The organism is Streptosporangium sp. NPDC053982, from assembly GCF_055585205.1.
This window is the reverse complement of the sequence record NZ_JBVJKQ010000017.1, coordinates 171,302-226,632: the sequence shown is the minus strand read 5'-3', so window position 1 is coordinate 226,632 and position 55,331 is coordinate 171,302. Positions and strand designations below refer to the sequence as shown.

Sequence of the window (55,331 nt, the reverse complement as noted above, 5' to 3'; positions counted from 1 at the left end):
CCGGCACCACTCCACGCCGCTCTACACGCCGGAGCCGGACGTGATCCACGAGGTGATCGGGCACGCCAACGCGTTGGCCTCCGACCGGTACGCGCGGCTCTACCGGCTGGCCGGCGGTGCGGCGCGGCGGGTCGAGAGCGAGGACGCCCTGGAGTTCGTCTCCAAGATCTTCTGGTTCACGATGGAGTTCGGCGTCATGACCGACCAGGGCGAGCTGCGGGCGTACGGCGCGGGCATCCTGTCCTCCTACGGGGAGATCGAGGAGTTCCGCGGCATGGACATCCGGCCGCTGGACCTGGCCGCCATGGGCACCACCAAGTACGACATCACGAAATATCAGGATGTGTTGTTCCGGGCCGACTCGCTGGAGCACCTGGAGGACGTGGTCGGCGGGTTCTGGGCGGACTGCGACGACGACTCCATCGCGAAACTGATCGCCGGCGCCCGCTGAGCGGTCACCCACGATCCGGCCGGACCGCCGACGGCCCCCCTCGCCGACGGCCCGGCCGTTCGCGCTCGTGCCCCGCCCGCCCCGGCCGGGCCGGGAATCGTCTGAGGATCCTCCTCGACGGCCCTGAGCCCGGTTCCCCGCGAACGCCCCCCGGGATGGTCACGAGCCGGGCCGGGACCGTCCGCCGTCCACCGTCCACCGTCCACCGTCCGCCGTCACGGCGTTCCGACGGACCGGTCCTGGGCCGTCCTGTCGACCAGCCGGTAGCCCACCCCACGCACCGTCTGGATCAGCCGGTCGTCGGTGTCGCCGAGCCGGGCCCGCAGACGCTTGACGTGGACCGCGATCGTGTTGGTCGAGGTGTTCTCGGTGGAGTTCCAGACGTGGCGCATGATCTGCTCGCGGGTCACCGTACGGTGGGCGTTGCGCATCAGGTAGTGGAGCAGCTCGAACTCGCGCAGCGGCAGGTGGACGGCGCGGCCGTCCACTCTGACCAGGTAGGCGTTCACGTCGAGCTCCACCCGGCCGACGACGAGCGTCCGGCGGCCTCCCGGCTCGCCGGAGAACGCGCCCTGCACCAGGGGCAGGAGCTCCGGCACCCGGTACGGCCGGGCCACGCACGCCGTGGCTCCGGCGGCGAGCGCCTGCACGGCCTGCTCGGCGTGCCCCTCGCCCACGCCGAGCAGCACCGGGACGGTCCGGGCGAGCCGTACGGCGCGGACGAACTCCACCGCTCCGATGACCGGCAGTGAGGCGCTGACCAGCACGACGTCGGGTTGGAGGGCGCCGGCCTGCAACAGGGCCTGGGCGCCGTCGGTCACGCCCGTGACCTCGACGCCCTCGCGTTCGAGGGCGTCGGACAGCCCCTGGACCAGAGACGTCTCCGGATCGGCCACCAGCAGCAGCGGCGCCGTCCGGGGGTCCCCGTTCACCTCGGGTGCCGTCTGCGGCTGGGTCACCCGGTCCCTCCAATGCGGTCGGTTCACCCGGACGGCGTGGCCGGCTCGCCCGGACGGTGCGGTCTGCTCACCCGAAGCGGCCGGTGATGTAGTCCTCGGTCGCCTTCTGGGAGGGGTTGGTGAAGATCCGGGAGGTCTCGTCCATCTCGATGACGCGGCCCGGCTGCCCCTGCCCGGCGAGGTTGAAGAAGGCGGTGCGGTCGCTCACCCGGGCGGCCTGCTGCATGTTGTGCGTCACGATGATGATCGTGAACCTGCTCTTCAGCTCGGCCATCAGGTCCTCGATCGCCAGGGTGGAGATCGGGTCCAGGGCGGAGCAGGGCTCGTCCATCAGCAGGACCTCGGGCCGTACGGCGATGGCCCTGGCGATGCACAGGCGCTGCTGCTGGCCGCCGGACAGGCCGGCGCCGGGCTTGCCGAGGCGGTCCTTGACCTCGTTCCACAGGTTGGCGCCCTTGAGGGAGGTCTCGACGATGCCGTCGACCTCGGACCTGGAGTGCCGCCCGTTGAGCCGGAGGCCGGCCGCGACGTTCTCGTAGATGGACATCGTGGGGAACGGGTTGGGGCGCTGGAAGACCATGCCGATCATCCGGCGCACCGACACCGGCTCGATGCCGGAGCCGTAGAGGTCCTCGCCGTCGAGCAGGACCTTGCCCTCCACGCGCGCGCCGGGGATGACCTCGTGCATGCGGTTCAGCGTGCGCAGGAAGGTCGACTTCCCGCAGCCCGAGGGGCCGATGAACGCGGTGATCGTGTTGGGCTCGATGGTCATCGAGATGTCCTCGATGGCCTTGTGCTTGCCGTAGTAGGCGTCGAGGCCGGAGACCTGGATCTGCTGGCTCATTTACGGGTTCCTCCTATCGGCCCCTGGCCGGCGAACGCCACCAGGCGATGAGGCGCGCCACCAGGTTGAGCAGCATGACGATCACGATGAGCGTGAGCGCTCCGGTCCACGCGCGGTCGACGGCGATGTCCGTCGGACGCCTCGCCTGGTCGAAGACGTAGAGCGGCAGGCCCATCTGCGGCCCGTTGAACGGGTCGGAGTTGATGGAGTCGGTGAAGAAGACCGTCAGCATGAGGGGGGCCGTCTCCCCCGCCACGCGGGCGATGGCGAGCATGACGCCGGTCACGATGCCGGTGAGGGCGGTCGGGAGCACGACCTTGAGGATGGTCCGCCACTTGGGCACGCCCAGGGCGTAGGAGGCCTCGCGCAGATCGTTCGGGACCAGCAGGAGCATCTCCTCGGTGGAGCGGACCACGGTCGGCATCATCAGGATCGACAGGGCGAGCGCGCCGGCGAAGCCGGAGAACGGCATGCCCAGAGCCAGGACCCAGAAGGCCAGGACGAACAGGCCGGCGACCACCGAGGGGATGCCGGTCATGACGTCCACGAAGAAGCTGATCATCCGGCTCAGCCGGCCGCCACGGCCGTACTCCACGAGGTAGATCGCGGTGAGCAGGCCGACGGGGACGGAGATCAGCGAGGCGAGGAGGACCTGCTCCAGGGTGCCGAGGATGGCGTGATAGGCGCCGCCCCCGATGTCCCGGGCTCCGATGCCGCGCATCGAGTGGGTCAGGAAGTCCAGGTCGAACCGGGCGAGGCCGTTCTTGATCACCAGCCAGAGGACGGAGATCAGCGGGATGACGGCGACGGCGAACGCCAGGTAGACCAGGAACTGCACCAGCCGGTCCTTGATGCGCCGGCCGGCCGAGACGTGCTGGACGGTGTGCGTGGTCACGCGGCGGCTCCGGAGAACTCCTTGCGACGGGCGACGATGAGGCGGGCGCCCGTGTTCACCAGCAGGGTGATGACGAACAGCACCAGGCCCGAGGCGATCAGCGCGCCGCGGCCGATCTGGGTGGCCTCGCCGAACCTGTTGGCGATGTTGGCGGCGATGCTGTTGCCCTGGGGGGTGAGGATCCGGAAGCTGATGTCGAACGTCGCCTGGAAGATGAGCGCGACCGCGATCGTCTCGCCCATGGCGCGGCCGAGGCCGAGCATGGCCGCGCTGATGACGCCGGGCCGCCCGTACGGCAGGACCGCCATCCTGATCACTTCCCAGCGGGTCGCGCCGAGGGCCAGGGCCGCCTCCTCGTGGGCCCTGGGGACCTGGAGGAACACCTCGCGGGAGATCGCCGCGATGATCGGCAGGATCATGACGGCGAGCACGATCGACGCGGTCAGCATCGAGCGGCCCGCGACGATGTCGCCGCCGAACAGCGGGATGAAGCCCAGGTGGTCGTGGAGGAAGTTCGAGGGGGCCACCATGAAGGGGGCGAGGAACGTGATGCCCCAGAGGCCGTAGACGACGCTGGGGACGGCGGCGAGCAGGTCGACGACGTATCCCAGGACGCCGGCCATGCGGCGGGGGGCGTAGTGGGAGATGAAGAGCGCCACGCCCACGGCGACCGGGACGGCCATGACCAGCGCGAGGAGCGCGCTGAACACGGTGCCGAAGGCCAGGGCGGCGATGCCGAAGCTGGGCCGGGTCGCGTTCGGCTCCCACGTCTGGGTGGTGAAGAAGCCGCCGGTGTTGGCCCGCAGGGCGGGGATCGCCTCGACGATGAGGAAGACGGCGATGGCCGCCATGATCGCCAGCAGGAGAATTCCGGCGCCCATGGCGGCGTAGCGGAAGGGGGCCTCGCCCCGGCTGCGCCGCGAGGCGGACCGGCCCAGGGCCGATCCGCCGTCGCGGGTGTGAGTCGTAGCCGTCATGACCCTAGGAGATCGCCTCGACGGCGGTCCGGACCTTGGTGAGCAGCGACGCCGGCAGCGGGGCGTAGCCCAGGCCGGTCAGGGCCTTCTGGCCCTCGTCGCTGGCGGTGTAGGTCAGGAAGGCCTTGACCAGCTTGGCGTCCTCGGCGGGCAGGCCCTTCTCGCAGGTGATCTCGTAGGTCACCAGGACGATCGGGTAGGCGCCGGCGGCCTTGGTGGCGTAGTCGATGTCGAGCTTCAGGTCGTTGCCCTGACCGGCGACCTCGGCGGCCTCGACCGTCTTGGCGGCGCTCTCGGGGGTCAGCTCGACGAACTCGCCGGAGCCGTTGGCGACCTTGGCCTTGGTCAGGCTGGAGTTCTCCGCGTAGGAGAGCTCCACGTAGCTGATCGCGCCCTCGGCGCCCTTGACGGCCTGCGCGATGCCGTCGGAGCCGTTGGCGCCCTGGCCCTTGGCCTCGGCCGGCCACGCCTTGGCGGGCTCGTACGGCCAGCCGGCCGTCTTGGAGAGGAACTTGGTGAAGTTGTCGCTGGTGCCCGACTCGTCCGCGCGGTGGAACGCCTGGATCGGGGTCGAGGGGAGCTTGGCGTCCGGGTTGTCGGCCTTGATCGCCGCGTCGTCCCACTTGGTGATCTTGCTGTTGAAGATGCCCGCCAGGGTCTTGGGGGAGAGCTGCAGGCCCTCGACGCCCGGAAGGTTGTAGACGACGGCCACCGGGCCGGTCACCATCGGCAGGTTGATCGCCTTGCCGGTCTTGCAGCGGGCGTCGGCCTGGGCGGGCTCGTTCTTGTCGTCCTTGAGGGCGGAGTCGGAGCCCGCGAAGGCGACCGTGCCCTGGATGAACGCCTGCACGCCGGCGCCGGAGCCGCTCGGCTGGTAGTTGACGCTGACGCCGGAGTTGGTCTGCTGGAAGTTCTTCTTCCACTCGTCGATGGCGTTGGCCTGCGCCGACGAGCCCGCGGCGTTGATCGTGCCGCTGAGACCGGCGTCCGACCCGGCGGAGGGAGCCGCGGCACTGGAGGTGCCGCCGCCGTCGGCGCTGTTGTTATCGGTGCCGCACGCAGCGAGCGAGAGCGCGCCGACGAGGGTGACCGCGGCGAGCCGGCCTGCATACTTCACGGTTGGGTTCCTCCCACTAAGTCCTTCAACACTCAAGGACGGTAGGGAGGCAAGATGACTCGAAGCCCGTACGAAGGTGAACGGAGAATGAACCTCTACGGTCACCGCCGGAGGGAAGGCGTGGCCTGGTTCACAAAAATGGATATGACCTGATTCGTCAGGTCATATCCGGCGGCACGGTCTCCTCAGACGGGCAGGGTGAGCGGTCCTCCGCCGAGACGCTTGAGGACGTCCCCGTGCAGCGGGCCGTTGCTGCACACCAGGCTGCCGCCGTCCAGGCCGGGGACTCCCGACAGGTCGGTCCAGGTGCCGCCGGCCTCCTCGACGATCACGGTCAGCGCCGCGATGTCCCAGGGGGACAGCTCCGGCTCGGCGGACACGTCGACCGACCCCTCGGCGACCATCATGTGCGACCAGAAGTCGCCGTAGGCGCGGCTGCGCCAGACGGAGCGGTTGAGGTCGAGGAACTCCTGGAGCCGGCCGGCCTCCTCCCACCCGCCGAGGCTGGAGTAGGAGAACGAGGCGTCCTCCAGCCGGGAGACGGAGGAGACGCGGCAGCGGGTGGCCCTGCTGAGGCTCCGGCCGGTCCACGCGCCGCTGTCCCGGGCCGCCCACCAGCGGCGGCCGAGCGCGGGGGCGGACACCAGGCCCACGACGACCCTGCCCTCGTCCATGAGGGCGATGAGCGTGGCCCACACGGGGACGCCCCGCACGTAGTTCTTCGTGCCGTCGATCGGGTCGATCACCCACGACCGCACGCCGTACCCCGTCTTGCCGAACTCCTCGCCGATCACCGCGTCGCGCGGCCGGGCGCGGCGCAGCGTGCTCCGGATGGACTCCTCGACCGCCTGGTCGGCGTCGCTGACCGGGGTGAGGTCCGGCTTGGTCTCCACCCGCAGGTCCACGGCCTTGAACCGGCGGAGGGTCAGGTCGTCGGCGGCGTCGGCCATGACGTGCGCGAGGCGTAGATCGTCGTTGTAACCCGTCACGGAGAGCAACGCTATCGCGTCGGCGGCCCGGTACAGGAGACCGGGGAACAAGGCGGGGAATTGTGTCGCGGGTCGTCAGTCGGCCGGATACCGCGTAAATCCCCCGTCGAATTCATGGTTACCAGCCAGTAGCATTCCGGGCATGACCTTTGACGTGGGCGCCTTCATGCTGGAGAGCGTGCCGTTCGCACGGACGCTGGGCATCTCCTTCGACGCGGTGGAGCCGGGCCGGGCGGTCGCCCGCATGCCCGACCGCGCCGACCTGCACAACCACGTGGGCGGCCCGCACGCCGGAGCCCTGTTCACGCTCGCCGAGTCCGCCTCCGGCGCCGCGATGCTCTCGGCGTTCGGCGACCAGCTGCCGCGGGCCACCCCGCTGGCCGCGGGCGCGACGATCCGCTACGTGAAGCTCGCGATGGGCGAGGTCGTCGCCGAGGCCCGTCTCCGCGCCTCCCGCGAGGAGGTCCTGGCCGAACTGGACGCGGGGCGGCGCCCGGAGTTCGAGGTCGGCGTCGGGATCGCCACCGCCGACGGCACCCCGGTGTCGGAGATGACCGTCACCTGGACCCTGCGCCCCAACCGCTGACGCGCCGCCCGGCACGGGAGACGGCATCCCTGGGCGGCTGGCGGGCCCCCGGCGGCCGGTCGCCGGCTCGGGCCGTTCGGTGCGAAATGCTCCGAAAAGGTGGATATCACAACCCGGTGTGAGACAGTGACAGGTGTGCTCGTCCTGGCCGGATGTCCCGTGCACGAGCTGCTGGAACGTCAGGCGGCCGGCCTGGCCAGGCAGCTCGTGCGCGCCTTCGTCGAAGAGATCCCCATCTACCGGCGGCTGCCCAGGGAGGAGCTCGACGGCGACATCACCTGGATCACCGAGCACAACCTCCGGATGATCTGCGGGATGTTCCGCCACGGGCGCCCGCCCCTCCCCGCCGAACTGGCCCCGGTACGCGCCTCGGCCGCGCGCCGGGCCCAGGAACGGGTGCCGCTCGAAGCCCTGCTGGCCGCCTACCACCTGGGTGCCCGCCGGGTCTGGGACCACCTGATCGCCCTCGCCACACCGGCCGACTTCGCCGCGGTGCTCGACATGAACCGCCTCGTCTTCGCCTACACCGAGGCGGTGACCTCCGCCGTGTCCGCCGCCTACCTCGGGGAGCGCGAGGGCATGCTCAGCCAGGAGCAGCACGCCATGCACGCCGCCGTCTCCGCGCTGCTCGGCGGGGACCCCGCGGCCCTGGCGGCCGTACGGCCGGCGCCCGCCTACCTCGTCATGGCGATCTTCGTGGCCGAGCACCCCGACGAGAAACAGGACGAGCCCGGCGGGGCCATAGCCGCGCGGCGCAAACTGGCCAGGATCAGGGCCGCCGTGCAGCGGCACGCCACCGAGCAGGTCCTCTTCGTGCTCGACGCGACGGGCGGGCTCGTGCTGCTCCCGGTCGCCTCCGGCGAGGCGCCGGAGGCGACCGGGGTCGTCGAGGAGATGTCCCGGGCGGCCGGGGCGCCGGTCTGGGCGGCGGCCGAACGGGCCGTCCCCGCCGAGGTCCCGGCCGCCGCGAAGACGGCCGAGGAGGTCCTGGAGGTGGCGCGGGCCTTCGGGCACCCGCCGGGCGCCTACCGGCTGACCGACGTGCTGCTGGAGTACCAGCTCACCCGGCCGAGCCCGGCCACCGCCGAGCTGGCGGGCCTGCTCGACCCGCTGCTGGACAACCCCGACCTGCTCCGGACGCTCAAGGTCTACCTGGAGAACGGGCTCGACCGCCGCCGCGCGGCCGAGCTGCTGCATGTGCACCCCAATACGGTCGACTACCGGCTGCGGCGGGCCGTGAGCCTGACCGGGCTCGACCCGGCCCATCCGGCGCAGCTCCAGCGGATCGGAGCCGCGCTGGCGGCCAGGCGGCTCACGCCCCGCTGACCGCGGGGATCACCACGTCCGCGAAGCCGCGCATGCCGCGCGCGTTGGGGTGGAAGGGCGCCGCCGGCGAGGCGGGGACGTAGGGCTCTATCCACCGGGTGCCCGACGAGGCGCACGGGTCGTGGCCCACGCTCGGCGTCTCCAGGTCGATGAAGCCGACGCCCGCCGCCGCGGCCTGCTCGGCCAGCATCCGGTTGAAGTACTGCAGGGTGGCGCGGATGTAGTTGGCGTCGGCCTTGATGATCGGGACCCGCGGGTAGCAGCCGTTCGGCGGGGCGTAGGTCCCGTACCCGACGAAGAAGATCCTGGCGCGCGGTGCGCGGGCCCGGATGTCCGCGGCCAGGGCGGTCAGTCTCGGACGCAGCGCGTCGGTCTTGACCCGCCAGGCGTCCTGCCCGTTCACCACGTAGTCGTCGTTGCAGGCGTCGCCGACGGGCGGCGGCAGCAGGTTGAGACAGTCCTCGATGAACCCGGTCAGGCCCACGTCGTTGGCGCCGATCTGCACGGTGACCAGGGTGGTGTCCGCGCTGACCGCGTCGAGCTGCCGCGGCACCGAGCCGAGGTCGGTGCGCTGCGGGTCGTACATGTCCTTGGTGTCGGCGCCCGAGCAGGTGACGTCGCGGAACACCGACGCCCCGATGGCCTGCGCGGTGAGGTGGGGGTAGTTGCGGGTGGAGCGCCAGCATCCGAGGTCGGGCAGCACCTGGTCGGGCACCAGCGGCCCGGCGGCGGCCGAGTCGCCCAGGGCCACGTAGACCTCGCCGGCCGCGGCGCGGGCGGGCGAGACGAGGGCGACCGTCGTGGCGGCCACCATGATGAGCGCGGTGATCACTGATCGGATCACGCTGGACTCCCTTCGGGGGGTGTCGGCTGTCGCCGAGCTGGGAGGAGGGGATGCGATGTCCCTGAAGAGGGGACCGGGGGAGGAGAAGAGGGGGTGCCGGGCTCTCACCCGCGGGCGTGGACGAGGCGCGCACGGTGTTCCGCCGCATGGTTCCGCGCGGGGCGGGCCGCCGCGGGGTTCCGGCGGGGGCGAGGGCGGAGAGGGACGGCGGAGAGGGACGCGATGAAGGTGCGGCGGCGCATGAGGGGGACTCCAGTGATCGCCTACGTCTCTCTCAAACCATGAGCTGACAGCGGTCTTCTGGGAAGTGTGGGGAGCGGTAAATCTCGGCGGTCAAACCTGTGACGGATCACAAACCCCCGGGATCCTCCGGCGGCGGATCAGCGGCGGCGGTCGTCCGGGTCGCCCGGCTGCTCGTCGTCGGCCGTGCCCTCGCGGCCGGCGAGCAGGTCGTCGGCGGCGCCCTCGCGGCTGGCGAGCAGGCGGCGCAGGGACAGCAGCCGGACCGGATCGGCGTGCCCGGCGGCCACCCAGGCGTCCAGCGCGCAGTCGTCGTCGAGGTGGGTGCAGCCCTTGGGACAGTGGACCGTGCCCTCGACGAGGTCGGGGAAGCCGGCGAGGACGGTCTCCACCGACACGTGGGCCAGGCCGAAGCTCCGCACGCCCGGGGTGTCGATGATCCAGCCGCCGTCGGGCAGCTCCAGCGCCACGGCCGAGGTCGAGGTGTGCCGGCCCCGGCCGGTCACCGCGTTGACGTGGGAGACGGCCCGGTTGGCGTCCGGCACCAGGGCGTTCACCAGGGTGGACTTGCCCACCCCCGAGTGGCCGACCAGGACGCTGACCCGGTCGCGCAGGTGCTCGCGGATCTCCTCCAGCGAGGCGCCCCTGCGCAGCACCACGTACGGGACGCCCAGCGGGGCGTAGAGGGAGACCAGCTCGTCGGGCGGTGCCAGGTCGGACTTGGTGAGGCAGAGCAGCGGCTCGATGTCGGCGTCGAACGCGGCCACCAGCATCCGGTCGATCATGCGGGGACGCGGCGGCGGGTCGGCCAGGGCCGTCACGATCACGAGCTGGTCGGCGTTGGCCACCACCGGGCGCTCGACGCCGGCGCCGTCGCCGTCGTCGGTGTCGTCGGCCGAGCGGCGCAGGATCGAGCTGCGGGGCTCGACGCGGACGACCCGGGCCAGGGTGTCGGGGGCGCCGGAGACGTCGCCGACCAGGGCCACCCGGTCGCCCACCACGATCCCCTTGCGGCCCAGCTCGCGGGCCTTCATGGCGACCACGGTCAGGCCGGTCGCCGCGGCGTCCCCGCCGCCCTTCCCGCTCTTGCCGCCTCTGCCGCGGCGGTGGCCCCCGCCGTCGCCGGTCTCGACCAGGCAGGTGTAGCGGCCGCGGTCGACCGCCACCACCATCCCCTCGACCGCGTCCTCGTGGGCCGGGCGGATACGGGTGCGGGGCCGGGAGCCCTTTCCCGGCCTGATCCTGACGTCGTCCTCGTCGTACTGCCGCTTCTTCAGCTTTCCCGCCTCGTTCTGCCCTCGGCCGATCCGGTCCTGCCGCCCGTCACGGGGCGTCACCGCCGCCCAGCATCGATTCCCACATGGAGACGAACTCCGGGAGGGTCTTACCCGTGGTGGCGATGTCCTCCACCTCCACGCCCGGCACGACCAGGCCGATCACCGCTCCGGCGGTGGCCATCCGGTGGTCGGCGTAGGAGTGGAACACCCCGCCGGTCAGCGGGCGCGGCCGGATCACCAGGCCGTCGTCGGTCTCGGTCGCGTCGCCGCCGAGCCGGTTGATCTCGGTGACCAGCGCGGCCAGCCGGTCGGTCTCGTGCCCGCGGATGTGCGCGACGCCGCTGATCCGGCTGGGGGAGTCGGCCAGGGCCGCCAGCGCGGCGATCGTCGGGGTCAGCTCGGCCACGTCGCGCAGGTCGGCCTCGACGCCGGTGACGCGGCCGGTGCCGGTCACGGTCAGGCCGGCGGGCGTGCGCTCGACCGAGGCGCCCATGTCGGCGAGCAGCCCGCGGAGCTGGTCGCCCGGCTGGGTGGTCTCCCCGGGCCAGCCCGGGACGGTGACCGACCCGCCGGTGACCATCGCGGCGGCCAGGAACGGCGCGGCGTTGGACAGGTCGGGCTCGACGGTGAACTCTCGGGCGCGGATCGGGCCGGGCTCGACGCGCCAGACGTCCGGCTCGGAGTCGTCGACCACGACGCCGAACCCGCGCAGCATCCGGACGGTCATCCGGATGTGCGGCTGCGACGGGATGGGCGGGCCGGCGTGCCGTACGGTCACGCCCTTGTCGAACCGGGCCGCGGCCAGCAGCAGGCCCGACAGGAACTGGGAGGAGCCGGAGGCGTCGAGCGTGACCTCCCCGCCGGTCAGCGGCCCCCGGACGGTGAACGGCAGCGCGTCGCCCCGCACGTCGGCGCCGAGGGCGCGCAGCGCGTCCAGGATCACGCCCATCGGGCGCCTGCGCGCGTGCGGGTCGCCGTCGAAGAAGACCTCCCCGTCGGCCAGCGCGGCGATCGGCGGCACGAACCGCATGACCGTGCCGGCGAGCCCCACGTCGATCCTCGCCCCGCCGGTGACGGGCCCGGGGACGACCTCCCAGTCGACGCTCGACGCGGTCTCGCCCGAAGGGGTGAGCGTGGCGCCGAGGGCGCGCAGCGCGGCGGCCATCAGGTCGGCGTCGCGGCTGCGCAGCGCCAGCCGTACGGTGCCGGGACCGTCGGCCAGCGCGGCGAGGGGCAGGGCGCGGTTGGTCACCGACTTGGAACCGGGCAGCGGGACGGTCGCGCGGACGGGGTCGGCGGCGGTCGGCGCGGGCCACAGCGGAGCGGACATGGTGCAAAGCCTACCGGGGTGTCGCCACCCCGTACCGGAACGCGTGGCAAGGTGATGATATGTGCGGGAGATACGCGTCTGCGCGGGCCAAGCAGCAGCTTCTTGAGGAGTTCCAGGTCGAGGTCGACGGGGCTGCCGACGAGGAGCTCCGGCCCGACTACAACATAGCGCCCACCAAACCGGTCTACACGGTGCTGAGCCGGGCGCCCAAGGACGAACCCGAGGGGCATCCGGTCCGGCAGCTCCGGGTGATGCGGTGGGGCCTGGTGCCCTCCTGGGCCAAGGACCCGTCCATCGGCGCGCGCATGATCAACGCGCGGGTGGAGACGGTCGCCGAGAAGCCGTCGTTCCGCAAGGCGTTCGCCGAGCGGCGGTGCCTGCTCCCGGCGGACGGCTACTACGAGTGGGGGGTGGTCGAGGGCGCCGGGACCGCGAAGAAGCCGAAGAAACAGCCATACTTCATCCATCCGGCCGACGGCGGGGTCATGGCGATGGCGGGCCTGTACGAGTTCTGGCGGGACCGCGGCCGCCCCGAGGACGACCCGCTCGCGTGGCTGGTGACCTGCGCGGTCATCACCACCACCGCCGAGGACGAGCTGGGAGCCATCCACGACCGGATGCCGATGCTGATCGAGCGGGACCGCTGGTCCGACTGGCTCGATCCCGGGACGGCCGACGCGCGGGAGTTCCTCGTGCCGGCCGGATCGGCCGGTCTCGCGGCGTACCCGGTCTCCACCGCGGTCAACTCGGTGCGCAACAACGGCCCCGAGCTGATCGAGCCGCTCGGCGAGGGGGAGGGTGACTCTAAGGTGCTCTTCTGAGAACCCTCCGTAGCGGACACGTGTAAAAACCACGTCAAGTGGGCATCCGCTGAGGAAAGCGAGCTTCGCGGTGGATCCCCCGGGTCCCGGGTCCCGCGGGGCCTTCCGGCTCCCGGGTTCCGCCGCGATGACTCATCCCCTTTCGTGCCTGCCGGGAGAAGTCGGGGTCCCCCTCACAGGCCGCCTGCCTTTGCGGAGGTGCGGAGCCGTGGACGCCGCGACCGCGCGTATGCGCCTGGAGAGCGTGCTCGCCGAACTCGACCGGTCCATCGCGGTGCTGCGCGGGGACCCCTCGGTCAGGGACCGTTCCGGGCCCGACGGCGGGTCGGTCCTGACCGAGACCGATCGCGACCGCGCCCTGCTGGAGGCCGCCGTCCAGCACCGCCGCGCGGTCATGGAGGCCATGGCCCGGCTGGACGGCGGGCGCTACGGCCTGTGCGTGGACTGCGCCGCGGCCGTCCCCGAGGGGCGGCTCCAGGCGCGGCCCGAGGCCGAACGCTGCGTGCCGTGCCAGTCCAGGCGCGAGCGCAGGCGCTGACCCGGGCCCGGACCGAGCGGGGCGCGGGCCGTGCGGGGTCCCGGCGGGGCGCGGCCGTACGGCGGGCGGCCCGAGGCCCGTGCGGCGGGCGGCTCAGGGACGGCGGGCGCTGGCGACCAGGTGGATGCCCACGGTGTCGTCGTCGTCCGGGTGGGCGTCCAGCTCGGTGTTGACCAGCCAGGTCAGGGCGCGCGGGTCGGAGGCGAGCACGTGGTCCACCGTCGAGGGGGACAGCACCGTGCGCGGTCGTATCCACTCCACCTCGAGGCCCGCGCCGGTCAGCAGCTCGCGGAGCTGGGCGCTGCTGAAGCAGCGGGTGATGCTGCCGTCGGGCCAGGGCACGAGCATGACCTCGTCGGTCTGGCGCAGGTGGGCCCAGAAGTTCTGCTCGGCGAGGATCGCCATGCCCAGCACGAGGGAGTCGACGCTGACCAGCGCCCGCCCGCCCGGCCGCAGCACCCGTGCGACGTCGGCGATCGCCGACTCGGCCATGAGCTCTATCGACAGCGCGCGCTCCTCGGCGAGCACGGCGTCCACGCTGCCGTCGGGCAGGAAGCGCAGGTCGTCGGCGCGGACCTGGCCGACCCGGGAGGCGTCGTGCAGCGGCGCCGGGCCCTCCCCGGTGCGGCGGAAGTCGACCACCTCCAGCACCCGGTGCCCCGCCTTGGCCGCCTGCGCGGACCAGCGGCCCCGGCCGCCGGACAGGTCGAGGACCGTCGACGGGCCCTCCGGCAGCCAGCGGGACAGCTGTTCGGAGGCGACCGCGCGGTAGAAGGTCCAGTACGGGCCGAGGGTTCCTGTGCCGTTCAGCTCTTCGGCCGGGATGGGCAGCACGAGCGGCTCCTGGCGTCGGGGTTTCCGGTGGTCTGGCTACCTGCCGGTACGTATTTTTTTCCCCGTACCGGGTTGATCGTCACCTTCCATCTTGTGGGAACAAGTGACCGGTCGGGGGTGTTGCAGCGGACACCAAACGATCCTTTCGGAGGTAGGCAAGCCGATGCTCGCGTTGAGCGAACCCATGGCCCGCCCCGGTGACCGGTCCCTTCCCGGCGAGCGGGTATTCTCCGCTCAGTACGGAGTCCCGCGTCAGCAGGGCTCCGGCGATCTTAAGGGGGTGGGTCCGGTCCCTGCGACAGACCAGGAGACTCTGGAGCAGCGGAGCACGCGGTTCGAGCGGGATGTCATGCCGTATCTCGACCAGCTCTACTCCGCCGCGCTCAGGATGACGAGGAACCCGGCCGACGCCGAGGACCTCCTTCAGGAGACCTTCGCCAAGGCGTTCGCGTCCTTCCACCAGTTCCAGGAGGGCACGAACCTCAAGGCGTGGCTCTACCGAATCCTCACCAACACCTTCATCAACAGCTACCGCAAGAAGCAGCGGGAGCCCAAGCAGTCGGGCGCCGAGGAGATCGAGGACTGGCAGCTCGCCAGGGCCGAGTCGCACACCTCCGCCGGGCTGAAGTCGGCGGAGATCGAGGCGCTCGAGCACCTCCCCGACAGCGACGTCAAGCAGGCGCTCGCCGCGCTGCCCGAGGAGTTCCGCATCGCGGTCTACCTCGCCGACGTCGAGGGTTTCCCGTACAAGGAGATCGCCGACATCATGGGCACCCCCATCGGGACCGTCATGTCGAGGCTCCACCGTGGCCGCCGCCAGTTGCGGACGCAGCTCGAGGACTACGCCCGCGACCGCGGGCTGATCTCGGCGGAGGGCGCGAAGTGAGCGGATCGGCCGGCGGGTGTCGCGGGGCGTGTCCGCGAGCCGTGACGAGCGGGTTCCGCGGGGTGCGCCCGCGGGCCCTGACGAGCAGGGCGAGGTGATCGCATGAGCTGCGGGAAGCCCCACAGCACGGACTGTCGCGAGGTCCTGGAGAAGGTCTACAGCTACCTCGACGGCGAGCTCGACGACGGCAAGTGCGTCGACATCCGCGAGCACCTCGACGAGTGCGGTCCCTGCCTGGAGGAGTACGGCCTGGAGCAGGTCGTCAAGCAGTTGATCGCCAAGCACTGCGGCTGCGACCGGGCGCCCGAGGACTTGAGGGCCAAGGTCCTGCGGCGGCTCGACCAGGTCCGCTCCGAGCTGACCGGATGACCTCCTAGGATTCTCTCCTACGGCCATGGCCATACGATCGTGGGGGGCGGCATGCGGATTCTCGTCACCGGTGGAGCGGGTTTCATCGGGTCCAACCTGGTGGACCGGCTGCTGGCCGACGGCCATGACGTCGCGGCCGTCGACGATCTGTCCGGGGGCGACCGCGCCAACCTCGCCGAGGCGGCGCGCAGCCCGCGGTTCGCCCTCCACGAGATGGACGTCCGCGACCCCGCGCTGACCGGGCTGGCCGCCGAGTGGCGGCCGGAGGTCGTCTGCCACCTCGCCGCACAGATCAGCGTGCGCAAGAGCGTGGACGACCCGGTGCACGACGCCCGCCTCAACGTCGAGGGAACCGCCTCCGTCCTCAACGCGGCGCACCACGGCGGTGTTCGCAAGGTCGTCTTCGCCTCCTCGGTCGCCGTCTACGGCGTCCCGGAGGTCATCCCGGTCCCGGGTGACGCGCGGACCGACCCGCGCTCACCGTACGCGGCCTCCAAGCTCAGCGCCGAGGTGTACCTCGCGGCGTTCCGGGCGCTGCACGGCATCGACTACACGACGCTGGTGCTCTCCAACGTCTACGGCCCGCGCCAGTCGCCCGGCGGCGAGGCCGGGGTGGTGGCCATCTTCACCGACGCGCTGCTGTCCGGCCGTCCCACGGTGCTGTACGGCGACGGCGGCCAGACCCGCGACTACATCTTCGTCGACGACGTGGTGGACGGCTTCGTCCGCGCCTGCGGGGAGGCCGGGGGCGGTCGCCGGTTCAACCTCGGCACGGGCCTGCAGACCACCGACCGCGAGCTGCACGCGCTGGTGGCGGCCGCGGCGGGAGCCCCCGACGAGCCGGCGCTCGCCGAGGCGCGGCAGGGAGACCTCCCGGCGATGGCGGTCGACCCGGCGCCCGCCTTCGAGGGGCTGGGGTGGCGGCCGCACACCGACCTCGCGACCGGGCTGAAGGCCACCGTCGCCTGGGCAAGGGCTCGCCAGGCGACGCTCTGAGCACGACTCATGTCCGTGGCTCGTGGTGATGAATTGGTTACGCTTTGCTTGCGATTCCCGTTCCTCCCCTCGGGGCCTCACACGCTTCTGTAGCCTGAGTCGCGGATACCAACGTGGAGGCAGCGCATGTTGAAGGAAACGGTCGGCCCGGTGCGTCCGGGGATCTCCTGGACCTGAGCACGCGCCCGTAGAACCGAGGGTGGCTGCTTTGCGTGGACTGCCGTGGTTTGCCAAGGTCTACCTTGTCGCGGTCATCGGAACCGCATGGGCGCTGATCGGTCACAGCGTGCTGGTGAGCGCCCGGCTCGCACCGCTCGACTGGTCCACCCTGCTGGTGCTGGCCCTGCTGTTCCTGGTCTGCGAGTCGGTTCCCACGCTTCTGAACGTCCGGCAGGCCGCGGTCTCGGTCAGCTTCTCGGCCGCGCTCGCCGCGGTGGTCCTCGTCGGCCCCGAGGGCGCGGCGCTCGTCGGCATGACGGCGGTCTTCAGCGTCCGGCCGGGGCTGCCGCTGGTCAAGCGGCTGTTCAACGGCGCCCAGTTCGCGATCTGCGGGTTCGTCGCGGGCTGGGTCTACAAGCGGCTGCTGGGCGGCCATCCCGTCATCCCGTCCATCGCCGGGTTCGACGACCTGATCGTGCCGTTCGCGGGCGCCGCCGCGGCGTTCGTGCCGCTCAACTTCGTCCTGATCGCGGTCGTGCTCGTGACGACCGGCCAGGCCCACCAGGTGCCGCTGCGCGGCCTGGCGCAGTTCCTGGTCTCCTACCTCGGTTACGCGACCTTCGGGCTGCTGATCGCCGGCCTGTGGACGACGGTGAACTCGATCTCCGCGGTGCTGGTGCTGCTGCCGCTGTTCGTCGCCCGGTGGGCCTTCGGCCAGTACCTCGCCCAGCAGCGTGCCTACGACGCCACCATCGCCGCGCTCTGCCAGGCGGTGGAGACCAAGGACTACTACACCCGCGGGCACTGCACCCGCGTCTCGCTCGCCTCGGGGATGATCGCCGAGGAGATCGGCATGGGTCCCGAGCGGCTCCGGGCGATCCGCTACGCGGGGATGCTGCACGACGTCGGCAAGCTCGGCGTGCCGACCAAGGTGCTGCAGAAGGAAGGGCCGCTCACCGAGGAGGAGTTCGCGGCCATCCAGCTCCACCCCATGCGCGGGCTGGAGATCGTGCGGGGCATCGACTTCCTGGACGAGGCGTTCGCCGGGATCATGCACCACCATGAGCGGCAGGACGGCAGGGGCTACCCCATGGGGCTGGCCGGGGACGAGATCCCGGAGTTCGCCCGGATCATCGCGGTGGCCGACGCCTTCGACTCGATGACCTCCGACCGCTCCTACCGCGGCGCCCGCCCGGTGGGGGAGGCCGTGGCCGAGCTGCGCAAGGGCGCGGGCACCCAGTTCGACCCCGTGATGGTCGCGGCGTTCGTCAGGGCGGTGGACCGCGACGGCTGGGAGCCGCCGCGCAAGGTCGTCCCGCTCCCGGCGGACGCGTCCCAGACCGTCACCAAGGACCACGACGACCCCACGGCTCCGATCCAGGTGGTGTCGGAGCGGTGAGCCGCCGGGTGAGCGCGGCGAGTGAGAAGGCGGACGCGGCCATGGGGGTCGTGCGGTGAGCCGCCGGGTGAGTGCGGCGGGCGAGAGGGCGGACGCGGCCGTCGGACACGGAGCGGTGGGCCGCCGGGCGGCGGGTTCTCCCGCCGTCGGCGCGGCGGCCCGGCTCCTGCGCAGGTTCGACTCGGTCCGGTTCCTGCTGGTCTGTGTGGCCGGGGTGCTGGCAGCGGCGGGTGTGGCGCACACCGCCGCCGCGGGGCTGACCGACCCGGAGACCGCCGTCGGGTTCGGCGCGCTGATCGCGGTCGGGGAGCTGGCGAGGCTCACCATGCCGGGCAACCGGGAGGTGGCGCCGATCGGCGCGGCGGCTGCGCTCGGCTACACGCTGCTGCTGGACATGGGCGACGTCCCTGCGCGGCACCCGGCGTTACAGGTCGTAGCGGTGCTTGCGGTCGGGATGACGGCCGGGGCGCTGCCGCACCTGGCGGTGGGCCGTCCGCCGAAGCTGGACGCGATGGCGCGCAGGCTGTTCACCGGCGGGCTGCTGGCCCTGGCCTACCGGCCGCTGGCCGACGGGCTGTTCGGCCTGACGCGGGGGCCGGGAGGGGGCTGGTGGCCGCCGCTCGGGGTGATGGCCCTGCTCATCGCGTTGATGGTGCTGGCGGACGTGGCGCTGGCCGCCGTGCTGCGGGCCGAACGGGTCCGGGCGGCCTTCCGGGTGGTCCTCCGCGACGAGCTGCGGACGGCCGCGCCGCTGTGGTCGGCGGTGTCCGCCTCCGGCATCCTGCTCGCGCTGGCCTCGCACAGCATGGGCATGGCCGCGCTGCTGGTCTTCGCCGCGCCGCTGCTGGTCACCCAGGTCGCCTTCCGCAAGTACGCGGGGATCCGCGCGACGTACCTGCAGACGGTCCGGGCGCTGGCGCGGGTGACCGAGGTCGGCGGGTACGTCGAGCCGGGTCACTCCCATCGGGTGAGCCGGATGGCGGTGGCGATCGGCCGGGAGCTGGGCATGGCCGAGCCCGAGCTGCTGGAGCTGGAGTACGCCGCGCTCATGCACGACATCGGCCAGCTCTCGCTGCGCGACCCGATTCCCGGCGGGGCCACCGTGCTCACCGACCGCGGGCAGGCCCGGCGCATCGCGGAGCTGGGGGCGGAGGTGATCCGGCAGACCGGGGTGCTGGACCGGGTGGCCGAGACGGTCCGCCGCCAGTGCGACTCCTGCGCGGAGGACCCGCCGCAGGCCAGCCGGATCATCAAGGCGGCCAACGCCTACGACGACCTGGTGGGGGGGTCCACCGACCGGGTCCGGGCCGCGGCGGCCCTCGACCGGATCCGTCTCGGCGCCGGCGACGAGTACGACCCGGAGATCGTCGAGGCGATGACCCGGGTCGTCGGCAGGCACGTCCCGGTGCACCGCGCCTGAGGGATTTGTGGAATTCCTACAGATCGCCTCGCTGTGATCGGTGGTTTCGGGCGAAGGGTTGTGCGGAGCCCACGGTCATAGGGTGGAGCGGTCGAAAGGGGTCCACCAACGTGTTCGAGTCCGTTCTGGTCGCCAACCGCGGCGAAATCGCGCGGCGAATCATCCGCACGGTGCGGCGCATGGGCCTGCGGGCCGTCGCGGTGTATTCCGAGGCCGACGCCGACCTGCCGTTCGTACGGGAGGCCGACGAGGCGATCCTCCTCGGTCCGGCCAATCCCGCGCAGAGCTACCTCGACGCCGGCAAGGTGCTGGAGGCGGCCCGCGCGTCGGGCGCCCAGGCCGTCCACCCCGGCTACGGGTTCTTCTCGGAGAACGCCGGTTTCGCCCGGGCCGTCGTCGAGGCGGGCCTGACCTGGATCGGCCCCTCGCCCGAGGCGATCGAGCAGATGGGCGACAAGATCAACGCGCGGAACCTCATGGAGGCCGCCGGCGTGCCGGTCGCCGCCGGGACCCGCGAGCCGGTCACCGAGCTCGACCAGGCCGTGGAGGCCGCCGCCGGGATCGGCTACCCCGTCATGGTGAAGGCCGCGGGCGGGGGCGGCGGCATCGGCATGGGCGTCGCCCACGACGAGGCGGGCCTGGCCAAGGCGTTCGAGCAGGCGTCCCGGGCCGCCGCCCGGTTCGGCGGGCCGCCGGCGATCCTGCTGGAGCGCTATGTCGAGCGCGCCCGTCACGTCGAGGTGCAGATCCTCGGTCTCGCCGACGGCACCGTCCTCGCGCTGGGCGAGCGCGACTGCTCGGTGCAGCGCAGGCATCAGAAGGTCGTGGAGGAGACGCCGTCGCCCGGTGTCACCCCGGAGCTGCGCGAGCGGATGCTGGCGGCGGCGGTCCGGGCGGGCGAGGCGGTCGGATACCTGGGCGCCGGCACCGTGGAGTGCCTGGTCGACGCCGACCGGCAGGACTTCGTCTTCCTGGAGATGAACACCCGCCTGCAGGTCGAGCACCCGGTGACCGAGCTCGTCACCGGGGTGGACCTGGTGGAGATGCAGCTGCGGATCGCCGCGGGCGAGGCGGTCGAGCCGCCGCCGGCGCCGCGCGGCCACGCGATCGAGTTCCGGGTGTACGCCGAGGACCCCAAGCGCTTCTTCCCCGGTCCCGGGAGGATCGCGGTGTGGGAGGAGCCGTCCGGCGAGGGCGTCCGGGTGGACTCCGGCTACACCGGCGGCAACACGGTCACACCGTTCTACGATCCGCTCATGGCCAAGCTGTGCGTGTACGGCGAGACCCGCGACGAGGCGCTTGAGCGCGCGGGCAAGGCGGTGGCGGCCTTCCTCGTCGAGGGCCCCAAGAACAACCTGCCGTTCTGCGCCGAGCTGCTGACGCGTCCCGAGTTCGTCGGCGGCGGTTACGACACCGGGCTGGTGGCCCGCATGAGGGCCTGAACGCGCCCCTCTGACACGTTTGTACTACGAGAGCAATGGGAGTTTCCGGTGGCTGAAGTGCGCGCGGAGATGGTGGCGAACGTCTGGAAGGTCGTCGTCGCCGAGGGTGACACCGTCGAGGAGGGCGACACCCTGGTCATCCTGGAGTCGATGAAGATGGAGATCCCGGTCATCGCGGAGGACGACGGCGTCGTCGCCCAGCTCAAGGTGGCCGAGGGGGACGTCATCCAGGAGGGCGACGTCATCGCGGTGATCGAGTAGGGGGCCGCGGGCGGTCAGCGGGCGGCTCTGGCGAGGAAGCGCTCGCGGTCGACGATCGCCCGCTCGATCGTGCCGGTGGCGACGACGGTGTCGCGCCGGTCGCGGGCGGTGAAGGCGAAGGCCAGGCGGCGGCCGTCCACCTCGGTGAGCTCCGCGGCGATCTCGACGTGGGTGCCGACCGGGCTGGCCGCCAGGTGCTCCAGGGTGACCCTGGTGCCCACGGAGGTCTGCCCGGGGCCGAGGGCTCCGGCGACCGCCTGGACGGTGGCCTGTTCGACGAGGGCCAGCAGCCGGGGGGTGGCCAGTACCGGGACGTCTCCGCTGCCGACCTTCGCCGCGGTGTCCGATGTTTCGACCATGATGAGAATCCGGGCGTGCAGGCCGGGAGCGAGCGTCATGCGCGCCAGCATAGGGTCCGTCTCCCCGGACCATCGTGTCCGGCCGGCGCCGGCCGCGCCGGGCCTTCCCCGCGGGGCCGTCGTGTCCGGCCGGCAGGCCGGCGGGGCTTCCGGACGGGGCCGTCGTGTCCGGTCGCCGGATCGCCGGGTCGCCGTGGCTTCCGGGCGAGGTCGTCGTGTCCGCTCACCGAGTCGCCGGGGCTTCCGGCGGACCGCCAGAGATTTCCCCTTATCCTCACGAGTCGGGCAAGGTGTACAAGTCTCCGCAAAAGCTGTGAGTTTTGTGCGATGCTACGGCACGCGTCTTATTTGCGAGGCATCCGGCACGCAGGGTTTCGTTACCGTGGCGTTACGGTGGCGCGACACGGATCCGCTTTCTTGGAGAATCCTGGGGTGGGAGCGGGAAGGGTTACGGGGGAGTAATGGTGGCCCAAGGCACGACGCTGGCGGGGCGGTATCGCCTGGATACCCGCATCGGCGCCGGCGGCATGGGCGAGGTCTGGCGCGGCGAGGACATGGTCCTGGCCAGGACCGTCGCCGTCAAGGTGCTGCTTCCGGGCCGTACCGACGACCCCGGTTTCCTCGTGCGTTTCCAGGGCGAGGCGCGGGCCATGGCGACGATCAACCATCCGGGTGTCGTCGACGTCTACGACTACGGTGTCCACGAGGTGCCCGGCGCGGGGGCGACGGCCTACCTCGTGATGAAGTTCGTGGACGGCGAGCCGCTGGACCGGCTGCTGAGCCGGCTGGGGAGCATCGCCCCGGGCCCGGCGATGGAGCTCATCTCCCAGGCGGCCTCGGCGTTGCAGGCCGTACACGACCAGGGGATCGTCCACCGCGACATCAAGCCCGGCAACCTGCTGGTGCGGCCCGACGGCATGCTCGTGCTCACCGACTTCGGTATCGCCAGATCCGACGCCGCCAGCAGGCTGACCGACGCCGGCATGGTGCTCGGCACCGCCGCCTACTGCGCGCCCGAGCAGGCCGAGGGCGCGCCGGTCACCCCGGCGGTGGACATCTACGCGCTGGGCGTGGTGGCCTACGAGTGCCTCGCCGGGCAGCGGCCGTTCGACGGCGACACGCCCGTCACGATCGCGCTCAAGCACATCCGGGAGGCCCCGCCGCCGCTGCCCCCGCACGTCCCGCCCGCGGTCCGCGCCCTGGTGGAGCAGGCGCTGTCGAAGGATCCGGCCCGGCGTTTCCCCAGCGCCGACGCGATGAGCGCCGCCGCGCGGCAGGCCGGGCAGCTCGGGCCGAAGACCGGTCCGATGATGCTCGGTCAGCCGGGTCCCCCGCCCGAGACGGGGTGGAACGCCGCGCAGGCGGGCTGGCAGGGCCAGAGCGGCCAGCAGGCGGGCTGGCAGGGCCAGGGTGGGCAGCAGACCGGCTGGCAGGGTTCCGCGCCGCAGACGGGCTGGCAGAGCGGGCAGCAGACGTCCCAGGGGATCGCGTCGGCCGCCGCGACGACGGCGGCGTCCGGTGCGGCCGTCGAGGCGGCCTCCGGGGGACGCGGTCGCCGCTCCGGGCGCGCGCCGCGCCGCCGGGGCGGGATGCTGGCCGCGGTCGCCGCGGCGGTCGTGCTCTGCGGCGGCCTGGGCGCGGTGGGCATCAACGCGATGGCCTCCAGCGACGACACGCCGGACAGCGACCGGATGGCGGAGGTCACGACGGCCCCCTCCGAGCCGCCCGCGAAGACCTCCAGGCCGCCCAGGCCCAGGAGGACTCCCACCCCGGCCGTCACCCACGAGCAGGCGAGGCCGACCGCGCAGCCGGAGGAGACCGAGGAGCCGGAGCCGACGGAGGAGCCCACGCCGGAGGCGACGCCCAAGAAGTCGCCCAGGCCGACGCCCAAGAAGTCGCCCAAGCCCACCCCGACCGTGCAGAAGGTGCAGGTGCCTGACGTCCGGGGCCTGGAGCCGGGGGCCGCCAAGGCCAGGCTCGCGGAGGCGGGCCTGAAGGTGAAGGTGACCGCGAGCGGCGACATCGACTACGCCGGGTGCGTGCGGGTGGTCGAGCAGAACCCCGCCCCCGGAACCGAGTGGGACCCGAGCAAGCCGGTGGAGATCGTGCTGGCCAACCCCAAGTGCCCGGAGAGCTCGCCGCCGGCCTCCCCGGCCGCGACGCCCAAGCCCTGACGGGCCGCGCGTCCGCGACGCCGGCTCTTCCAAGGAGCCCCGGGGCCTGACGTTCCGGGCGCCCGTGCCGGTGGGCCCGTGACGCCCGTGACGGTGGGCCGGGCGCCTGTGGCGTCCGGCCCACCGGGTCAGATGCCCGTGGTGTTACGCGGGTAGGCGATGGACGGGTCGGTGGCGATGTTCACCATGTACGGCACGCCGGAGTCGAACGCGCGGCGCAGCGCCGGGCCGATCTCCGACGGGTCGGTGACGAGCTCGCCGCCGCCGCCGAGCGCGGTGACCACCTGGTCGTAGCGGCACTGCGGCTGAAGCTCGGCGGCCACGTCGTAGCCGTACAGCATCCGCATGGGGTGCTTCTCCAGGCCCCAGATGCCGTTGTTGCCGCAGATCATCACCACCGGCAGGCCGTGACGCACGAGCGTGTCGACGTCCATCAGCGAGAAGCCCGCCGCGCCGTCGCCGAGCAGCAGCACCACCTGTGAGGAGGGGCGGGCCAGCCGGGCGGCGATGGAGTATCCCAGGCCGGTGCCCAGGCAGCCGTACGGGCCCGGGTCGAGCCAGTTGCCCGGCCGCCTGGGCTCGACGTACTTGCCGGCGTAGGAGACGAAGTCGCCCCCGTCGCCGATGACCACGGCGTCGTCGGCGAGGACCTTGTTCAGCTCGCCGTAGATCCGCATCGGGTGGATCGGGTCGGAGGCGGACTCCAGCAGCTCGGCGTCCCCGGCGACGGCCGCGGCGGCGGCCTCGGACAGCCGGGACAGCCACGGCTGGTAGGTCTTGGGGGACACCCCGGCGTCGGCGCAGGCCGTGCCGAGGCCCCAGAAGACCAGCGACATGTCGCCCGCGGCGGTCGCGACGGGCTGCATGTGCGTCGCGAGCTGCGACGGCGCGTCGGCCAGGTGGACGACCTTGGCGAGCGGGGCGCCGTCCCTGCCGCCGAACCAGCCGTAGCCGAGGCGGAAGTCGAGCGGGGCGCCGGCCACGATCACCAGGTCGGCCTGGGAGAACGCCATGCCGCGGGCCCGGGTGACCAGCAGCTCGTGCCCGGCGGGCAGGATGCCGCGGCCCTGGCCGTTCAGGATGACCGGCAGGCGGAGCTCCTCGGCGAAGCCCAGGGCGACCTCCTCGGCGCGGTCCATCCACACGTCGGAACCCAGGACCAGCACCGGGCGCTCGGCCTCGGCGAGCAGCCTGGCGACCTCGGCGAGCCCGTCGGAGTCGGGCTCCAGCGGCGAGGGGGTCAGCGTCTCGGTGGCGTGGTCCGGCGGGGGCGCCGCGGCGAACAGGTGGTCCATGTGGAAGTCGAGGAAGACCGGGCCGCGGTGCGGGGCGAGGGCGGTGCGGAAGGCCATCTCCACGTCGTCGGCCACCGAGTCGGGGCCCGAGCCGGTGAAGGCCAGCTTGGTGATCGGCGCGAACAGCGGCGGATGGTCGATCTCCTGCAGCGCGCCGGCCCCCCAGCGCGACTGCGGCGCCCGGCCGCCCATGACGACCACGGGGGAGCCGTTGAAGTGCGCGGTGGCGACTCCGCTGACGCCGTTGGTGACACCGGGACCGGCGGTGAGCACGGCCAGGCCCGGTTTACGGGTCAGCCGGGCGGTCGCCTCGGCGGCGAAGACCGCGCTCTGCTCGTGCCGCACGTCGACGATGGGCATTCCCTCGTGGACAGCTCCGTCGTAGAGCGGAAAGACGTGTCCGCCGGAAAGGGTGAACATGGTCTCGATGCCGTACGCCTTGGAGACGGCGACGGCGATGTCACCCGCGTGCTTTGGAGACTCCATACCGCGCAACCTACCAGTCAGTCACTTAGCCGGACAGGGGATGTTCACCCTGCCCAGATTCGTCCCGCCTAACGCCGCCGGAGTCGCCTTCCCCAGGTCCGGTGGCCGTGGGACCTCCCGCGAGGGAGCGGCGTCCCCGGCGTCACCACCCCGGTGCGCCCGGCCCCGGGCCGCCACCGGGGCCACGGTCTCACCCCGCCGCGGCGTCCCGGACCCGCCAGGCGGGCATCACGTCGAACGGGGCGGCGATCTTCCCGGGGTCGCGTTCGACGAGGTCTCCGTGATCGGGGTCGAGGAAGACCGCGTCGATGCGGGCCAGCGCGTCCGCGTCGAGCGTACGGCCCGCCGCGGCGACGTTCTCGCGGATCTGCTCGGGCCGGGACGCCCCGATGACGGCGCTGGAGACCGCGCGGTCGCGCAGCACCCAGGCGACGGCGAGCTGGGCGGTGGTGAGGCCGAGCTCGTCGGCGATCGGGCGCAGGCGCTGCACGGCGGACAGCACCGGGTCGCCGAGGTAGCGGCCGACGAAGACCCCGCCGCGGGAGTCCTCGGCCCGGCTGCCGGAGGGCGGCTGCCCGCCGGGGAGATACTTGCCGGACAGCGCGCCCTGCGCCACCGGGGAGAAGACGATCTGGCCGAGGCCCAGACGCGCGCAGGTCGGCAGGACCTCCTTCTCGATCACCCGCCACAGCATCGAGTACTGCGGCTGGTTGGAGATCAGCTGCACCTTCAGCTCGGAGGCCAGGGCGGCGGCCGCCTCGATCTGTTCGGGACGCCACTCGGACACGCCGAGGTAGAGCACCTTGCCCTGCCGGACCAGGTCCGCGAACGCGGTCATGGTCTCCTCCAGCGGGGTGTTCCCGTCGTACCGGTGGGCCTGGTAGAGGTCGATGTGGTCGGTGCCGAGCCTGCGCAGGGAGGCGTTGCAGCTCTCCATGATGTGCTTGCGCGACAGCCCCCGGTCGTTGGGCCCGGGACCCGTGGGCAGGCAGACCTTCGTGAGGATCTCCACCGACTCCCGGCGGACTCCGGCCAGGGCCGCGCCGAGCGCCCGCTCCCCGGCGCCGAAGTCGGGGTTGCCGTACACGTCGGCCGTGTCGAAGGTGGTGATCCCCGCGTCCAGCGCCGCCTCCACGCACCGGCGCGTGGCCTCGACGGCCTGGGGGGAAGCGGTGAGCCAGTTGCCGTAGGTGATCGCGCTGACGGTCAGTCCGCTCGATCCGAGCGTGCGGTACTCCATGCCGGGCACGCTAGCACCAGAGTTGATCATCATGCCCGGGGCGGACGGTGCCGTTCACCCGAACACCTCCACCTGCCCGCTCTCGTCCCCGTCGCCGTTCCCGCCCCGGTCCCGGTCGCCGTCCCGCTCGCCGGTGGGCCTCCGGGGGGCGCAGCCGTCGCCGCAGCCGCCGAACCGGTCCCGGTCGATCGGGTGGAAGGACGTGGCGGGGACGCCCTTCAGCGCGGCCAGCATGGTGTCCTTCCAGATCGGGCCGGGGAGGGTGGCGCCCGCGACGGAACCGTAGGACTGGCCGCCGATGGTGACGCCGGTGAGCTTGTACTTCTGCGAGCCGCGCGGGTCGCCGATGCTCACCGCGCCCGCGAGGTCCGGGGTGAACCCGGCGAACCAGGCGGTGGCGTAGGCGTCGGTGGTGCCGGTCTTGCCCGCGGCGTCGCGGCCGATGCCGCCCACGCCGCGCATGGTGCCCCTGGTGAACACCCCGGACAGGATGTCGGCCGCGGCGTCGGCGATCTCGGGCTCCAGCGCCTGCCGGCACCGGGGCCGCCGCACGCCGTCCTTGCCGTCGCGGTCGGTGATCCGGGCGATGGACGTCGGCCGGCAGTACTTGCCGCGCGCCCCGATGGCCGCGTAGGCGCTCGCCACCGTCACCGGGTCCATCTCGTTGATCCCGAGCGTGAAGGTCTCGAACTCCTGCAGAGGCTTGCCGTCGGCGCGCTGGATGCCCAGCGACTGGGCGGTCCGCACGGTGTCGCACAGCCCCACGCGCTGCTCCAGCTCCACGAAGAAGGTGTTGACCGACGCCCAGGTGCCGGTGCGCAGCGTCTTGAAGCCCGGCGAGCCCTCGTCGTTGGTGACGGTGTGGGTCGGGTCGCCGATGCTCTGGCCCGCGCAGTTCTTGAACGCCGAGTAGCCCGGCGCGCGGTAGCCCGCGCCCGCCGTGAACCCCTGGTCGGGCTTCATGCCCTTCTTCAGCGCGGTGAGGAGCGTGAAGGTCTTGAACGTCGAGCCGGCCTGGAACCCGGCCAGGCCGCCGTGCGCCCGGTCGGCGACCGCGTTGTAGGAGATCTCGTTCTTCCGCGTGGAGGAGCCGTAGCGGCGGCTGGCCGCCATCGCCTTGATCGCGCCGGTGCCGGGCTGCACCAGGGCCTCGGCGGCCATCGCGTTGTCCGAGGCGTACACCCGTCGTTTGATGGCGCGGTCGGCGGCGGCCTGCATCTTCGGGTCCAGCGTGGTGTGGATCGTCAGGCCGCCGCGGTTGAGGAACCGGCTGCGGGCCTGCGGGGTCTTGCCGAAGGCCGGGTCGGTGAGGATCTCGTTGCGCACGTAGAGGCAGAAGTAGGGGTAGGGGCTCGCCCCGCACCCGCCCGGCAGCGGGGTGCCGCGGTAGCCGAGTTTCTGCTTCTTCGCCTCCGCGGCCTCCGCCGGGGTGATCTTCCCCAGCTGCGCCATCCGGTCCAGCACCACGTCGCGCCGCTCCAGCAGCCGCTTCCGGTACGCCGCGCCCCGGCTCGGGTCGGTGTCGTTGGGCGACTGCACGGCCGCCGCCAGCGTGGCGGCCTGCCACAGGGTCAGCTTGGCCGCGGACCTGCCGAAGAAACGCTTGGCCGCGGCCTGCACGCCGTTGGCACCCGCGCCGAAGTAGGCGATGTTGAGGTACTTCTCCAGGATCTGGTCCTTGGTGTACTTCTTCTCCACCGCCATCGCGTGGCGCAGCTCGTTGAGCTTGCGCGCGTAGCTGGCCTCCAGGGCCTTGGCCTTGCCCTGCTCGGTCGTGGCGGAGTTGAGCAGCACCTGCTTGACGTACTGCTGGGTGATGCTGGAGCCGCCCTGGCTCACCCCGCCGGAGGACAGGTTCCTGGCCAGCGCCCGGGCCGTTCCTTCGAGGTCGATCGCGCCGTGCTCGTAGAAGCGGTCGTCCTCGATCGAGACGATCGCCGTCTTCATCGCGTCGGCCACCTGGTCGAGCGGGACGACCTCGCGGTACTCCTCGTAGAACTGGGCGATCACCTTGCCCCGGGCGTCCAGCACCGTCGACTTCTCCGCCAGCGGCGGCTCGACGAGGTCGGCCGGGGAGAGGTTCAGCTCGTCGGACGCCGTGATGACGGCCAGCCCCGCGCCGCCGACCGCCGGCAGCGCGATGGCCGCCACCAGCGCGCCCGCGGCGGTCGCCGCCACCAGGAGGCGCGCGGCGCGCGAGGCGCTCCCGCCGCGGGAGGCGGCGTCCGGCGCCGGTCGGAAGGGGACAAGGGGGTGCCGCACGGGAAGGCTCCTCATCTGGGTCGTCAAGGGGGTCGTTGAAAGGATGAGGACACCAGATCCGGCCGTTCGTGTCCAATATTGCGGTTGACGCCGGATCCATACCGGTACGGATATCACCGCAGGCGGACGGCTCCGATGCTACGGCAGGCGGCCCAGGGGGCCCCGGAAGGCCGCGGGATCGAACGCGCCGCCCAGCGCCGGGCTCAGGCCCGCGCGGGCCGTACGGGCGAAGGAGGCGCGGTCGAGCGCGCCGGAACCCTCCGGGAGCGCCCCCGCCAGGGGCCGGGCGGCCAGCATCTCCAGGTCGGCCACGTTGCACCGCTCGGCCAGGCCGGGCTCGGCGGGCCAGGACCCGATCACCACCCCGGCCAGGTCGAGCCCGCGGTGGGCCATCGCCTCCAGGGTCAGCGCGGTGTGGTTGAGCGTGCCCAGCGCGGCCCGGCACACCAGGAGCACCGGCGCGGACAGGGCGCGGGCCAGGTCGGCCAGGGTCGCGCCCTCCTCGTCGAAGCGGACGAGCAGCCCACCCGCCCCCTCGACGACCACCAGCCGGTGCGACTCGGCCAGCTCCCTGACCCGCTGCGCCGCGCGGGCCAGGGAGACCTGCGGCAGGCCCGACACGCGGGCGGCCGCCGCGGGGGACAGCGGATCGGGGAACCGGGCGAACTCGAACGTGGTCGTCACCCCGGACAGCCGGATGACGTCGTCGAGGTCCCCGGGCTCGTTCTCGCCCACCCCGGTCTGCGCGGGCTTCACCACGGCGATCGAGGAGCCCCGCTCCCTGGCGAGCGCCGCCACGGCCGCGGTGACGACCGTCTTGCCCACTCCGGTGTCGGTACCGGTGACCACGAGAATGCTCACCCACCTCACCTTAGGAGGCCCCGGGCCCCCGCGCCCCGGCCACGGACCGTTTCCGGGAGTGCCAGGACGGCGGCCCCGCCGTCCCGGCCGTCCCGCCACGCCCGCCGCCCCGCCGTACGGTGTGACCGTGCGGGGCGGGCGGTCAGGGGCGGCGCAGCCGGGTGACGAACTTGTAGCGGTCTCCCCGGTAGAGGGACTGCGCCCACTCCACCGGGTTGCCCTCGGCGTCGAAGGCGTGCCGGGTGAGCAGGAGCATCGGCAGGCCGACGTCCACCCCCAGCACCTGCGCGTCGTACGGCGTGGCCAGCACGGTCTCGATGATCTCCTCGGCGTCGGTCAGCCGCACGTTGTAGGCGTTGTGCAGCGTCTCGTACAGCGAGGAGTGCACCTCCATCTCGCGCCGGAGCCGGGGGAAGCGCTTGGCCGACAGGTGGGTGGTGTCGATCGACATCGGCTCGCCGTTGGCCAGGCGTAGCCGGTGGATGCGCAGCACCCGCCCGCCGGGGTTGATCGCCAGGCGGCGGGCCAGCGGCTCGTCGGCGGTCACGTAGCTGATGTCGAGGATCTTGGTGTCCGGCTCCAGGCCGACGGTCCGCAGGTCACCGGTGTAGGAGGTGAGCTGGAGGACCTGGGCGACCTTGGGGTGCGCGACGAACGTCCCCTTGCCCTGGATGCGCACCAGGCGGCCTTCGACCACCAGCTCCGACAGGGCCTGGCGCACGGTGGTACGGGAGGTCTCGAAGCGTACGGCGAGCGTCCGCTCCGGGGGCAGCGCGCTGCCCGCGGGCAGGGTCTTGGTGAGCGTGAGCAGGTTGCGCTTGACGTCGTAGTATTTCGGGATCCGGGGAGAGTCGTCCGTCACGGCAGCACCTCGCCGGACGGCGTGGAACGGGCGTGCCCGAGACACCGGGCCCGCCGGACCCGTCCGCTTCGCTCACTCACATGGTCACCTTCGTCTCGGCCACGGCGGTGAGTGCGTCCCCGGTCACCGCAAGTTCATCGGAAGTCAGATTGGCCCGCGCGGTAAGCCGCAGGCAAGAGCGGCCGACCGGCACCGAGGGCGGCCGGAAGCATCCGGCGCGCACTCCGTGGTCCGCGAAGATGAGGGCGGCCCGAAGCGCCGTCTCGGGATGGCCGAGCACGATCGGGACGACCGCACCCGCCGGGTCGTTCGTCTCCAGGCCGAGTTCGCGGGCCGCAGAGGCCAGCTCCCTCGCCCTGGCTCGCACGCGTCCGGGCAGTTCGGGCTGGTTCCGAAGGATATCCAGAGCGGCGAGTGCCGCCGCAACGCAGGCGGGCGCCAGACCGGTGTCGAAGATGAACGGGCGACCCGTGTCCAGCAGGGTCTGGATCACCTCGGGGGCGCCGAGCACGGCCCCTCCCTGGGATCCCAGGGACTTGGAGAGTGTGATCGTTTTCACAACGTTACGTTCACCGGCCAGACCCGCCTCGTACACCGCGCCCCGGCCGCCGGGGCCGAGCACGCCGAGCGAGTGGGCCTCGTCGACGACGAGCAGCGCGCCGTGCCGTACGGTGGCCTCGTGGAGTGCCGTGAGCGGGGCGAGGTCGCCGTCGACGGAGAAGAGCGCGTCGGTGACCACGACCGCGTGCTCCTCCGTCCGGCCGGCGAGGACCTTGTCCACCGCCTCGGCGTCGCCGTGCGGGGTGACGGCCACCCGCGAGCGCGACAGACGGCAGGCGTCGATGATGGAGGCGTGGTTCCCGGCGTCGGAGACCACCAGCGCGTCCCGGCCCAGGGCCGCGACCGCGGCGAGGTTGGCGAGATAGCCGGAGGAGAACACCAGCGCGGCCGGGGAGCCGGTGAAGTCGCACAGGGCGGCCTCCAGCTCGGCGTGCAGCGCGGTGGAGCCGGTGACCAGGCGGGAGCCGGTGGACCCGGTGCCCCAGGCGCGGACGGCCTCCGCGGCGGCCTCGGCCAGCCGGGCGTCCCTGGCCAGGCCGAGATAGTCGTTGGAGGCCAGGTCGATCATGCCGTCGTCGTCCGGGGTGCGGGGGCGCAGGGCCCTCCTCAGCCCGGCCGCCTCGCGGTCCTCAGCCGCCGAGCGCAGCCGCGCGAGCGGGTCCGGGACGTGCCGGGGGCTCTGCTCCATGGAGGAATCCTTCCAGCCGGACCCGCCCGATTCGCGTTCGGACCGGCAAAGAACGCATGATGCACGAGTGCCGACTCTAAGCGACCTGGCGGTTCGCCACACCGCGCTCGACGAAGCGGACATCGAGTGGATGCACTCGCTGGTCTCCGACTGGCAGCTCCTGGCCGACCTGTCGTTCGCGGACCTCATCCTGTGGATCCCGCTGCGGGACGCCTCCGGGTGGATCGCGATCGCCCAGATGCGCCCCACCACGGGCCCCACCGTCTACCACGACGACATCGTCGGGGTGACGGTGGGCAAGGGCGAGCGCCCGCTCATCGACACGGCGTGGAACGAGCGCCGGATCTGCCGGGAGGGCGACCCCGACTGGTCGAGCGGCGTCCCGGTCCGTGAGGAGACCATCCCGGTACGGCGGTCCGACCACTTCCTGGGCGTGATCCAGCGTTCGACGAACCTGTCGTCGGCGCGCACCCCGTCCCGGCTGGAGCTGACCTACCTGCAGAGCGCCTCCGACCTGGCCCAGATGGTGGCCGAGGGGCGGTTCCCGTTCTCCGGGGCCGAGCCCATCCTGGTGCGCTCGCCCCGGGTGGGCGACGGGCTGCTCCGCCTCGACCGCGCCGGCCGGGTCACCTACGCCTCGCCCAATGCGCTGTCGGCCTACCGGCGGCTCGGCCTCAACGCCGATCTGGTCGGGGCGGAGCTGGGCCGGACGACCGCCGCGCTGTGCTACTCGGACGAGCCGATCAACGAGAACCTGATGATCGTGGCAAGCGGTCGCGAGCCCCGGGAGACCGAGGTCGAGTCGGGCGGCACGGTCGTGCAGCTCCGGGCGATCCCGCTGGTCGTCGGCGGCGGCAGGATCGGCGCGCTGGTGCTCATCCGCGACGTCACCGAGCTGCGGCGGCGCGAGCGGGAGCTGATGACCAAGGACGCCACGATCCGGGAGATCCACCACCGGGTGAAGAACAACCTGCAGACGGTCGCCGCGCTGCTGCGGCTCCAGGCCAGGCGGCTGCGGGTGCCGGAGGGCCGGGAGGCGCTGGAGGAGGCGGTGCGCCGGGTCGGGTCGATCGCGATCGTGCACGAGACGCTGTCCCACACGCCCGAGGAGCAGGTCGACTTCGACGACATCGCCGACCGTGTGATCGCGATGACGGGGGAGGTGGCGGCCACGGAGGCGAAGGTGACGCCGCGCCGGGTCGGGGCGTTCGGGGTGCTGCCCTCGGAGGTGGCCACGCCGCTGGCGATGGTCCTCACCGAGCTGCTGCAGAACGCCGTCCAGCACGGGTTCGCCAACCGGCCGGGCCTGCTCCAGGTGATCGTGTCACGGGGTGACGAGCGGCTGCGGGTGGTCGTCTCGGACGACGGACGCGGCCTGCCGGAGGGGTTCGACCCGGAGTCGACCACCAGCCTGGGCCTGCAGATCGTCCGGACGCTGGTGGTCGGGGAGCTGGCCGGGCGGCTGGCCATCGATCCCAGGCCGGGCGGGGGGACGGAGGTGACCCTCGACATCCCCCTGCCCGCGGCCTGAGAAGGATCGGTCAGGCGCCCTGGGAAGGGTCGGTCAGGCGCCGCTGCGGACGCGGGCGCGGGCGGTGCGGCGCTTGAGGGCGCGGCGCTCGTCCTCGCTCAGGCCGCCCCAGACTCCGGCGTCCTGGCCGGACTCCAGGGCCCACTTCAGGCAGGCGTCGATGATCGGGCAGGTGTTGCACACCTGCTTGGCCTCTTCGATCTGCATGAGAGCGGGGCCCGTGTTGCCGATGGGGAAGAACAGCTCGGGGTCCACGTCACGGCAGGCAGCGCGGTGGCGCCAGTCCATGCGTCCACTCCTTCGTAAGAGGAGCCCCTTGCCGCGGCTCCGTCGGCTCACTTTGTGAAGAGTTTCACTAACCATGGCGAACAGTGACCCGGACCCTGTTCGGTTCGGGGCGTGTCCGTTCGACCGCCGGTGGCCTGGGAGCGAGGTGTCCGCTCAAAGGTCCTACGTTCCGACGTCACTGTTGAGATTGTCAGCCACGCTCAGTACACGCAAGAGGTTTGCCCGAATGTTTTGCCGCCCGTGCATGTCGGATGCGTCACACAATTACGCTATGTAACTATTTAGACCAGGACTTGTAACGCGTCCGGGATGGAACGGAAGGTCACCCGCTCCGTCTCCCCCAGATAGTCGCCGTCGAGCTGGAAAGCCACCGGCCGCTCCGCGGTGAGCGTGAACTCGCTCTCGTCGTGCAACTGCACCAAATGGCGGCCGACGGGCAGGTTCTCGCGGTGGCCGAGGATCTGCGGCATCAGGTCGAGCATCGTCGGCAGGCCCAGCCGGCGCAGCCCCAGCATGTCGAGGCCGGTCTCGAAGCTCGCCCACGGGGTCGGGCAGACCGGCCGGGACCCCACGTAGCTCCAGGGCGAGGTGTTGGAGACGATCGCCAGGAAGACGCCCTCGGCGGGCGGCACCCCGGGACCCTCCAGTGACATGGCGGGCCGCCGCCGGTCGGTCGACAGGTAGTGCCGCAGCGCGGTGTTCACGTAGCGGGCCGGGGTGGCCCGGTATCCCGTGCCGCGCAGCCCCTCGACCGCCCGGATCACCTCGGCGTCGTACCCCATGCCGCCGCAGAAGGTGAAGTGGCGGCTCTCGCCGTTCCAGGACGCGTGCCCGAGGCCGACGGTCCGCCGCCGCCCCTCGCGCAGCGCCTCCAGCACCGCGCCGGCCGCCTCGACCGGGCTGTTGGGCAGGCCGAGCGCCCGCGCGAAGACGTTGGCGCTCCCCCCGGGGATCACCAGCAGCGCCGGCCGGTCGGCCGAGGTGCGGGGCGCCCGCGGCTCCGGGGTCCCCGGCGGCTCCGGGAGGTCGCCGGGGTCGTCCAGCAGGCCGTTCACCGTCTCGTTGATCGTGCCGTCGCCACCCAGGACGGCCACCGCGTCGTACCCCGACTCGCGGGCCTTGCGGGAGAGCAGGGCGGCGTGGCCGCGGTAGCCGGTCTCCTCGACGGTCAGGTCCAGGCTCGCGCCGAGCGCCCTGATGATCACATCGCGCGTCCGCCGGTTGGTCGTCGTCGCTTTGGGATTCACCAGGAGGAGGGCGCGCATAACGCCAGCGTATCCGCCGATACGAGAGTTATGACGGGGAAAGGGGGACCGGGACGGCCCGGCGATAGGGTTGGGACGTGCCCAACCGCCCCGTCACCCTCGCCGTCGCCGCCGTCGTCGTGGCGCTCGAAGGAATCCTCGCCCTGATCCTCGGCGGCTACGTCGGCGTCGAGACGGTGATCGGCAAGCCGTCCGACACCGTCAGCTCCCTCTTCGTCGCCGGGTTCGGGATCGCCGTCGGCGCGGCCCTGCTGTGGGTGGCGTGGGGCCTGCTGGGAAGCCAGAGGTGGGCGCGCGGCCCCGGAGTGGTGGCGCAGATCTTCACCGCGATTGTCGCGATCACGCTGATCCAGTCCGGCCAGGGCGCCATGGGCGTCCCGCTCGTCGCCGCGGCGCTGGCCGGACTGGTCACGCTGCTGTCCCCGCCGACGACCCACGCCCTCTACGGGGACGACCGGCCGGACTGACCCCCCTGCCGGCCGGTCTCGCGCTCCTAGTCCTCGGCGGTCAGGCCCTCGCGGAGCTGCGCCAGGGTCCTGGCCAGCAGCCGCGAGACGTGCATCTGGGAGATGCCGAGCTCGGTGGCGATCTGCGACTGCGTCATGTTGCCGAAGAACCGCAGCAGCAGGATCCGCTTCTCGCGCGGCGGCAGCCGTTCGAGCAGCGGCTTCAGCGACTCGCGGTACTCGACGCCCTCCAGGGAGTCGTCGACGATGCCGAGCGAGTCGGCCACCGCGGGCGCGTCGTCGTCACCGGAGTCCGGGGCGTCGAGCGAGACCGTGGAGTAGGCGTTGGCCGACTCCAGCCCTTCGAGCACCTCCTCCTCGGACATCTTCAGGAAGGCCGCGAGCTCGCTCACCGTGGGCGCGCGGCCCTCCCGTTGCGACAGCTCGCTGATCGCCTTGGTCAGCGACAGCTTCAGCTCCTGGAGCCGGCGCGGCACGCGCACCGCCCAGCCCTTGTCGCGGAAGTGCCGCTTGATCTCGCCCACGATCGTCGGGGTGGCGTAGGTGGAGAACTCCACCCCGCGGTCGAGGTCGAAACGGTCGATCGACTTGATCAGGCCGATTGTGGCGACCTGGGTCAGGTCGTCGAGCCATTCGCCCCGGTTGCGGAACCGGCGGGCGAGGTACTCCACCAGGGGCAGGTGAAGCTCCACGAGCTCGTCGCGGATACGCTGGCGCCGCGAGTCGTCGGGGGTCAACTCCGCCAGTTCCGCGAAGAGCAGGCGCGCGCGCACCCGGTCGGGTACCGCGTGATCGCTGGCGGCCATGGCACGAGTCCTTTCCGTCACGCCGGCCTCGCCGCGCCTCGGCGCTTGCGTAGCACGATCGCCATGCGGTCGGGGGAGTCGGTTACGGCGTCGACGTCGTCGGTCAGGGCGGTGAGCACCATCCAGGCGAAGTCATCGCGTTTCGGCGCGGAACCGCCGACCGTGCTGACCTCGACCCGGACCTGCATCACCTGACCGGTGAGCTCGAACTCGGCGGTCAGGTCCGTGCCCGGCACCGCCTCGCCCAGCAGCATCGCGCACGCCTCGTCGACCGCGATCCGGAGATCCTCGATCTCGTCCAGCGTGAAGTCCAGCCGTGCGGCCAGCCCGGCGGTGGCCGTACGCAGCACGGACAGATAGGCACTCGCCGCCGGCAACCGGACGCTCACCACGTCACGGATCCCGCCCATGCCGACAGCGGGTGTCTCGGTGTGTTCGGTCACGTTCCTCCTCGCAGAGTCGCTGACTGCAACCTACAGCCCCTCCGGGGTGAGCGGTCCGTTTGGACTCGCGATCGGGGCGAATTAGCACCTCAAGAACACCCTAAGACACCTGAATGGGACATCCCAACAGGTCAGGCCCCGTGCGAACACGCGTCGCACGGGGCCTGAGGTGGTCCGACCAGCGGTGATCCGCTCAGGCGGCCTTGGTCGCCCAGAAGATCTTGGAGATCTCGTCGATCTTGCCGAGCAGCTCGTCGGCCTGCGCCGGGTCGACCGTGCCCTTGCCGCCGGCCGCGCCCGCCAGCTTGGTGGCCTCCCAGAACAGCTGGTGGAGCTGGGGGTGGGTCTCCAGGTGCGGCGGCTTGAAGTAGTCGGTCCACAGGACCCACAGGTGGTGCTTGACGAGCTCGGCCCGCTGCTCCTTGATGATGAGCGCGCGGGTACGGAAGACCGGGTCGTCGTTCGCGGCGTACTTCTCCATGATCGCCTTGACCGACTCGGCCTCGATGCGAGCCTGGGCCGGGTCGTAGACGCCGCACGGCAGGTCGCAGTGCGCCGACGCCACGTGCTTGGGTCGCAGAAGTCGTGCAAGCATCGGAAAATCCTTCCTTGATGCTGGATTAGGCATGGTCCACAACAGACCTTACTCGCCTCGGAATTCCCGGCGCGGCAGGGGGAGGAGACCGATGAGAGTGCGTGTCGAGGGAGACTCGATGCTGCCCGCCCTGCGCCCCGGGGACTGGCTCTGGGTACGGCGGGGCGCCGCCGTACGGCAGGGCGGCCTCGTCGTCGCCCGGCTGCCGGACGACCCGGAGCGGCTGATCGTCAAGCGCGCCGCCTGGCGCCAGGACGACGGGCGGTGGTGGCTGGAGAGCGACAACCAGCGCGCCCCGGGACGGCGCGACAGCTGGGACTTCGGCGCCCTGCCGCCCGAGCTGCTGGTCGGCGGGGTGGTGCTGCGCTACTGGCCGCTGACCTTCTTGCGCGCCCGGTAGGCCGCCACGTTGGCCCGGCTGGCGCACCGCTCGGAGCAGTAGCGGCGCGAGCGGTTGGAGGAGGTGTCGAGGTAGGCACGGCGGCACGGCGCGGCCTGGCACAGGCCCAGCCGGTCCACCCCGAGGTCGGTGACGATGGTGGCCAGGCCCATCACCGCGCCCACGGCGTACTGGTCGGCCATCCGCCCGCCCTCGGTGAGGTGCAGGTGCCAGCGCTCGCCGTCGTGGCCCGAGATCTGCGGCTGGACGGGGTGCTGGATGAGCAGCGAGTTGAGCCGGTCGACGACCGCCTGCTCGTCGCCGAGCGCGGCGGTCTCGAACACGGCCACGAGCTCCTCGCGCAGGTCGCGCAGGGCGTCGAGGTCGCTTCGCATGATGCGGCAACCGGGGCGGTAGCGGTTGCCCTCTTCGAGGACGGACCGGAGCCCGTCCATTCCGGTCAGTCGGTCGGGGCTGTTGATGAGCAGCACAGCCAGCTCGGCGTAGGAGGTCAGATCCACCGGTGGTCCGTCTTTGCTGTAAGCGATGTGCAGGGGTTCGAGTATTACACGCTGTCACGGCCGCCACCATGCGAAACAAACTAAGCGCTATCTGTCACCATTCGCGGCCCGGCGATGTGGCAGAATCGAGCGACGGGTGACCCCCGAACCCTCCGGACGAGTGTTTCCGGCAAGCAGGCCCCGGGCTGCCACCGAAGCCGGGCCGGGCTGCTTCCGCACCGTCCACGTAGGAACAAGTCCTTCCGTCCGACTGAACCACAGGGGTCGCTTTGGCCGTCACGCCATCCTCGCTTTCCGTCGAATCTCCCGACCGCCTCGATCTCGACCCGGCGTTCGCCCTGCACCGCGGCGGGAAGATGGAGGTCCGCTCCACCGTCCCGGTCCGCGACGCCGCCGACCTGGCGCTCGCCTACACCCCCGGCGTGGCCCGGGTCTGCAGCGCCATCGCCGAACGCCCCGAGCTCGCCGACGACTACACCTGGGTGCCCAACGTCGTCGCCGTCGTCTCGGACGGCACCGCCGTCCTCGGCCTCGGCGACATCGGCCCGGCCGCCGCGATGCCGGTCATGGAGGGCAAGGCCCTGCTGTTCAAGCAGTTCGCCGGGGTCGACGCGGTGCCGATCTGCCTCGACTGCACCGACGTCGACGCGCTCGTCCAGACCGTCGCCCGCCTGGCGCCCTCCTTCGGCGGCGTCAACCTGGAGGACATCAGCGCACCCCGCTGCTTCGAGGTCGAGGCCCGGCTGCGCGAGCTGCTCGACATCCCCGTCTTCCACGACGACCAGCACGGCACCGCCATCGTCGTGCTCGCCGCGCTGCGCAACGCCGCCCGGCTCACCGGCCGCTCCCTGGGCGAGCTGCGGGCCGTCGTCGCCGGGGCCGGCGCCTCCGGCGTCGCGGTCAGCCGCATGCTGCTCGACGCCGGGATCGGCGACCTCGCGGTCGCCGACTCCGGCGGCCTGATCCACGACGGCCGCGACCGGCTGAACCCGGTCAAGGAGGCCCTGGCCCGCGACACCAACCGCGCCGGCCTGCGCGGCTCCACCGAGGACGCCCTGGCGGGCGCCGACGTGTTCGTGGGCCTGTCAGGATCGACCGTCTCCGAGGAGGCCGTCGCCTCCATGGCGCCCGGCTCGATCGTCTTCGCGCTGTCCAACCCGACGCCCGAGATCTACCCGGAGATCGCCGCGAAGTACGCCCGGGTGGTGGCGACCGGCCGCTCCGACTTCCCCAACCAGATCAACAACGTGCTGGCCTTCCCTGGCGTCTTCCGCGGGGCGATCGACGTCCGCGCCACCGCGATCACCGAGAACATGAAGGTCGCCGCGGCCGAGGCGCTGGCGGCGGTGGTCGGCGACGACCTCGCGGCCGACTACGTCATCCCCAGCCCGTTCGACGAGCGGGTCGCCCCGGCGGTCACCGCCGCGGTCGCCGCGCAGGCCCGGCTCGACGGGGTCGCCCGCCGGTAGACCCCCGGCGGTTCCCTCGACCCGACGCCCTCCGCCCGACCGGCGGGGGGCGTCGCGCGTTGTACGCGTCGTGCGCGCTGTACGGCTTCGGCCGACGTTCCCCCTTCGGCCGTGTCCCCCTCAGCGGTGATTCCCCATCGGCCGGTGTCCCCTTCAGCCGACGTTCTTCTTCGGCGGATGTTCCCCTTCGGCGGATGTTCCCCGGAATCCCTAAAAGTCGGTAACGGAACGTGCTATAAACAGAGCGCTCCGTCACTATCTCGGCAAGACGTGCGGGAGGGGCGGAGACCGGCACGGGGTGCGAACCCTCCCGGCGCCCCCGCGGTGCCCACGCCGTGCCCGTCCGGCACCCGCGCCGTGCTCCCGTGGCCGTCTCCGCGGCGCGCGGCATGTGCGGCGCGCACGGGTGCTCAGCGGTGCTCACGGCAGGAGAGCGATGACACACCGGCCCGACCACTCACTTCGGCGGCTCATGGCAGAGGCGGGGTTCATCCGCCCGAGGCCGTCCCGCGGGGCCGACGCCCCCGGGCAGGAGTTCCCCCATACCTGGCAGGAGGCGATCACGACCGTGACGGCACTGTGGCACGGAGACGTGGAGAGACGCAGGTTCCTGATCGACTCGGCCTTCGCGGTCGGGGCGGGCTCGACCGGCGCGCTGCGCTGGCTGACCCTCCCGCTGGAGTCCGCCCCCGCCGCGGGCGGCCACCGGCGGGTGGGCACGGCCGACATCGCGGCCATCCGGGAGGTGACCCGCTCCTTCGGCGAGCTGGACAACAGGTTCGGCGGCGGCCGGATCCGCCCCGCCGTCGTGAAGTACCTCGACACCGCGGTCGCCCCGCTGCTGTCGGACGGCTCCTACGGCGAGACCACCGGCCGGGCCCTGGCGTCCGCCGCGGCCGAGCTGACCCGGCTGGCCGGGTGGATGGCCTACGATCTGGAACGGCACGGCCTGGCCCAGCGCTACCTCATCCAGGCGCTCCGGCTGGCCAGGGAGGCCGGAGACCACGGCCTCGGCGGGGAGATCCTCGCCGGGATGAGCCACCAGGCGGTGTACGTCGGGCAGCCGGCGCACGCCCTCGACCTCGCGCGGGCCGCCCAGCTCTCGGCCCGCCGCGCCGGGATCTTCACCCTGCTCGCCGAGGCGCACGTGATGGAGGCGCACGCCCACGCCGTCAAGGGCGACCGTACGGCGTGCGCCGCGTCGCTGCACGAGGCCGAACTGGCCTTCGACCGCCGCCGGGGCGCCGACGAGCCCGGCTGGATCTCCTACTTCGACGAGGCGTACCTCGCGGCGAAGTTCGCCCACTGCTTCCGCGACCTGGGCGACGGCCCGGCCACCGTACGGCACGCCACCCGGTCGCTCGACATGGACGGGCGGTACGTGCGGGGGCGGATGTTCAACCTGTCCCTGCTCGCGGCGGGATGGCTGCGCAGCGGCGACCTGGAGCAGGCGTGCTCGGCGGCGGGGGAGGCGCTGGAGCTGTCACGCGACCTCCAGTCGGCGCGCAGCCGGTCGTACGCGGACGACCTGCGGCGGAGGTTCGCGCCGTTCGCGGGGGAGAGCGTGGTGAGGGAACTGGGGGAGCGGACCGGGAGCGCGGCGGCGGTCTGACGGGCGCGCCGAGGGCGGGTCTTCGGGCGGCTCGGGGCCGGAGAAGCCGAGGACGACCCGAACTAGATGGGGCGAGAAAAGACTGAGGGGCCCGGCAAGAGCCGGGCCCCTCAGGTGGAGCAGGTGAGCTTGAGGTTTGGACCCCCTAGCTCAGGTGATCGTCAGACTTACTTGACGATCGAGCCGGACCACACAGCGTTGGCCTGGTTGTAGACCGTCGCGGTCTCACCGTCGAAGTACGGGGAGGTGCTCAGGTCGTAGCGGCCGTTCTTGTCCTGGTCGCCGAACAGGCTGGTCACGCCGTTGACGTAGCCGAGACGCTTGGCGTTGTTGTACTTGATGAGCCACGGAGCGCCGTCGGCACCCGGGGTCATCGAGCACTTCAGGCCCACGTGCTCCTCGACCTTCTCGGCCGCGGAGACGTACACCTTGGCGGAGGTGGTGCCGTAGCACCACTTCGGCGTGACACCGGTGAAGGCCTTGTTGCCGTCGGGGTGCGCGTCGGCCGGGTAGCCGAACACGAACACCTTCTGGCCGGTCTTCTGGTTCCAGGCCACACCCTGGCCACCGACGTTGTCACCCAGCTTGCCGGCGTCCTTGATGAAGCCGTCGGCGATGACGTAGTGGAAGATCACGTACTGGACGGACGCGCTCTCCTTGACGTACTTCACCACGTAGAAGTGCGTGATGATGTAGTTGCCGTTCACGACCTCCTTGTAACCGGGGCCGGTGTAGGCGTCGTACGTCGCCTTGGTGACGTTCTCCTTGTGGCTGTACCACTTGGTGCCGGGCGCCGGACGGTTACGCGGGTCACGGGAGTGGGGGTCCTGGCCACGCTCAAGGGCGGGGGCCTTCTCGAAAGCCCACTTGTCGACCTCGACCGGAGCGGCCTTGGCGTCCTGGTGCTGCGGGCCAACCTCGTCCGAGGCGTCGACCTTGCGGACCTCGCCCTGGGCGCCCTTCTGGGTCAGGCGGTCGAAGGTCTCGAAGTCCTTGACGACCTCCTCCTTGACCTCCTTCTTGCCCTCGAACTTGTCGTACTCGGCCTTGGAGACTTCCTTGGCCGAGCCGCCACCGATCTGGACACCGTTGTAAACGGTCACGAACGCGTAGTCGCGGTCGCGGTCGTTGAACACGGAGTAGTCGTAGTGCGTGAAGGCGGTCTTGCCGACGTAGACGCCGAAGGGAGCCTTGCCCTGGTAGTAGGCCGGGACGAAGACCCACTTGTTCATGACGCTGCCGTTGGCCTTGTCGTCGTAGACGCAGTGGCCGGCGGTGGCGACGAGGTTGTGGTACTTCGACTGCACCGAGGTGGCGGAGCACCACTTCAGGCTGCCGTCGGGGGCCTCGAAGAACACCTTGCCGATGGTCTTCGGCAGGTTGATGTTCTTGACCTTGGCCGCGGTCTTCTTCTCCTCGCCGATGGGGGCGGCGAGACCCGGCTTGCCGTCAGCGGTGTAACCGCCACCGGCCTTCAGCTGCGGGGTGGCCTTGGTCTCCCAGGTGTAGGGAGTGGCCTTGGCCAGGTTGATCGTGTCGCCGTTCTTCGCGAGCCAGAACTCGGCCACTTCCGTCGCGGCGGGAGCGTCCTTGGCCATCGTGTCGGAGGCCCAGTCGGGAGCGGCGTTGGCGGTACCGGCGAGGCCGGCGGCCAGCAGGCCGGAGGCGAGGACGACGCCACCGGCGGGGAGGAGGATGCGCTTCAAGGGAAACTCCTTGGTCTGATGTGGAACGCTTCTTGCGTCCCATGCGTCAGTAAAGGGATAGCCAGAAACATACAGGGCGGATCTTGTGAATCGGAAGCCGCTTTGGTGGGTAAGAAGGGTGTGAGCGGTGCCGAGACCGTTCTGTTACCTTCGCCGCGCGATGAAACCGTTGTGACGGTTGGGGTTTGCCGGACCTGTTTCCGCAGATAGTCATGATCTCGTCGCGGACGTGGTCCAAGCGGGGTGAGTGTCCGGTCGCGGACCGTGATCATGCCAATGTGACGCAGATCACATGGAACCGATGGCACCGAATCCGGCCGAACCACGTCTAACGCGCCCGATCCCCACCCCGCGCGGACCTCCAACCCCCAAGATCTTGCCTTTTGGCTCTCTCTGGTTCGTCCTCTATATGGCCAAAAGTCCGCTTTCTGTGGAGGGATGGCCCGATCCCGCTCCTCCCGGACGCCGCCGTGGAACCCCGGATCCCGCCCGAGGCCCCGGAATCCGCCGGGAAACCGGGAAACCCGTCGTGCGACCCCCCGGAAACGCCGACGGGACCCGGCAGAAGATCTCTGCCAGGTCCCGTGGATGGGGTGGAGAAGCGCCCTCAGAGCCCGCCAGGGACCCCGAGAGGCGGGTGGCCTACCGGTACAGCTCGCCGTTCGGGCCGACGATCTTGCCGGACCACACGTTGGCGGCCTGGCGGTAGATGTCGGCCGTCTCGCCGTCGAAGTACGGCGAGGTGATCAGGTCGTAGCGGTCGTTCTTGTCCTGGTCGCCGAAGAGGCTGGTGACGCCGTTGACGTAGCCGAGGCGCCGGCCGCTGCTGTACTGCGTCAGCCACGGGCCGCCATCGGCACCCGGGGTGAAGGAACCCTTGAGGCCCATGTGCTCCTCGACCTTGTGCTCGGGGGAGACATAGACCTTGCCGGACGGCTTGCCGTAGATGTACTTGGGCGTCACGCCGCTGTAGGGCTTGTCGCCGTCGGGGTGCGGGGCCGCGGGGTAGCCGAAGGCGTAGACGGGCTTGCCGGTCGGCTGGTTCCAGGTGACGCCCTGGCCGCCGACGTTGTCGCCCAGCGCGCCGACGTCCTTGGACTTCAGAATGTAGTACTGGCCGCCGCCGCCCCACTTGGGACCGGTGAACTTCTGGAAGTCACCCCGGCTGACCTTGTTGACGCCGTCGAAGGCCACGCCGTTGAAGACGGTGACGAAGGCGTAGTCCTTGTCGTAGTCCTCGTAGTTGGCGAAGTCGTAGTGGGTGTAGGCGGTCTTGCCGACGTAGATGCCCCACGGCACCTTGCCCTGGTAGTAACCCGGGACGAAGACCCACTTGCTCATCGTGTCGCTGTTGGTCTCCGGGTCGTAGACGCAGTGACCGGCGGTGGCGACGAGGTTGCGGTACTTCGACTGGATCGAGGTGGCCGTGCACCAGCGGTACTGGCCGTTGACGACGAAGAACACCTTGCCGACCGTGCGGGGCAGGTTGACGTTCGTGACGCGGGTCTGGGCCGGCCTCTCCGAGCCGGTCGGGCCGACGCTGCCGGGGCGCCCGTCGGCGGAGAAGCCGCCGCCCGCCTTCATCTTCACGCCGCCGGGGTCGGGGTTGTAGGCCGTGGCCCTCTTGAGGGCGGCGAAGTTCGAGGCGGCCCAGAAGTTGATGACCGAGACGGCCGAGGCGTTGTTGGTCGCCATGGAGTCGGTGGCCCAGTCGGGGGCTGCCTGGGCGGTGCCGGCCGTGCCACCGGCCAGCAGGCCGAGAACGAGCGCGGCGCCGCCGAGGGGGAGGAGGGAACGCTTCACAGACATGCTCCTTGTGCTGCACCGTTTTCCGGATGATCCGGAAACTGCGGGAAGACAAGGAAGAAACCTACCAAGATCCGGCAGGCGGAGGGGGCGGATCCCCCTCATCCGCCCCCTCGGGACTCAGCTCGCGGTCTGGTGCGCGGCCCAGTGATAGACGACGTATGTCGAGGCCATGAAGTACGGCGAGGAGATGCGGTCGTACTTCTTGTCGGTGTCGGTGTCCCAGGCGAAACTGTTGACGCCGTTGAGGTAGCCGACGCCGTTGGCGGGGTCGTAGTAGACCAGCCAGGGGCCGCCGCTGGCCCCGGCGGTGAACCCGCAGCGGAACGCGATGCCGCGGTCCACGAGGCGGGCCGGGGCGTTGGCCCGGTAGGTGCGCCCGTCGCACCGCTTCATCGTCCGCCCGTCGTACGGCCTGCTGCCGTCGATCTGCGGGGCCGCGGGGTAGCCGAAGGCGAAGGTGGACAGGCCGACGCCGCGGTTGACCATCAGTCCCTGCCCGCCGACGTTGTCCTCCAGCGCGCCGACGTCCTCCATCGTGTAGGCGCCGGCGGTCTTGCCGGGCTTCCAGCGGAACCCGTCGTGCACGGTGATGAACGCGTAGTCGTAGTCGTAGTCGCCCTGGGCGATGAACTTGGAGTGCAGGTTGAGCGTGTGCCCGACGTAGATGCCGTACGGGGTGCCGCCGTCGGCGTAACCGGGGATGAAGATCCAGTACTCGGCGAACCTGTCCTGCTTGGCGTCATAGGTGCAGTGCGCGGCCGTCGCGACCAGCCGGTGGTTGGCGGCGGCCACCGACGAGGCGGAGCACCAGTAGTCCTTGTCGCCGATCCGGAAGAAGACCTTGCCGACGGTGATCGGGTTGCCGCCGGTCTGCTGCTTCTTCTTCGGGAAGCTGGGGCTGACGACGGAGGACGTGGCGTCCTTGGTCGTCTTCGCGCTCCCGGAGCTCGTTCCGGCCGCGGGGACGGCGGCGCCCCCGGCGGGGATGGGCATCCCGCCCGCGGCCGTCGCGGTGGCGCTCGCCGTCGCGCTGGACGCCGGGGACGCCGACGCGCTGGAGGTGGAGCCGCCGCTGGGCTTGACCTCGGGGGTGGCGGGTGTGTTGTCCTGGGCCTTCTTCAGCCGGTCCGGGTTCCAGTACTCCGCGATCCGCTTCATGTCCGCGTCGGTCTTGGTCAGCGTGACGGAGGTGATGCCGTTGGGCGTGCCGGCCCAGGGGGAGGCCACCGCGTCCGCTCCCGCGCTCCCGGCGAACGCGGCCACCAGCGTCACGCAGGCGGCGAACAGCGCGCCGAGCGTGACGGTGAGTCGCCGGACGCGGGGGGACATGAGGGGCTTCCTTCCGGGGGACGGAGCTGGGGGCGAAGGGGCTGGGGAGGCGGTGAGGAACTATTTTTCCAGATCAATTTGGTTTTGGGCAGGTCGGCCAACCGATTCGCTCTGGCCCGGTCGCCCTGTCAGCCTGCCGCCGGGCGTATAAGCGCCCCGTCAAGACCCGCGAGACCCGGAAGGGCCGGGGCTTGCGCACCCGGCCCTTCCGCTGTCCACACCGCGAGGACTAGGAGGGGAGCTTCCCGGTCCAGAGGTTGGCGGCGTGCTTGTAGATGGCGGCGGTCTCACCGTTGAAGTACGGCGTGGTCGTCCGGTCGTAGCGGTCGTTGTTGTCGCTGTCGACCGTCAGGCTCACGACGCCGTTGAGGTAGCCGATCCGCTTGCTGTTCGAGTACCGCAGCAGGAAGGGGCCGCCGCTGGCGCCGGGGGTGAAGGCGCACTTGATGGCCTGCTGCTCCTGGGCCTTGTACTTCGAGACCACGGGGGCGGCCACGGTCGTGCCGTAGCACCACTTCATGGTCTGGCCGCTGTAGGGGCGGCTGCCGTCGGGGTGGCCCTGGGTCGGGTAGCCGAAGGTGAAGACCTTCTTGCCCAGCTTCTGGTTCCAGGCCACGCCCTGGCCACCGACGTTGTCACCCAGGCGGCCGGCGTCGGCCACCGTGGTGATGAAGTACCGGAAGATCACGTACTTCACCGACGCGGTCTTCTTGATGTACTTCACCACGTAGTAGTGGGTGATGGTGTAGTTGCCCCTGCTGTCGAGCTTCCGATAGCCCGGGCCCTTGTAGGCGTCGTACTCGGTCTTGGTGACGTTCTCGACACTGGTGGCCAGCTTGGAGCCGCTCTTGGGCCAGTCGGCCTGGTCCAGCGTCTTGTCGCCGCGGGTGACCTTGCCGTCCTTGAGGCCGTAGACGTCGCCGGAGACCTTCTCCCAGGTCCACTTGTCGGTCTCGACCGCGACACCGATGGCGCCCTTGTACTGCGGGCCGACCTCGTCCTCGGAGGAGACGTTCTCGACCTTGCCGAGACCGCCCTTCTGGGTCCACCGGTCGTAGGTCTCGAAGTCGACGACCTTGGAGTCCTCGCGGCCCGCGCCGCCCTTGTCGACGTGCGCCTTGTAGGTCTTGTAGTCGACTTCCTTCTCGGGCTGCTGCTTGATGCCGTTGTAGACGTTGACGAAGGCGTAGTCGTAGTCGTAGTCCTCGAAGATCGTGAAATCGTCGTGGGTGTTGACCTTGGAGCCGACGTAGACGCCCCAGGGAGCCTTGCCCTGGTAGTAGCCGGGGATGAAGACGAAGTTGTCGTACGGCTTGTTGGTGTCGGTGTCGTACACGCAGTGGCCGGCGGTGGCGACCAGGTTGCGGAACTTCGACTGGATCGAGGTGCCGGAGCACCAGCGCTCCTGACCCTTGTCATCGACGAAGAAGACCTTGCCGACGGTGATGGGCAGGTTCACGTTCTTCGAACGGCCGGCGGTCTTGCCGCCCTCGCCGGTCGGGGCGATCTGGCCCGGCTTGCCGTCGGCGGCGGCCTTGGCGGCGCCGGTCTTCGTCAGCTTGGCCGAGATGGTGGAGTCGGCGGTGAAGGTCTTCGCCGACTTCAGCTTGGAGGGGGTCCAGTACGCCGCGATGGCCTTCGCGTTGCCGGACGGGGTGAGCGCGGCCGACTTGACGTCGGGCTTCGGCGCGGCCTGGGCGGTGCCCGCGAGAGGGGCCGCGATCATGGTGGCCGCGACGAGGGCGCCACCGGCGGGGAGGGCCAGGCGCTTGGCTCGGGAGTTCAATCTAGCTCCTTCTTTGTCATGAGTCGCTCGGGTTGACTCATGCATGCGTAAAGAGACAAGAGGAGACCGTACTCGGCAAAGATGGTTTAAAGGGACCGAAAGCGGACAGTCAAGGGGGACCGTTACGGGGTCGTTACCAAAACCATGGAACCGAAAGCCGCGAACCGGCGTCTGATCTACTTCCTCTTGATCGACCGCCTCGAAACCGGTCGCACGCCGCGCTGAGCTGGGGCTGCGCGCCGCCGTCGCGACGGCGGAACGGTCCACGATCTTTTCCCGGAAGGCGCGTCGCCGCGAGACAGGAAGCGGCCGGGCGTTGTAGCATTCCCGCAGTTCAGAGCCTTGATCCATCCCCCCGGTCAGGCCGGTCACCTCGTTCCGGCCCGCCCACGCAACGCCGTCCTCGGGGGATTCCATGTCACGTCTCCGCTGCCTGGCAGCCGCCGGTCTCGTCCTGATCTCCAGCACCGCCCTCACCGCCGCGGCGACCGCCGCCACCGCCGCGTCCGGAACCCGGGAGACCGGGATCGCGAGGACGCCCGGGGCCTCCTCGCTGAAACCCGTTCCGCCGCGGGTCCAGCGGATGCGGAACCGCAACGCCGCGCCGCCCCGGCGCAGGCGTCCCTGGAAGACCATCCGGATCGAACCGGCCGCACCACCCCGCGCCACCGACCAGCAGCGGCCCGCCGACCGGCAGCGCCCGCCCGCGACCGGCCAGCGGCCCCCCTCGGCTCGGCAGCGGCCGCCCGCGGCCCCCGTGGCGCAGCAGGGGCCCGCCGTCTCCCCGCAGTCCATGGCCGATCCGCGCAGGCCGGCGCCCCTGATGTCGCCGGAGAACATGCGGGTGCTCGTGCTGACCGTCACACCGGGGGAGCAGTTCTCGGCCTCCGCGGCGCGGTCCGCCCTGCTCGTCTGCGACCCGCCGCGCGGCTCGCACCCGCAGGGGGCCAGGGCGTGCGCGGAGCTCAGCGTGGTCAACGGCGAGTTCACCGCGCTCCGGCCGCAGCCGGGGGTGGCGTGCACGATGCAGTACGACCCGGTCACCGTGACCGCGAGCGGCATCTGGGACGGCCGCAGCATCAGGTACCAGCACACCTTCGGCAACTCCTGCGTGATGCGGGCCAGCACCGGCTCGGTCTTCGCCTTCTAGGAGACGTCCGGACCCGAACCGAGGTGATCCGGATCCCGGAGAAGGGGATCCGGTTCCCATGAGTGCCTCGCGGCGCCCCGCGCCATGAGGCGCCGATGCCCGAGGGCGTCGTGAACCCCCGGTGCCGCAGCGCACCGCAAGCCCCGGGTGAGGGCCGCGGAATCCCGAAACCGCGGGCCCCCGGACCACGAAGGGGCCCGGTCTCCGTGGAGACCGGGCCCCTCGTCACGGCGGGCGGCCGAATGGCCTTGCGGCCGCCCGGCGGGGGTTTCGCACCACCCCGTCAACCGGTCCAGCGGTTGGCCGCGGTCCTGTAGACCTTGTAGGTGTCGGTGTCGAAGTACGGCGAGGAGATCCTGTCGTAGCGGTCGTTCTTGTCGGTGTCCCACGCGACGCTGTTGACGCCGTTGATGTAACCGGTCCGCGTGGAGTTCTTGTACTTCAGCAGCCAGGGACCGCCGCTGGCGCCCGCGGTGAAGGCGCACCTGAAGCCGACGTGCTCCTGAATGTTGTACTGCGGGGCCGCGGGCATGGCGGCCGCGGTGCCGTAGCACCACTTCATGGTGCGCCCGCTGAAGGGCTTGTCGCCGTCGGGGTGCAGGCCGGCCGGGTAGCCGAAGGAGAAGACGTTGTTCTTCACCTTCTGGTTCCAGGCGAAGCCCTGGCCGCCGACGTTGTCACCGAGCCGGCCGACGTTCTTGATGGCCGGCTTCCACTTCCCGTCGGTGCCCTTCTCCCAGTCGACCTTGTAGCCGGAGCTGACGTTGACGAACGCGTAGTCGAAGTCGTAGTCCTCCTTGACCACGAAGTCGTCGTGCGCGTTGAACCACTTGGCGGCGTAGATGCCGTACGGGTTCTTGCCGTTCCACGCCTGGTTCCCGTCCCAGTAGGAGGGGATGAAGACCCAGTTGTCGTAGAACTTGTTGCTCTTCACGTCGTAGACGCAGTGCGCCGAGGTGGCGACCAGGTTGCGGTACCTGCCCTGGATGGAGCTGCCGGAGCAGTACTTCCAGCTCTTGGGGTCCGCCGGGTCGGAGCCGGGCAGGGTGAAGAAGACCCGGCCGACGGTGTTGGGCAGGTTGACGCTCCTGCTCCTGGTGGACCTGCCGCCCTCCTGCCCGATCGGCGGGACCGATCCGGCCTTGCCGTCGGGCTGCCCGGCGGCCTTGGACGCCGTACCGCCCCTGACGCTCAGGTCGAGGTCGCGGGAGGCGTCGGTGGCCCGGCGCATCCGCTCCGGTGACCAGAAGGAGGTGGCCTCGACGGGGGTCTCCGAAGCGGGGGAACTCACCACGTCACCGGGGGACGACGCGCCGGCCTGCGCGGTGGAGGTGGCGCCGATCACGCCGGTGACCATGAGGGCACCGGTGAGGGGGATCGCGAGGCGCCGTGCTCGGGGATTCAATGGAGCTCCTTTCGTTCTCGGCGAGGGTCGGGACTTCCGCTCGCCAGGAAAACGCTCGGAACGCTACTGAATTGATCAAGGCTTCGGCGATGAAATGACGCGAAAAAGTCTGGAACGGTTCCATGTGATGCGAAGGTGTTATGTGAATAGCGATTGGTTATGATTTGTCGAAAAGGTATATCTCCTGGTGGGAGTGCCTGTAGGGATCGCGCGAAATAGTCTGTAGCACCATCGTCACCACTGGCAGGAATTCGTTTCCCCGGTAACCGGGGGCACGTGAGTCGATTGGGGGCGACGCGGTACGGAACGCATGGGAAGTGGTGCGGTGCAAGGCGTGGGCGGCGCGGTGGTTCGGTTCAGGCGCGGACGGGGCGGCGGTGCGATGCGGCGCGGAATGGAAAGACGCCGACCTGTGACCGCCCCGACGAGGGCGCCGGGACCTCCGTGGCTCGATGATGGGACACGGAGTGCACCTTCCGTACGAAGGCGGCAGCGGCATGGCCGGCGAGCGAGACGACATCATCGAGACGGGACGGCCCGAGGGCGCCCGGCGGCGGGCCGGGGCCGGAGCCGGGATCGCCGTACTGCTCGTGCTCGCGGCCGTGACGGTCTCCGGCCTGCTGTCCGGCCCCGAGCCCGGAGAGGTCCCGCCGTCCCCGCCGTCCAGGCCGTCGGCGGCGCCCACCGGAGAGGCATCCCCGGCCTTCCCCGACGATCCGGCGCCCAATGTGCTGCGCCCGCGGACCCGGCACCGGGGCGGCAGGGAGATCCTGGATCTCGTCTTCCCCGACGGCACCGCGGCCGAGCTGAGCTACCCGGCAGGGCTGGGCCTGGCTGAGCTGGGCGTACGGCCCGCGTACGGCGGATGGCCCGACGGGCGTCCCGGCCTGTTCCGGCTGCTCGTCGCCCCGTCCGGCGGGCCGGAACGGGACGGCTCGCCGATCCGGTCGATGGCGGAACGGGTCACCCTGTGGCCCCCGGTGAGCCCCGCCGAAGGCGACGTACTGCTGTTCGACTTCGCTCCCTGGTACGTCGCGCTGCACGACTCCAAAGAGGGAATGGACTTCGAGGACCGGCTCCTGTGGGCCCGCGGCCTGCGCGGCAGGACGACCGGGAACGGCTACCTGGTGCTGACGGCCGAGCCTCCGCTGCGGCTGGCCCGGCCCGGGGAGCTGTTCGGGGAGGAGCCCGCGGGACCGCAGCTGTGGTTCGGGGGCGCCAGGGAGACGCTGGTGGTGATGGCGCCGATGCCGGGTTGCGACGCCGGAAGGATCCGGATGGCGATGATCGGGGAGCGGCGCCGCTTCTCCGCCGAGACCTGCCGCGACGGGGTGTACGTCGCCGCCTCCGGTGAGCGCGGGCACGTCGAACGGGTGATCGACGGCGTCCGGTTCCGGCTCGGCCGTACCCCGGCCCCGTGAGGAGCCGTCCGGTGCAGGCGGCGCGGGCCGGTCGGTGGGGCCGGCCCGCTGCGTCCCGGTCCCGCCCGCCGGGTCGGACGACCCGCGCGTCCCGAAGGGCCTGCCGGGTCGGGCGGCCCGCGTGTTTCGAAAGGCCTGCCGGGTCGGGCGGCCCGCATGCGCCGAAGGACCCGCCGGGCGGGCGGGGGTGCCGCGGGAGGCGCGGGCCGGAGGCGTAGGGTGCGGCCATGTTCGCCGTAACCGCCACACAGACCGACCCCGACAACCCCCTCGCCGGGCTGACGCTCGGTGAGCGACCCGAACCCGAGGTCCCCGACGGCTGGACCACCGTCACGGTCCGGGCCGCCGCGCTCAACCACCACGACCTGTGGACGCTGCGGGGCGTGGGCATCCGCCAGGAGCGGCTGCCGATCATCCTGGGCTGCGACGCCGCCGGAGTCGACGAGGACGGCAACGAGGTCATCGTCCACGCGGTGATCGGGAACGGCCCCGACGAGACGCTCGACCCGAAGCGGTCCCTGCTGTCGGAGACGTACGACGGAACCTTCGCCGAGCGGGTGGCCGTGCCGCGGCGCAACCTGGTTCCCAAGCCCGCCGCGCTCGGGTTCGAGGAGGCGGCCTGCCTGCCGACCGCGTGGCTGACCGCCTACCGGATGCTGTTCGACAAGGCCGGTCTGGAGCCCGGCTCCACCGTGCTCGTCCAGGGCGCGGGCGGCGGCGTGGCGACCGCGCTGATCGCGCTGGGCCGCGCGGGCGGCTACCGGGTCTGGGCCACCAGCCGCTCGGAGGAGAAGCGGTCCCGTGCCCTCGACCTGGGCGCCGATCAGGTCTTCGAGAGCGGGGCCAGGCTGCCCGAGCGGGTGGACGCGGTGATGGAGACCGTCGGCCAGGCGACCTGGGACCACTCGCTGAAGTCGCTGCGGCCCGGCGGGCGGATCGTGGTCTCCGGCGCGACCAGCGGCGCGGTGCCGCCGGCCGACCTGAACCGGGTGTTCTTCCTCCAGCTCTCCGTGGTCGGCTCGACCATGGGCACCCGCGACCAGCTCGCCCGGCTCGCCCGGTTCCTGGAGCAGACCGGCGTCCGCCCGCCGATCGACCGGACGCTCCCGCTGACCGAGGCCGCCGAGGGGTTCGCGGCCATGGAGAAGGGCGACCTCTTCGGGAAGGTCGTCTTCACCACCGGAGGCTGAACCGGACAGGGTACGGCCGGCCACCGGGCGGGCCGTACCGAGCCGGACCGGCGGCGCGGCCGTCGCCCGCCGGCGCCGCCCCGGCACGTTCCGGACCCCGCGGGCCGTACCCGCGGGTCGATGCGCGGCTCAGCGCAGGGCGTCGCGGATGCGGCGGGCGGCGTCGTAGAGCGCGTCCTGCGCGGTGGCCAGGGTCTCCTCGGTCACCCGGCGGCCGGCCGCGTCGGCACGGACCTCCTCGGCGAACTCGGCCAGCATCTGCCCGAGCCGGGGGTCACCCGACGGGTCCTGCCCGGGGAAGCCCTCGGCCCACAGGCGCTTCCACTCCTGCTTCCATTCCTGCTTCAGCTCACCGGCGTGCCGCTGCCACTCCTGCTTCTGCCGCTGCCATTCGGTCTTCTGGCGCTGCCATTCCTGCTTCTGGCGCTGCCACTCGGCCTTCTGCTCCCGCCACGCCTCGCGCTGGTTGCGCTGGTCGTCCGGGTGGTCGCGGTGGTCCCGGCGGCCCTCGCCCTGCTGCCCGGCGCCCTGCTGTCCGGCGCCCTGGCGCATGTCGCGCGCCATCTGGGTGAGCTCCTCGCGCAGCGAGCGGACCGTGTCGCGCACGTCCTCCTTGACCTCGCGGGCGATGTCGCGGACGGAGTCGGAGATCTCCTGCTCCAGGTCGGCGAGCTCGTCCATCCGGGCGTCCAGCTCCTCGCGGCCCCGTTCGGTGATCGTGAAGATCTTCTTGCCGTTCACCACCTCGTGGGTGACCAGGCCCTCCTCCTCCAGCCGGGCCAGGCGCGGATAGATCGTGCCGGGGGAGGGGGAGTACACGCCGAGGAAGCGGTCCTGCAGCAGCCGGATCACCTCGTAGCCGTGGCGGGGGCTCTCCTGGAGCAGTTTCAGCAGGTACAGCCGGAGCCGTCCGTGACCGAAGACCGGGCTCATGCGCGTTCTCCCTTCAGAAGCGTGACGTCCGCGGTGACGGTGGCCGCCGACAGGGACGCCATGCCGCCGCCGAGCCTGCCGCCGAGCGTCCTGATCCCGGGTTGGCCGGACTCGGCGAGCCCGGCGAAGGCGCTGGCCAGCCTGCCGGAGGTGGAGCGGATCGTGACGTCGGCCTCGACGTCGTGCGGCAGGCGGAGCACGATGTCGCCGGAGACGCTGTGCAGCGTCACGTGGCCGGTCGGCGGGAGCTCCAGGTCGGCGGTGATCCGGCCGGAGACGGTGTTGGCGCGCAGCCGGCGGGGCGTTCCCTTGGCCACGGTCAGCTCACCCGAGACGCTCTTGACCGACAGGTCGCCCGCCAGGCCGCGGCTCTCGACGGAGCCGGAGACGGTGTCCGCGTGGGTCTCGCCGCTCACGCCGTCGAGCACGATCTCCCCGGAGACGCTCCTGACCGTGGTGCGGTTCTCGAAGCCGGTGACGACCGCGGAGGCGGAGACCACCCCCACGGCGACCGGGCACTCCCGGGGTACGGTCAACGTCAGCGTGGCCTCCCGGCGCCCGGACCGCAGCCAGCTCAGCAGGCCGTCCCAGGTGAGGTCGCCGTAGGCGACGGTGAGGGTGCCGTCGTCGTCGTGGGTGACGACCAACGGCGGGCTGTCGATGCCGGTGACGTCCAGGGTGGCGGGGCCGTCGCTGGCCAGCACCGCCAGTCTGCCCGCGACGATCCGGACGTTGAGCCCGCTGACCGCGTCGAAGGTGAGCTGTCCGGGTTCGTCGATGGTCCACTGCCGCATGTCGGTGACCTCCTTGAGGACACGATATGTCGCGTCGCCGACGAAGGTCAAGATATATCGCGTCGAAACGGGTCAGTCGTCCTCGTCGTCCAGCCGGGCGAGCCAGGTGGCCAGCCGCTCCACCGGGGTCTCGAACTCCGGGTTCAGGTCGACGAACTCGCGCAGCCGGTCGGCCAGCCAGGCGAGGCTGACCTCCTCCTCGCCACGGCGGGCGGCGAGCTCCTCGATGCCGCGATCGGTGAAGTACATGGTTCTCCTCGAAGGTGGAAAGGGGCGGTAACGGGGAAGTCCCCCGCACGGAGCATGCGGGGGACTTCCGGGAAGCGGTGCCCGGTTCCGGCCCCGCCTCCTCCGGGAATCCGGCGGGAGACGGGGTCGGCCGGGTTCGCGACCTGAGCCGGGACGGCCGGGCTGCGGCCTGGGCCGGGACGGCGATCAGCCGAAGACCTGCGCCAGGATCTGCTGCAGCTCCCGCTCGTGCGCCGAGTGCGAGCCGGTCGCCGGGGAGGAGTTGGCCCTGCGGGAGACCCGCCGGATCGGACGCCCGCCGAACACGTCGGGCTTCTCCGCCATCTTCAGCGTCAGGAACGGCCACGGCCCCATGTTGAGCGGCTCGTCCTGCGCCCAGACCAGCTCGACGCCGTCGCCGTAGCGCGCCAGCTCCGCCTGGAGCGGGTTCGTCGG

General features: G+C 71.5%; 53 protein-coding genes (2 of these 53 running past the window's edge). 21 read left to right on the top strand and 32 right to left on the bottom strand.

Annotated elements, in window-relative coordinates:
* A protein-coding gene (locus tag ACZ6W9_RS29860) for a phenylalanine 4-monooxygenase (RefSeq protein ID WP_389959293.1) crosses the window boundary here: on the top strand, positions 1 to 451 show its 3' portion. It extends 437 nt beyond the left edge of the window; the window shows 451 of its 888 coding nt (coding positions 438–888); the start codon falls outside the window, past its left edge; the stop codon is at positions 449 to 451.
* Between the two features lie 215 nt (positions 452 to 666).
* Here the strand turns inward: ACZ6W9_RS29860 and ACZ6W9_RS29855 are convergent, their stop codons facing one another.
* The 6 genes from ACZ6W9_RS29855 to hisN form a co-directional block, all read right to left on the bottom strand.
* Positions 667 to 1,410 (bottom strand): response regulator transcription factor, encoded by a 744-nt coding sequence (locus ACZ6W9_RS29855; protein WP_389959296.1) that lies wholly within the window; start codon positions 1,408 to 1,410, stop codon positions 667 to 669.
* Positions 1,411 to 1,477: 67 nt separating this feature from the next.
* Positions 1,478 to 2,254, bottom strand: coding sequence for a phosphate ABC transporter ATP-binding protein PstB (gene pstB, locus ACZ6W9_RS29850; protein WP_362934821.1), 777 nt, complete (start codon positions 2,252 to 2,254; stop codon positions 1,478 to 1,480).
* A 13-nt stretch (positions 2,255 to 2,267) separates the two neighbouring features.
* Positions 2,268 to 3,149, bottom strand: a complete 882-nt coding sequence (gene pstA, locus ACZ6W9_RS29845; protein ID WP_389959300.1) for a phosphate ABC transporter permease PstA — start codon at positions 3,147 to 3,149, stop codon at positions 2,268 to 2,270.
* A complete protein-coding gene (gene pstC / locus ACZ6W9_RS29840; RefSeq protein WP_389959303.1) occupies positions 3,146 to 4,126 on the bottom strand; it encodes a phosphate ABC transporter permease subunit PstC in 981 nt (326 codons plus the stop codon). Before pstC ends, pstA begins: the two co-directional genes overlap by 4 nt.
* Positions 4,127 to 4,130: 4 nt before the next feature.
* Entirely contained in the window at positions 4,131 to 5,243 is a 1,113-nt protein-coding gene (gene pstS, locus ACZ6W9_RS29835; RefSeq protein WP_389959306.1) for a phosphate ABC transporter substrate-binding protein PstS, read from the bottom strand.
* 185 nt (positions 5,244 to 5,428) lie between these two features.
* Positions 5,429 to 6,232, bottom strand: coding sequence for a histidinol-phosphatase (hisN, locus tag ACZ6W9_RS29830; protein ID WP_362935236.1), 804 nt, complete (start codon positions 6,230 to 6,232; stop codon positions 5,429 to 5,431).
* Between the two features lie 142 nt (positions 6,233 to 6,374).
* Between hisN and ACZ6W9_RS29825 the strand changes: the two genes are divergently transcribed.
* Complete coding sequence (locus ACZ6W9_RS29825; RefSeq protein WP_470120702.1) at positions 6,375 to 6,818, top strand: DUF4442 domain-containing protein; 444 nt, start codon at positions 6,375 to 6,377, stop codon at positions 6,816 to 6,818.
* Positions 6,819 to 6,953: 135 nt separating this feature from the next.
* Positions 6,954 to 8,144 (top strand): PucR family transcriptional regulator, encoded by a 1,191-nt coding sequence (locus ACZ6W9_RS29820; protein ID WP_362934836.1) that lies wholly within the window; start codon positions 6,954 to 6,956, stop codon positions 8,142 to 8,144.
* Here ACZ6W9_RS29820 and ACZ6W9_RS29815 read toward each other — a convergent pair.
* The 3 genes from ACZ6W9_RS29815 to aroA form a co-directional block, all read right to left on the bottom strand.
* On the bottom strand, positions 8,131 to 8,988 hold the full coding sequence (locus ACZ6W9_RS29815; protein ID WP_389959312.1) for an SGNH/GDSL hydrolase family protein: 858 nt from the start codon (positions 8,986 to 8,988) through the stop codon (positions 8,131 to 8,133). The two genes, ACZ6W9_RS29820 and ACZ6W9_RS29815, sit on opposite strands and share 14 nt — an antisense overlap.
* A gap of 380 nt (positions 8,989 to 9,368) precedes the next feature.
* Positions 9,369 to 10,505 carry a ribosome small subunit-dependent GTPase A gene (gene rsgA, locus ACZ6W9_RS29810; protein ID WP_470120715.1) on the bottom strand — a complete coding sequence of 379 codons (1,137 nt, stop codon included), beginning with the start codon at positions 10,503 to 10,505 and terminating at the stop codon, positions 9,369 to 9,371.
* Between the two features lie 46 nt (positions 10,506 to 10,551).
* Positions 10,552 to 11,835 carry a 3-phosphoshikimate 1-carboxyvinyltransferase gene (gene aroA, locus ACZ6W9_RS29805; RefSeq protein WP_389959315.1) on the bottom strand — a complete coding sequence of 428 codons (1,284 nt, stop codon included), beginning with the start codon at positions 11,833 to 11,835 and terminating at the stop codon, positions 10,552 to 10,554.
* Between the two features lie 59 nt (positions 11,836 to 11,894).
* Here aroA and ACZ6W9_RS29800 point away from each other — a divergent pair, with 59 nt between their 5' ends.
* Positions 11,895 to 12,656 carry an SOS response-associated peptidase gene (locus ACZ6W9_RS29800; protein ID WP_362934843.1) on the top strand — a complete coding sequence of 254 codons (762 nt, stop codon included), beginning with the start codon at positions 11,895 to 11,897 and terminating at the stop codon, positions 12,654 to 12,656.
* A gap of 208 nt (positions 12,657 to 12,864) precedes the next feature.
* Positions 12,865 to 13,194, top strand: coding sequence for a TraR/DksA family transcriptional regulator (locus ACZ6W9_RS29795; RefSeq protein ID WP_389959319.1), 330 nt, complete (start codon positions 12,865 to 12,867; stop codon positions 13,192 to 13,194).
* Positions 13,195 to 13,287: 93 nt separating this feature from the next.
* On the opposite strand, the gene ACZ6W9_RS29790 is transcribed toward ACZ6W9_RS29795, so the two are convergent.
* Entirely contained in the window at positions 13,288 to 14,028 is a 741-nt protein-coding gene (locus ACZ6W9_RS29790; RefSeq protein ID WP_389959321.1) for a class I SAM-dependent methyltransferase, read from the bottom strand.
* Positions 14,029 to 14,308: 280 nt separating this feature from the next.
* Here ACZ6W9_RS29790 and ACZ6W9_RS29785 point away from each other — a divergent pair, with 280 nt between their 5' ends.
* The 7 genes from ACZ6W9_RS29785 to ACZ6W9_RS29755 all read left to right on the top strand — a co-directional run bounded on the left by ACZ6W9_RS29785 (position 14,309) and on the right by ACZ6W9_RS29755 (position 20,960).
* Positions 14,309 to 14,914 (top strand): sigma-70 family RNA polymerase sigma factor, encoded by a 606-nt coding sequence (locus tag ACZ6W9_RS29785; RefSeq protein WP_389959324.1) that lies wholly within the window; start codon positions 14,309 to 14,311, stop codon positions 14,912 to 14,914.
* A gap of 102 nt (positions 14,915 to 15,016) precedes the next feature.
* A complete protein-coding gene (gene rsrA / locus ACZ6W9_RS29780; protein WP_389959327.1) occupies positions 15,017 to 15,283 on the top strand; it encodes a mycothiol system anti-sigma-R factor in 267 nt (88 codons plus the stop codon).
* A 51-nt stretch (positions 15,284 to 15,334) separates the two neighbouring features.
* Positions 15,335 to 16,279: an NAD-dependent epimerase/dehydratase family protein gene (locus ACZ6W9_RS29775; RefSeq protein WP_362934859.1), complete on the top strand. Its 945-nt coding sequence runs from the start codon at positions 15,335 to 15,337 to the stop codon at positions 16,277 to 16,279.
* Between the two features lie 208 nt (positions 16,280 to 16,487).
* Entirely contained in the window at positions 16,488 to 17,837 is a 1,350-nt protein-coding gene (locus ACZ6W9_RS29770; protein ID WP_389960301.1) for an HD-GYP domain-containing protein, read from the top strand.
* A gap of 166 nt (positions 17,838 to 18,003) precedes the next feature.
* Positions 18,004 to 19,257 (top strand): HD-GYP domain-containing protein, encoded by a 1,254-nt coding sequence (locus ACZ6W9_RS29765; protein WP_389960303.1) that lies wholly within the window; start codon positions 18,004 to 18,006, stop codon positions 19,255 to 19,257.
* 110 nt (positions 19,258 to 19,367) lie between these two features.
* Entirely contained in the window at positions 19,368 to 20,699 is a 1,332-nt protein-coding gene (locus tag ACZ6W9_RS29760; protein ID WP_389959331.1) for an acetyl-CoA carboxylase biotin carboxylase subunit, read from the top strand.
* A gap of 48 nt (positions 20,700 to 20,747) precedes the next feature.
* Positions 20,748 to 20,960: a biotin/lipoyl-binding carrier protein gene (locus tag ACZ6W9_RS29755; protein ID WP_389959334.1), complete on the top strand. Its 213-nt coding sequence runs from the start codon at positions 20,748 to 20,750 to the stop codon at positions 20,958 to 20,960.
* Positions 20,961 to 20,974: 14 nt separating this feature from the next.
* Here the strand turns inward: ACZ6W9_RS29755 and ACZ6W9_RS29750 are convergent, their stop codons facing one another.
* Positions 20,975 to 21,358 carry a thioesterase family protein gene (locus ACZ6W9_RS29750; protein ID WP_470120699.1) on the bottom strand — a complete coding sequence of 128 codons (384 nt, stop codon included), beginning with the start codon at positions 21,356 to 21,358 and terminating at the stop codon, positions 20,975 to 20,977.
* Positions 21,359 to 21,780: 422 nt separating this feature from the next.
* On the opposite strand from ACZ6W9_RS29750, the gene ACZ6W9_RS29745 reads away from it, so the two are divergent.
* On the top strand, positions 21,781 to 23,493 hold the full coding sequence (locus ACZ6W9_RS29745; protein ID WP_470120697.1) for a serine/threonine protein kinase: 1,713 nt from the start codon (positions 21,781 to 21,783) through the stop codon (positions 23,491 to 23,493).
* A 128-nt stretch (positions 23,494 to 23,621) separates the two neighbouring features.
* Here the strand turns inward: ACZ6W9_RS29745 and ACZ6W9_RS29740 are convergent, their stop codons facing one another.
* The 6 genes from ACZ6W9_RS29740 to ACZ6W9_RS29715 all read right to left on the bottom strand — a co-directional run bounded on the left by ACZ6W9_RS29740 (position 23,622) and on the right by ACZ6W9_RS29715 (position 31,748).
* Positions 23,622 to 25,274 carry an acetolactate synthase gene (locus ACZ6W9_RS29740; RefSeq protein ID WP_389959342.1) on the bottom strand — a complete coding sequence of 551 codons (1,653 nt, stop codon included), beginning with the start codon at positions 25,272 to 25,274 and terminating at the stop codon, positions 23,622 to 23,624.
* A 190-nt stretch (positions 25,275 to 25,464) separates the two neighbouring features.
* On the bottom strand, positions 25,465 to 26,514 hold the full coding sequence (locus tag ACZ6W9_RS29735; protein WP_470120695.1) for an aldo/keto reductase family protein: 1,050 nt from the start codon (positions 26,512 to 26,514) through the stop codon (positions 25,465 to 25,467).
* A 54-nt stretch (positions 26,515 to 26,568) separates the two neighbouring features.
* The gene (locus ACZ6W9_RS29730) at positions 26,569 to 28,776 is read right to left on the bottom strand and encodes a transglycosylase domain-containing protein (RefSeq protein ID WP_470120693.1); all 2,208 of its coding nucleotides are present in this window, start codon (positions 28,774 to 28,776) and stop codon (positions 26,569 to 26,571) included.
* A 138-nt stretch (positions 28,777 to 28,914) separates the two neighbouring features.
* Positions 28,915 to 29,637 (bottom strand): dethiobiotin synthase, encoded by a 723-nt coding sequence (gene bioD, locus ACZ6W9_RS29725; RefSeq protein WP_470120691.1) that lies wholly within the window; start codon positions 29,635 to 29,637, stop codon positions 28,915 to 28,917.
* A 142-nt stretch (positions 29,638 to 29,779) separates the two neighbouring features.
* Positions 29,780 to 30,499, bottom strand: coding sequence for a GntR family transcriptional regulator (locus tag ACZ6W9_RS29720; protein ID WP_362934922.1), 720 nt, complete (start codon positions 30,497 to 30,499; stop codon positions 29,780 to 29,782).
* A gap of 76 nt (positions 30,500 to 30,575) precedes the next feature.
* Positions 30,576 to 31,748 carry an 8-amino-7-oxononanoate synthase gene (locus ACZ6W9_RS29715; RefSeq protein ID WP_389959355.1) on the bottom strand — a complete coding sequence of 391 codons (1,173 nt, stop codon included), beginning with the start codon at positions 31,746 to 31,748 and terminating at the stop codon, positions 30,576 to 30,578.
* Positions 31,749 to 31,815: 67 nt separating this feature from the next.
* Here ACZ6W9_RS29715 and ACZ6W9_RS29710 point away from each other — a divergent pair, with 67 nt between their 5' ends.
* A complete protein-coding gene (locus ACZ6W9_RS29710; protein WP_362934928.1) occupies positions 31,816 to 33,279 on the top strand; it encodes a histidine kinase N-terminal domain-containing protein in 1,464 nt (487 codons plus the stop codon).
* A gap of 33 nt (positions 33,280 to 33,312) precedes the next feature.
* On the opposite strand, the gene ACZ6W9_RS29705 is transcribed toward ACZ6W9_RS29710, so the two are convergent.
* Complete coding sequence (locus ACZ6W9_RS29705) at positions 33,313 to 33,567, bottom strand: WhiB family transcriptional regulator (RefSeq protein WP_362934931.1); 255 nt, start codon at positions 33,565 to 33,567, stop codon at positions 33,313 to 33,315.
* 281 nt (positions 33,568 to 33,848) lie between these two features.
* The gene (locus ACZ6W9_RS29700) at positions 33,849 to 34,832 is read right to left on the bottom strand and encodes a diacylglycerol/lipid kinase family protein (RefSeq protein WP_470120688.1); all 984 of its coding nucleotides are present in this window, start codon (positions 34,830 to 34,832) and stop codon (positions 33,849 to 33,851) included.
* Positions 34,833 to 34,909: 77 nt separating this feature from the next.
* On the opposite strand from ACZ6W9_RS29700, the gene ACZ6W9_RS29695 reads away from it, so the two are divergent.
* Positions 34,910 to 35,299: a hypothetical protein gene (locus ACZ6W9_RS29695; protein WP_470120686.1), complete on the top strand. Its 390-nt coding sequence runs from the start codon at positions 34,910 to 34,912 to the stop codon at positions 35,297 to 35,299.
* 26 nt (positions 35,300 to 35,325) lie between these two features.
* Here the strand turns inward: ACZ6W9_RS29695 and ACZ6W9_RS29690 are convergent, their stop codons facing one another.
* The 3 genes from ACZ6W9_RS29690 to sodN all read right to left on the bottom strand — a co-directional run bounded on the left by ACZ6W9_RS29690 (position 35,326) and on the right by sodN (position 37,143).
* Positions 35,326 to 36,105 carry an RNA polymerase sigma factor SigF gene (locus tag ACZ6W9_RS29690; protein WP_389959361.1) on the bottom strand — a complete coding sequence of 260 codons (780 nt, stop codon included), beginning with the start codon at positions 36,103 to 36,105 and terminating at the stop codon, positions 35,326 to 35,328.
* Positions 36,106 to 36,122: 17 nt separating this feature from the next.
* Positions 36,123 to 36,548, bottom strand: a complete 426-nt coding sequence (locus ACZ6W9_RS29685) for an ATP-binding protein (protein WP_373287403.1) — start codon at positions 36,546 to 36,548, stop codon at positions 36,123 to 36,125.
* Between the two features lie 193 nt (positions 36,549 to 36,741).
* Positions 36,742 to 37,143, bottom strand: a complete 402-nt coding sequence (gene sodN / locus ACZ6W9_RS29680) for a superoxide dismutase, Ni (RefSeq protein ID WP_470120683.1) — start codon at positions 37,141 to 37,143, stop codon at positions 36,742 to 36,744.
* Positions 37,144 to 37,234: 91 nt separating this feature from the next.
* On the opposite strand from sodN, the gene ACZ6W9_RS29675 reads away from it, so the two are divergent.
* Positions 37,235 to 37,543 (top strand): S24/S26 family peptidase, encoded by a 309-nt coding sequence (locus ACZ6W9_RS29675; RefSeq protein WP_362934943.1) that lies wholly within the window; start codon positions 37,235 to 37,237, stop codon positions 37,541 to 37,543.
* Here ACZ6W9_RS29675 and ACZ6W9_RS29670 read toward each other — a convergent pair.
* Positions 37,510 to 38,043, bottom strand: a complete 534-nt coding sequence (locus ACZ6W9_RS29670) for a CGNR zinc finger domain-containing protein (RefSeq protein ID WP_362934946.1) — start codon at positions 38,041 to 38,043, stop codon at positions 37,510 to 37,512. The two genes, ACZ6W9_RS29675 and ACZ6W9_RS29670, sit on opposite strands and share 34 nt — an antisense overlap.
* Before the next feature lie 269 nt (positions 38,044 to 38,312).
* Here ACZ6W9_RS29670 and ACZ6W9_RS29665 point away from each other — a divergent pair, with 269 nt between their 5' ends.
* Positions 38,313 to 39,512, top strand: a complete 1,200-nt coding sequence (locus tag ACZ6W9_RS29665) for an NAD(P)-dependent malic enzyme (RefSeq protein ID WP_389959366.1) — start codon at positions 38,313 to 38,315, stop codon at positions 39,510 to 39,512.
* 436 nt (positions 39,513 to 39,948) lie between these two features.
* The gene (locus tag ACZ6W9_RS29660) at positions 39,949 to 41,124 is read left to right on the top strand and encodes a hypothetical protein (protein ID WP_470120680.1); all 1,176 of its coding nucleotides are present in this window, start codon (positions 39,949 to 39,951) and stop codon (positions 41,122 to 41,124) included.
* 167 nt (positions 41,125 to 41,291) lie between these two features.
* On the opposite strand, the gene ACZ6W9_RS29655 is transcribed toward ACZ6W9_RS29660, so the two are convergent.
* The 4 genes from ACZ6W9_RS29655 to ACZ6W9_RS29640 all read right to left on the bottom strand — a co-directional run bounded on the left by ACZ6W9_RS29655 (position 41,292) and on the right by ACZ6W9_RS29640 (position 47,754).
* Complete coding sequence (locus ACZ6W9_RS29655) at positions 41,292 to 42,830, bottom strand: trypsin-like serine peptidase (RefSeq protein ID WP_470120678.1); 1,539 nt, start codon at positions 42,828 to 42,830, stop codon at positions 41,292 to 41,294.
* A gap of 642 nt (positions 42,831 to 43,472) precedes the next feature.
* Complete coding sequence (locus tag ACZ6W9_RS29650; protein WP_389959375.1) at positions 43,473 to 44,639, bottom strand: trypsin-like serine peptidase; 1,167 nt, start codon at positions 44,637 to 44,639, stop codon at positions 43,473 to 43,475.
* A 117-nt stretch (positions 44,640 to 44,756) separates the two neighbouring features.
* On the bottom strand, positions 44,757 to 45,968 hold the full coding sequence (locus tag ACZ6W9_RS29645) for a trypsin-like serine peptidase (RefSeq protein WP_470120676.1): 1,212 nt from the start codon (positions 45,966 to 45,968) through the stop codon (positions 44,757 to 44,759).
* A 229-nt stretch (positions 45,969 to 46,197) separates the two neighbouring features.
* Positions 46,198 to 47,754, bottom strand: a complete 1,557-nt coding sequence (locus tag ACZ6W9_RS29640) for a trypsin-like serine peptidase (RefSeq protein ID WP_470120674.1) — start codon at positions 47,752 to 47,754, stop codon at positions 46,198 to 46,200.
* A 415-nt stretch (positions 47,755 to 48,169) separates the two neighbouring features.
* On the opposite strand from ACZ6W9_RS29640, the gene ACZ6W9_RS29635 reads away from it, so the two are divergent.
* Positions 48,170 to 48,904 (top strand): subtilase-type protease inhibitor, encoded by a 735-nt coding sequence (locus ACZ6W9_RS29635; protein WP_470120672.1) that lies wholly within the window; start codon positions 48,170 to 48,172, stop codon positions 48,902 to 48,904.
* Between the two features lie 283 nt (positions 48,905 to 49,187).
* On the opposite strand, the gene ACZ6W9_RS29630 is transcribed toward ACZ6W9_RS29635, so the two are convergent.
* Positions 49,188 to 50,309 (bottom strand): trypsin-like serine peptidase, encoded by a 1,122-nt coding sequence (locus tag ACZ6W9_RS29630; RefSeq protein WP_470120670.1) that lies wholly within the window; start codon positions 50,307 to 50,309, stop codon positions 49,188 to 49,190.
* Between the two features lie 497 nt (positions 50,310 to 50,806).
* Between ACZ6W9_RS29630 and ACZ6W9_RS29625 the strand changes: the two genes are divergently transcribed.
* Together ACZ6W9_RS29625 and ACZ6W9_RS29620 are read left to right on the top strand one after the other, a co-directional pair.
* Positions 50,807 to 51,730 (top strand): hypothetical protein, encoded by a 924-nt coding sequence (locus ACZ6W9_RS29625; RefSeq protein WP_470120668.1) that lies wholly within the window; start codon positions 50,807 to 50,809, stop codon positions 51,728 to 51,730.
* A 227-nt stretch (positions 51,731 to 51,957) separates the two neighbouring features.
* Positions 51,958 to 52,920, top strand: coding sequence for a zinc-binding dehydrogenase (locus ACZ6W9_RS29620; protein WP_389959393.1), 963 nt, complete (start codon positions 51,958 to 51,960; stop codon positions 52,918 to 52,920).
* Between the two features lie 129 nt (positions 52,921 to 53,049).
* Here the strand turns inward: ACZ6W9_RS29620 and ACZ6W9_RS29615 are convergent, their stop codons facing one another.
* The 4 genes from ACZ6W9_RS29615 to ACZ6W9_RS29600 all read right to left on the bottom strand — a co-directional run.
* A complete protein-coding gene (locus ACZ6W9_RS29615; RefSeq protein ID WP_389959395.1) occupies positions 53,050 to 53,853 on the bottom strand; it encodes a PadR family transcriptional regulator in 804 nt (267 codons plus the stop codon).
* The gene (locus ACZ6W9_RS29610) at positions 53,850 to 54,647 is read right to left on the bottom strand and encodes a DUF4097 family beta strand repeat-containing protein (RefSeq protein WP_389959398.1); all 798 of its coding nucleotides are present in this window, start codon (positions 54,645 to 54,647) and stop codon (positions 53,850 to 53,852) included. The genes ACZ6W9_RS29615 and ACZ6W9_RS29610 overlap by 4 nt, the downstream gene beginning before the upstream one ends.
* A gap of 72 nt (positions 54,648 to 54,719) precedes the next feature.
* On the bottom strand, positions 54,720 to 54,896 hold the full coding sequence (locus tag ACZ6W9_RS29605; protein ID WP_362934986.1) for a DUF6104 family protein: 177 nt from the start codon (positions 54,894 to 54,896) through the stop codon (positions 54,720 to 54,722).
* Between the two features lie 186 nt (positions 54,897 to 55,082).
* On the bottom strand, positions 55,083 to 55,331 hold the 3' portion of the coding sequence (locus tag ACZ6W9_RS29600) for a multifunctional oxoglutarate decarboxylase/oxoglutarate dehydrogenase thiamine pyrophosphate-binding subunit/dihydrolipoyllysine-residue succinyltransferase subunit (RefSeq protein ID WP_389959402.1). The gene runs 3,441 nt beyond the window's last position; 249 of the gene's 3,690 nt are visible here — the last part of the coding sequence; its start codon lies beyond the right edge, outside the window; its stop codon occupies positions 55,083 to 55,085.

What these genes read in the sequence shown, in the direction of transcription:
- ACZ6W9_RS29650 (WP_389959375.1), bottom strand. Translation starts at nt 44,639, where the DNA reads ATGTCTGTGAAGCGTTCCCTCCTCCCCCTCGGCGGCGCCGCGCTCGTT.
- ACZ6W9_RS29750 (WP_470120699.1), bottom strand. Translation starts at nt 21,358, where the DNA reads ATGACGCTCGCTCCCGGCCTGCACGCCCGGATTCTCATCATGGTCGAA.
- ACZ6W9_RS29605 (WP_362934986.1), bottom strand. Translation starts at nt 54,896, where the DNA reads ATGTACTTCACCGATCGCGGCATCGAGGAGCTCGCCGCCCGCCGTGGC.
- ACZ6W9_RS29620 (WP_389959393.1), top strand. Translation starts at nt 51,958, where the DNA reads ATGTTCGCCGTAACCGCCACACAGACCGACCCCGACAACCCCCTCGCC.
- rsrA (WP_389959327.1), top strand. Translation starts at nt 15,017, where the DNA reads ATGAGCTGCGGGAAGCCCCACAGCACGGACTGTCGCGAGGTCCTGGAG.
- ACZ6W9_RS29775 (WP_362934859.1), top strand. Translation starts at nt 15,335, where the DNA reads ATGCGGATTCTCGTCACCGGTGGAGCGGGTTTCATCGGGTCCAACCTG.
- ACZ6W9_RS29735 (WP_470120695.1), bottom strand. Translation starts at nt 26,514, where the DNA reads ATGGAGTACCGCACGCTCGGATCGAGCGGACTGACCGTCAGCGCGATC.
- ACZ6W9_RS29635 (WP_470120672.1), top strand. Translation starts at nt 48,170, where the DNA reads ATGTCACGTCTCCGCTGCCTGGCAGCCGCCGGTCTCGTCCTGATCTCC.
- ACZ6W9_RS29705 (WP_362934931.1), bottom strand. Translation starts at nt 33,567, where the DNA reads ATGGACTGGCGCCACCGCGCTGCCTGCCGTGACGTGGACCCCGAGCTG.
- pstC (WP_389959303.1), bottom strand. Translation starts at nt 4,126, where the DNA reads ATGACGGCTACGACTCACACCCGCGACGGCGGATCGGCCCTGGGCCGG.
- pstB (WP_362934821.1), bottom strand. Translation starts at nt 2,254, where the DNA reads ATGAGCCAGCAGATCCAGGTCTCCGGCCTCGACGCCTACTACGGCAAG.
- ACZ6W9_RS29690 (WP_389959361.1), bottom strand. Translation starts at nt 36,105, where the DNA reads ATGGCCGCCAGCGATCACGCGGTACCCGACCGGGTGCGCGCGCGCCTG.
- ACZ6W9_RS29660 (WP_470120680.1), top strand. Translation starts at nt 39,949, where the DNA reads ATGACACACCGGCCCGACCACTCACTTCGGCGGCTCATGGCAGAGGCG.
- ACZ6W9_RS29825 (WP_470120702.1), top strand. Translation starts at nt 6,375, where the DNA reads ATGACCTTTGACGTGGGCGCCTTCATGCTGGAGAGCGTGCCGTTCGCA.
- ACZ6W9_RS29745 (WP_470120697.1), top strand. Translation starts at nt 21,781, where the DNA reads ATGGTGGCCCAAGGCACGACGCTGGCGGGGCGGTATCGCCTGGATACC.
- ACZ6W9_RS29800 (WP_362934843.1), top strand. Translation starts at nt 11,895, where the DNA reads ATGTGCGGGAGATACGCGTCTGCGCGGGCCAAGCAGCAGCTTCTTGAG.
- ACZ6W9_RS29615 (WP_389959395.1), bottom strand. Translation starts at nt 53,853, where the DNA reads ATGAGCCCGGTCTTCGGTCACGGACGGCTCCGGCTGTACCTGCTGAAA.
- ACZ6W9_RS29675 (WP_362934943.1), top strand. Translation starts at nt 37,235, where the DNA reads ATGAGAGTGCGTGTCGAGGGAGACTCGATGCTGCCCGCCCTGCGCCCC.
- ACZ6W9_RS29715 (WP_389959355.1), bottom strand. Translation starts at nt 31,748, where the DNA reads ATGGAGCAGAGCCCCCGGCACGTCCCGGACCCGCTCGCGCGGCTGCGC.
- ACZ6W9_RS29645 (WP_470120676.1), bottom strand. Translation starts at nt 45,968, where the DNA reads ATGTCCCCCCGCGTCCGGCGACTCACCGTCACGCTCGGCGCGCTGTTC.
- ACZ6W9_RS29610 (WP_389959398.1), bottom strand. Translation starts at nt 54,647, where the DNA reads ATGCGGCAGTGGACCATCGACGAACCCGGACAGCTCACCTTCGACGCG.
- ACZ6W9_RS29625 (WP_470120668.1), top strand. Translation starts at nt 50,807, where the DNA reads ATGGCCGGCGAGCGAGACGACATCATCGAGACGGGACGGCCCGAGGGC.
- ACZ6W9_RS29740 (WP_389959342.1), bottom strand. Translation starts at nt 25,274, where the DNA reads ATGGAGTCTCCAAAGCACGCGGGTGACATCGCCGTCGCCGTCTCCAAG.
- ACZ6W9_RS29700 (WP_470120688.1), bottom strand. Translation starts at nt 34,832, where the DNA reads ATGCGCGCCCTCCTCCTGGTGAATCCCAAAGCGACGACGACCAACCGG.
- sodN (WP_470120683.1), bottom strand. Translation starts at nt 37,143, where the DNA reads ATGCTTGCACGACTTCTGCGACCCAAGCACGTGGCGTCGGCGCACTGC.
- aroA (WP_389959315.1), bottom strand. Translation starts at nt 11,835, where the DNA reads ATGTCCGCTCCGCTGTGGCCCGCGCCGACCGCCGCCGACCCCGTCCGC.